The organism is Bacillus cereus (assembly GCF_007678085.1).
In the GTDB taxonomy this organism is placed as follows: Bacteria; Bacillota; Bacilli; order Bacillales; family Bacillaceae_G; genus Bacillus_A; species Bacillus_A cereus_BE.
The window spans coordinates 57,672-98,660 of the sequence record NZ_VEDW01000008.1 but is presented as its reverse complement, the minus strand read 5'-3'; the positions used below and the strand labels follow the sequence as shown (position 1 = coordinate 98,660).

Below are 40,989 nucleotides of genomic sequence, written 5' to 3'. Positions count from 1 at the left end.
AAAGTTAGTTTGTCTAGCATCTAAAAATAAAAATTGACGTTTCACGTTGTTTGTTTCGTTCAGTTTTCAAAGAACTAAAAGCGGGTGAAGAGAATCGAACTCTCGACCAGAGCTTGGAAGGCTCTTGTTTTACCACTAAACTACACCCGCGTGGTCGGGAAGACAGGATTTGAACCTGCGACCCCCTGGTCCCAAACCAGGTGCTCTACCAAGCTGAGCCACTTCCCGTTATGGCGCGCCCGAGAGGAGTCGAACCCCTAACCTCTTGATCCGTAGTCAAACGCTCTATCCAATTGAGCTACGGGCGCTTATTCATGATGTTTTTTCGTCGTTGTATTTTGGCGACTCAATTATCTTATCATACTACATTTTCAAATGCAAGTACTTTTTAAAAGATTTTTTTGATGCGGCCGAGAGGACTTGAACCTCCACGGGGTTTCCCCCACTAGGCCCTCAACCTAGCGCGTCTGCCGTTCCGCCACGACCGCGCGGAAAAAACAAAAGTGAGCCATGAAGGATTCGAACCTTCGACCCTCTGATTAAAAGTCAGATGCTCTACCAACTGAGCTAATGGCTCGTAAATGGCTGGGCTAGCTGGATTCGAACCAGCGCATGACGGAGTCAAAGTCCGTTGCCTTACCGCTTGGCTATAGCCCATCGTAATGTTTATCTTCTTTTCAAAGACAAATGTTATTGTAACATAATGTCCAATAAAAAACAACTGCCAAGTAGCAGAAGTTAAAATGGCGGTCCCGACCGGGGTCGAACCGGCGATCTCCTGCGTGACAGGCAGGCATGTTAACCACTACACCACGGGACCATTTGGTTGCGGGGACAGGATTTGAACCTGCGACCTTCGGGTTATGAGCCCGACGAGCTACCGTGCTGCTCCACCCCGCGATGATACTATTTATATAATTTATATGGTGGAGGATGACGGGATCGAACCGCCGACCCCCTGCTTGTAAGGCAGGTGCTCTCCCAGCTGAGCTAATCCTCCGAAGTGGTGACCCGTACGGGATTCGAACCCGTGTTACCGCCGTGAAAGGGCGGTGTCTTAACCACTTGACCAACGGGCCAGTATGTATGGCAGAGAAGAAGGGATTCGAACCCTCGCACCGCGTTAGCGATCTACTCCCTTAGCAGGGGAGCCCCTTGAGCCACTTGGGTACTTCTCTGTATGGCTCCGCAGGTAGGACTCGAACCTACGACCGATCGGTTAACAGCCGATAGCTCTACCACTGAGCTACTGCGGAATAATAAAGACAATTTGTATCTTACAAAATTTCTCATCGTAAGTCAAGAAGTTTTTTCACAACATCTTGTACAAACGTGACATGTTTATAATATACTGGATTGCGTTTTTACTGTCAAGATGTTTTCTTTATCAGGTTTAGTTTCCCTTTACACTTTCCGCAGACATATCTTTTTGTATTTATTTGACGTCTTCTTACATATTGAAGCAAACAGCCCATACATTCATACGTATAAACCTTTTTTTCTTTCTCTTCATTTATCATTCGTTTACAAAAGCGCGGTGCATCAACTACCTTTAACAATTCACGAAAATCCCTATCCCGATGCTTATAGCCTCTTCCTGCAATATGTAAGTGATAATGACAAAGCTCATGTTTAATAATTCCAACTAACTCTTCTTTCCCATACATTTCGTAATATCGATAATTCAGTTCAATATTGTGTGTATTCAATAGATAGCGTCCACCAGTTGTACGCAGCCTACTATTGAACATAGCTTTATGTAAAAATGATATTCCGAAGTATTGTAGTGATACTTCTTCCACCAGACGCTGTATTTCTTGCTCATCCACTCTCATTCCTCCTAAACAAAAAAATATTTTTACACTTTTCTCTTCCCTTATACATATATTAAATAGTACATATACCCATCCTCATTCAAGAAGCGTGGTTTCTAAAAACATAGCATGAATAGAAATCCACTCACCAACCTCTCATCAATAGTACCTTACATTTTTGAGAGCAGGATTAAACAAGGAGGGATTCCTATGCCTACGTGGCTAAAAAAACAAATGCAACGCGCATATTTTGAAAAAAACCGGTATCAAATCAAATTACTAAATGAATGCTGGTTTTATTATAGCAAAATACATCAAAGCTCATAATCCATTACACATTTTATCCCATAAAAAAAGAGCAGTTTCATCTGCTCTCTTCTCTTACTATTCAATCGGCAACATGGATAGTGCAACGCGACCTTTTTTCGTATCAATCTCATCTACCCATACCTTGACGATTTGTCCGACAGATACAATATCTAAAGGATGCTTCACGTACTGTTTGCTTAGTTTAGAAATATGTACTAAACCATCTTGTTTTACACCTACATCAACAAAAGCACCAAAATCAACAACGTTACGAACTGTCCCTTCCAGTTCCATACCACGTTTTAAATCTTCTAATTTCAAAATCCCTTTTTTCAGAAGCGGTTTAGGCAACTCATCCCTCATGTCTCGCTCTGGACTAATGAGTGCATCTATAATATCAACTAACGTTGGCTCCCCAACTCCCGTTTCTTCCGATAACTTAGAAATCTCTACTTCTTCTAGGCTCTTTTGCAACTGCGGTTGCCCTACGTCACCTTTTGATAATCCTAGACTCTTCAATAACAATTCAACATTTTTATATTGTTCTGGATGAATACCCGTTCTGTCTAACGGATTTGCCCCCTCTAATATACGTAAGAAACCTATACATTGTTCATATGTCTTGGCACCTAGACGCGGTATTTTCTTTAAGTCTGTTCGTTTTGTAAATTTCCCTTCTTCTTCACGCTTTGCCACAATATTTTTCGCAACAGTTTTCGATAAACCCGAAACATATTGCAATAAAGCAACTGAAGCTGTATTTACATTCACACCGACTTGGTTAACTGCCGTCTCTACTACAAACGTTAATGATTCATTCAATCTCTTTTGAGATACATCATGTTGATATTGTCCAACCCCAACTGATTTAGGGTCAATCTTTACCAGTTCAGCAAGTGGATCTTGCAGACGTCTGCCGATAGAAACAGCACTTCTTTCTTCAACCTGCAAATCCGGGAATTCCTCACGCGCTAAATCAGAGGCCGAATACACACTCGCACCAGCTTCATTCACTATAATATAGAAGACTTCTCGTTTCACACTTTGTAATACATCAACTATAAATTCTTCCGATTCTCTAGAAGCTGTACCATTCCCAATCGCAATCATTTCAACTTGATATTTATCTATAATAGAAAGAACTTTCGTTTTTGCATCTTCATATTTACGCACTGGTGGATGCGGATAAATAACATCGATATATAGAACTTTTCCCGTATCGTCTACAATGGCTAATTTACAACCCGTTCTATATGCCGGGTCTACAGCTAACACAACCTTTCCTTTCATTGGAGGTTGTAATAACAAATTACGTAAGTTCTCAGAGAAAATATGTATCGCTTGTTCCTCAGCTGTTTCTGTTAATTCTTTTCGAATCTCTCTTTCAATAGAGGATTGAATTAATCGTTTATAACCATCCTCAATTGCTAACTTTACATAATGTGCACTTTTCGAATCGTTATCACGAATTACTTTCTTATATAAGAAAGTTACTATCTCATCTACTGGTGGAACAACAGAAACTCTCAATATATCTTCTTTCTCACCACGATTCATCGCTAATACACGATGCGGCACTACTTTCTGCAACGGTTCTTCATAACTGTAATACATTTCATATATATTCTTTTCATCTTTCTCTTCATCTTTTACGGACGAAGACATAACACCTTTTCTAAAAGTAACATTCCGAATCCAACTACGATACGCCGCTTCATCTGAAATGATTTCTGCAATAATGTCTTGGGCACCTTGTAACGCTTCTTCTGCAGATTGCACTTCTTTCTCTGCGTTAATAAACTCCACTGCCTTCTGATTTGGATCTTCTTTCTTATATAACAATAACCATTCAGCTAACGGCTCTAGTCCTTTTTCTTTTGCAATCGTTGCTTTCGTTCTTCTTTTCTCTTTATATGGACGATATAAATCTTCTACTTCTTGCAACTTTGCAGCTTTAACAATTTGCTGACGTAACTCTCCTGTCAGTTTCCCCTTCTCATCAATAAGACGAAGAACCTCTTCTTTCCTATCTTCAAGTTGCATCATATATTGCCATCTCTCTAAAATTGTACGAATTTGCACTTCATCTAAAGAGCCTGTCCATTCTTTTCGGTAACGAGCAATAAATGGAACTGTGTTACCTTCTTCTGTTAATTGAATAACATGACGAACTTGCTTTTCGGTAAAGCCTAATTCCTTCACTAACATTTTCATTAACGCTTGTCGATTATCTACCATTTCCATATACAACCGTAACCTCCTCTATAATAAAAAAAAGTTGCCCTGTAAAGAGAGCAACTTAAACTGCCGATTTAAAAATCTATTAGTCCTAAACTAATTTGTAGCGCTTCATCTACACGAATCATCATCACTTCATCTAAGTGAGTGATTTTGTCCGTTAAGCGCTGCTTATCGATTGTTCGAATCTGCTCAAGTAAAATAACAGAATCTCTCTCAAAACCGTACTTTTTCGCATCAATTTCCACATGAGTGGGTAATTTAGCTTTTTGAATCTGTGCAGTAATAGCCGCTACAATCACCGTTGGACTAAAACGATTTCCGATGTCATTTTGAATGACAAGAACCGGACGAACGCCTCCTTGCTCAGAACCAACAACTGGGGAAAGGTCTGCAAAATACACGTCGCCGCGTTTTACAATCAAAATATTACCCCCCGCTAACTAAGCGTTCTACTGTATGAGCTGCTTCATACTCTGCTAAGAAAGCTTCAGATGCAATACCAAGATTAATTTTTCCCATTTCAATGTACCCACGTCGCATTGATTCATGTTGGTAGCGTTTCTTCGTCTTATGTTGACGCAATAACAGTTGTGTTGCCTGGCAAATTAGTTCATGGCGATTCTTATTCTCTTGTTTTCCAATTCCGTCCAATTCCGTTACCATTTGCTTTGGCAACCGAACCACGATTTCAGTAGTTACACTTGATTCGGACACAAAAATACACCTCCACCGTCAACTACACACCCAAATATATATATGACACCTATTGTAATAATACCATTGTATGGAGCCTGTTGCAAAGACTTCCTTATTCCTTGCTTATGTTTTCCAATTCACAAACAAAACATTCATATTCTTTTATTTTTTATCTCATTACAAACAAGAAGCGAAAAAGTTTCACCGCAAAATTCATGTTAAAAGTAAATATAAGTACAAAGCTTCTCATCAAAAACGAGCTTATTCTTAAACAATGAACAGTCCTCTCAAATGACAAGAAGCAAAACATACTACCTTCTATATATTATTCAAATAATTAATTACCTCTACAACCTTGCCATGCCGTATAAATATTCTCGGCACACGGAAGCTTATCGTTGCAATAATTTCATAATTAATGGTCCCGGAATATTCAGCAACCTCAGTAGCACTAATATACTCATCACCTTGTCTTCCAATGAGTGTGACTTTCGTACCAAGCGGCACTTCACAAGGAAGGTGTATCATGAATTGATCCATTGTTACTCGACCTACAATCGGTACCCTTTTACCATTTATAAGCACTTCAAATCCTTGTAATCTTCTAAGCCATCCATCTGCATATCCAATTGCAACGGTTGCAATCCATTCTTCCGTTTTCGTCCGATAAGTGACGTTATAGCTAATTCCATCCCCTTTAATCACCTGTTTAATATGAGCAACTTTCGTATGCAATGATAGCGCTGGTTCTAATTTAAACGGTAAAAAAGGACGTATTTCTACAGACGGGGATAACCCATACATTGCAATGCCAATTCGTACTGCATTAAATGTAATCCCTTGAAAACGTAGCGTTGCAGCACTATTAGCTGTATGGACAAACTTAGGATCCACTCCGAACTCTTTCAACCAACTTAACTGCTGCAAAAATGTGTTATATTGCTTATCAAAGTAAGAAGTCTCCACCTCATCCGCTGTTGCAAAATGTGTATAAACTCCTTCTAATTCTAAAAATGGTGCACCTTTTACACTCTTTAAAAACCCTTTTAATTCTTTGCGTTCGCGTATTCCAATTCTCCCCATACCACTATCGAAATTAATATGGTATTTCATTGTAGATGAACCATCCCAAAGTTTGATTGCTTCATCCACCCATTCTTTTTGAAAAACCGTTAACGCTACATCATTTTCAGCAGCTACATTGACATCACGAGGCGGGGAAGGACCTAACACTAAAATCGGCACAGTAATACCAGCCCTTCGAAGCACTAAAGCTTCATCTAAAAAGGCAACTGCTAACCTTGTCGCCCCTGCTTCTAATGCCGTTTTAGCTACCGGTACATAATCGTGTCCATATGCATTCGCTTTAACTACAGCAAAAATCTCTACATCACTTGGAATGAAATTTTTAATATGTGTAATATTGTTATAGATCGCATCTAAATCCACTTCCACCCAAGTGTCACGGTAAAATGGTGATTCTTCCATAAATACACTTCCTTATACACGATATGCGAAGCTTATTCTTTTATATGCTTCTTTTATGAAATCCACCCTTCAAACTAAGAAAAGACGTGGTGCACATATATCACCACGTCTAAGAAGTTTACTTCACTTGCTTCTCTGTAACTGAACGAGCAACCATTAATAGCTCCTTCGGCTCTAAACCTTTAGACACGAGCATATATTCTACTCCGTTATGCGACCACGTTAAAGAATCTTTCGTCAATGCCCCAATTGTAAAGCCAAGATCAACCAATTCTCCGCTCACACTTATCGCTGACGAAGCCTCTGCAACTTTTGCCTTTTCTTGTATCAAAGTAAAGGATTTCTTACTTCCAGTGTATGTGAGTATCGCACGCTTGCCACTGTCTGTCTTCAACTCTTTTTCATCTTTCAAAACCATACCTTGCGGCGTATCACGCGGATACAAAATAGCAAATGGTTTGTCTTCTTTCGCTGTTGTTTGAACATCTACTTGCGCTCTAGACATATTTTGTTTCGTATCAAATGCACCTTTATCAAATTTCGCATCAAATTTCACTTTTGAGAAATCTACTTTCACAAGAACATTTTGATCATTATCCATTAACTTCACCGAAACTGGTGTTAAATCACTTTTCTTCAATGTAATCTCTTGTTTCGGCAACATGTTTTGATGTTGATAGTTTGTTTTTGTTTTAAAAATATAATATTTATCTGTTTTTTCAAAAGTAAGGTTTTTCTTGTCCTGCAAAATATCTCTCACAAGGGATTCATATAAATAAGCCTGGCTACTATTTTGCGGCCAATCACTTTGGAAACGGAAACTCTTATTAAGTGCTGGCGTTAATACAAATACCCCTTCTTCATTTCTTAAAATAATTTGGCTTTGATCTTTCTTCGCATTCTGCAAATTCACACGATAAAAAGAAGGCTCTTTATGCCATATTTCTACCTTATACTCCTGAGGCTCATTCCCTGTTTTAATAGATAATTTCGCTTCAGCTTGATAACTTTTCATCCCTTTTACTTTCGCCTCTAAATCTCTCACAACATCATCTTGTTTCTTTTCCATACAACCGGCCAACACAAAAACGGTTAATAAACCGACAAGAACTAAAAACAGACGCCTTTTCATCACTTCAGCCCCTTTGCCCCTATAAATGAGTGGAAGATGTGCCTTCCTTATCGCTACCACAAATATATGAGACAAAGATATAAAATATGCAGACTAGCTTGACGAGCTTTCTAAAACCACTTGGGCAACAGCAAATTCCTTACTATGACTAATTGATAAATGAACAATATGCTCTGTACTTGTAACGAGAATCGGCTTACCTCTATCATCATTTCTTACTTCAATATCTAAAAAACTTACTTCTTTCCCGATACCAGTCCCTACCGCTTTTGAATACGCCTCTTTCGCCGCAAATCTTCCAGCTACAAACTCTGTTAGACGACTTCCCTTCAGTTCCTTAGCAACATTCCGTTCACTTTCAGTTAAAATACGCTCCATAAATTTAAGTTTTCCATCTAGCATTTTTTCAATTCGATTCAATTCGATAATATCGATTCCAATCCCTACAATCATTTCACATTCCCCTTCTTCTATTTAGCTTTCTTTTTTCATATTGTAAGAATAACAGAGAATCTTTCTGATGCAAAAGGAGTGATACTAACAACATGCTAATACCTTCTGCCCGCATTTCCTTACAACCAATCGTCATCACTTTACTTCTCATACAATTAGTCATGATTATGTTAGGCGACTTTTTTCTCTTTCCTATGGCATCCTACAATGAATATATCGCTAAAGGAGAATGGTGGCGTCTCATAACTTCCTTACTTGTACATGTAGACTTACAACATTTCCTTTCTAATAGTATTTGTTTATTTGTACTTGGCTCTTCTATTGAAAGACAACTAGGGCACTTTTCTTTCATCATTATTTTTTTCCTTTCTGGCATTCTTGGAAATATTTCTTCTTATCTTATTATGCCTCTTGAATATATTCATGCCGGAGCATCTGGTGGTATTTTTGGATTGCTAGGTGCACAATTATTTCTACTATATAGTCGATATCGTTCTTCCAATCCAAGAGACATCGCTATTTTTTCAATTATGATATGTATATTACTACTATTCACTTTCTTCAATCCCTCTGCTAACCCTATCAGCCATTTAACAGGATTAATCATTGGTGGTATTTGCACTCCTTTATTAATAAAGTGAAACTTTAATCAGTAGGGGTTTTACGGGGCAAAAAAATTCGATGGTGCAGAGCTTATTTAATATAAAAGCTCGCACCATCGATAATCTCTACATCTGTTTGTTTACTTAAATCTCTCATTAGTTGAAATAAAGACTCATCCTTCTTCTTCGCCTCAATCATACAATCAATTTGCGGAACACTTCCCTTTATCTTTTTTAAAAAAGATAAAAAAGTATCTACATCAATAAAGTCCGCATGCGCTCTCGGATCTTTTCCTTCTCTAGGACTAGAAATATGCATTTTCACTGGTAACAAAGACGATTCCCACGTATGTACAACACGCGCCCAATCTTCATACCAATCTTCTCGATCATGATTCATCATATGGTGATGCAAATCAAACACGACTGGAATATCTAATTTTTCACCTAAATATAATGTTTCTTCTAAAGAAAAGGTCGTATCATCATTTTCTAATATGATCATCTCTTGAATACTCCTTGGAACACTTGACCAATTTTCTATAAAGCGTTCTAATGCGAGTTCCTTATCGTTATAACCTCCGCCCACATGTAATACGCATCGTTGCTTATGTTCAATTCCCATACCTTTTAATAATTTTTTATGCATCTGCAATGTCTTTACGGATTGTTTAAAAATTTTCTCCTCAGGTGAATTCAGCACAACAAAATGATCTGGATGGAAATCAATACGCATATTCATTCGAATGGCGTAATCACCTAGCATTTTTAAATTTTCTTTTAAGGGGCGAATATAATTCCACTCTAACAAATCCTCATGATTCGCTAAAGGAACCAGCTTGGAACTAAGCCGAAAGAAAGATATATTATGCCCTTTATTATGCTTTAATAACCGTAAACAATTTTCTAAATTCGAATTAGCAATTCTTTCAAGTTTACGGATTGCAGCCTCTCGATCATCAATTCGTTGAAACTGCGCATATGTCATCGTTTGAGATGGAGATGCGTTCTTTAGATGTACACTCATTGCAACATACCCAAGTCTTACAAGCATATAGCACCTCTTTTCTACACAAGTTATTATGTAGTATGTACAATTACAGAAATAAAAAAAGAGAATGCCGGCAAAGGGCATTCTCTTTTTTTATTAAGCTTGTGGACGGCTATGATGTTTTCTTTCGCCGCGTCCATTTGAAGATCCAGGGCGACCTTGACCTTCACCTTTACGCCCACGGCTACCGCCATCACGATTACGATCACGGTTACCACCATCACGATTGCGATCACGGTTACGGCCATCGCCACCGCCGCGTCCATCACGGTTACGATCACGGTTACGACCATCGCCACCGCCGCGTCCGTCACGACTACGATTACGGTTACCATCACGGTATCCGCCTCCGTTACCGCCGCGTTTTTTAGAACCGCCACCTCTTGAAACAACTGGTGGTTCTGATGTTAAAGCGATTGGAGTTGTATCTGGCTCTTTTGTCATCATTTTTAAAGCAGCAGCTACTACTGTTACAGAGTCGTTCTCTTCTAACATTTCTTCTGCAATACGCTTGTAGTATGATAAGTTATCATTTTCAATTGTGCTTTGAAGTTTTTCAGCGATTAAACGTTGTTGACCTTCTAGTGCCTCGTCAAGTGTCGGTGCATCCATACGGTCCATTTTACGTTTTGTTGTACGCTCGATATTTTTTAATTGTCCTGATTCACGTGGTGTTACAAATAGCATTGCAATACCTTTTTTACCTGCACGACCAGTACGGCCGATACGGTGAACGTATGATTCTGGATCTTGTGGAATATCGAAGTTATATACGTGTGTTACGCCTGAAATATCAAGACCACGTGCAGCAACGTCTGTTGCAACAAGAACTTCGATAGAACCTTCTTTAAATTTACGTAGTACAGACATACGTTTCGCCTGTGTTAAATCACCATGGATACCTTCTGCAGCATAACCACGTAAGTTTAATGCTTCTGATAATTCATCAACACGACGCTTTGTGCGACCGAATACGATTGCAAGTTCTGGAGATTGAATATCTAGTAAGCGTGTTAACACGTCAAACTTTTTCTTTTCTTGCACTTCTAAATAGAACTGCTGAATGTTTGGCATTGTTACTTCTTTTGCTTTTACTTTAATGTGTTGAGGCTCAGTCATGAAACGCTCAGCAATACGACGGATTGGATCTGGCATTGTTGCTGAGAATAATAATGTTTGATGCGTTTCTGGCACATCTGTTAAAATTGCTTCAATATCTTCAATGAAGCCCATGTTTAACATTTCATCCGCTTCGTCAAGAACAACTGTCTCTACGTTTTGTAAGCGAAGTGTTTTACGGTTAATATGATCTAAAATACGACCCGGCGTACCAACAATAATGTGTGGGTGTTTTTTTAGAGCGCGAATTTGGCGGTTAATATCTTGACCACCATAGATTGGTAAAATACGAACGCGTTTATGTTTACCAATTTTGTATAGCTCTTCTCCAACTTGAATTGCTAATTCACGCGTTGGCGCGATAACAATACCTTGTACTGATTCTTTATTTGTATCCACTTTGTCTAATAGTGGTAATCCGAATGCTGCTGTTTTCCCTGTACCTGTTTGTGCTTGCCCAATAATATCTTTACCTTGCAATGCATGTGGAATTGTTTCAGCTTGAATCGGCGTAGCCTCTTCAAAGCCCATACTTTCAACAGATTGCAGTAAAGACTCACTTAATCCTAATTCTCGAAATGTTGTCAATGTTACTTCTCCTTTTCTATCCTATACTTATCATTTAAAAAAAGGCGTTTTCCGAATTTGCGGAAAAGCCCTTTTCCTGAATGCTCACGTATATAAACGGGCGTATATTCTTCGCGAAAATACTTCTAAACGTTATTACACTTTATCAATTATAAGTTTTGTATGTGTAAAAAGCAAACCCAACTGTTACCTTATTTTCATATTCAGAGTTTTTTTCTTCACTTTTATTTTTTTATATTTACTGTAAGCGCTTATTATAAGTTTCTTCTATTTTCGCAGCTATCATCCCTATTTATATACACCAATTATTTCAACATCGTAATTACTTCTTCCAATTTCATACCGCGAGATGCTTTTATTAATACCACATCTTTCGCATCGACGACCGCTTGCAACTCTTTTACTAACTCTTCTTTATTATCATACGCTTTTACACGTTCATTAGGAAAATTAATTTTCGCTCCTTCAGCAATTTGAGCCCCTAATTTACCATATGTGAACACATATGAAATTTTTGCTGGATCGATTAATTTACCTACTTCATAATGAAACTGTACTTCTTGATTTCCAAGCTCTAACATATCACCAAGTACAACAATCTTTTTAGCAAATCCATCTAAGCCATTCATTAAATGAAATGCTGCTTCCATAGCCGTTGGACTTGCATTATAAGCATCATTAATAATTGTTAAACCACTATTTGTTTTTACAATCTCCATACGCATGCCTGTCATTTGAAGTGTTACTAAACCTTCTTTCATCTCTTCCCACGTTACACCGAAATGTTTCGCAATTGCCATTGAAGCAAGCGTATTATACACATTGTGTTTTCCTAATACCGGTAGATAGAATGAAATATTTTCTTCTCTGTTCATTTTAAAGTGTGTCCCAGTTGCCTGTAATGTTACAGTCGTTGGATAATAATCATTTGCTCTAGCGTCACCAAATGTAACTGTTTCAGCTATTAAATTCATTTCAGGAACACGATTTGTTAATAATGGCTCATCTCCGTTATATACGAATACTCCACCTTCTTGTAATCCTGTCACAATTTCTAATTTCGCTTCAGCAATCGCCTCACGGGAGCCTAAGTCCATTAAATGCGCCTCACCAATGTTCGTAATGATAGCTGCATTTGGACGTGCTAACTTAGATAAGAATTCAATTTCCCCTCGGCTTGACATTCCCATTTCTAATACAGCTACTTCTGTATTTTCTTCTAAATTTAAAATAGTAAGCGGTAACCCGATATGGTTATTAAAGTTTCCTTCTGTTTTTTGAACTTTGAATTTAGTCGCAAGAAGACTTGTTACAATATCTTTTGTAGATGTTTTACCGTTACTACCTGTCACACCAATAACTTTCACATCCAATTGATCGCGATAGTTTTTCGCTAACATTTGTAATGCCGATAGCGTGTCTTCTACAAAAATAACTGGAAGATTCTCAGGTGGATTCGCTACACCTTTCATCCATAATGTTGCCACAGCTCCATTTTCAACAGCTTTGTCTACAAAAGCATGTCCATCGAAACGTTCACCTTGAATTGGAACATATAAGTTTCCCTTTTCAATTTTTCTCGTATCAATAGACACTCCTTGTATAGTAATTCCCTCATATCGCTCTGCTAATCCCGCACCATTTACCATCTGTTCTACTTGTTTTAACGTTCGATTTATCATGAAAACACTCCTTACATAGAGGAAGCACTATTCCTGCGAATAGTGCTTCCTCCTTTTTTTGTTAGATTGTATATTTAATTTTTTGTTTTTCCTCGTGACGCGCAATTGCTAAATTGATTAGCTCTTCAATTAATTCCGGATACGGTAATCCAGTATGTTGCCATAATAGAGGGAACATACTAAACGGCGTAAATCCTGGCATCGTATTCACTTCGTTAATATATACTTCTCCATCTTTAGTTAAGAAGAAATCAGCTCTTGTTAAGCCAGCACCATCTAACGATTGGAATGCAATAATCGCATCTCGCTTAATAACGTTAGACTCTTCTTCTGTCATTTCAGCTGGAATAATTAACGCTGTATCGCCATCGATGTATTTCGACTTATAATCATAGAAGTCTTTTTTCGGTACAATTTCACCTACAACTGAACATTTCGGCTCATCATTACCTAGTACACCAACTTCTACTTCACGTCCAACAATATTTTCTTCTACAATAATTTTGCGGTCAAATTGGAACGCCTCTTCAAATGCATTCTCAAGTTCTTCACGATTTTTACACTTATTAATACCAACACTTGAACCAAGGTTTGCTGGTTTTACGAAGCAAGGATATCCTAATACTACTTCTACTTTTTCATATGCTGTTTCACGATCTTTTTCCCATGTGCTACGAATGAATGATGCATATTTTGCTTGTTTCAATCCAGCTTCTGCAAAGATGTTTTTCATAACAACTTTATCCATACCAGCTGCAGATGCTAGAACACCATTTCCTACATAAGGAATATTCATTAATTCTAATAATCCTTGAACTGTTCCATCTTCACCATTTGGTCCATGTAGTAATGGGAAAATAACGTCAATAGCATTTTCCTCAGAAGCTGCAGATGGAATGATTTCTGTGCTTAATGATAACGGAGAAATCGCATTTTCTGCACCGCTCATTTTTAGAACTTCAACATCTGTTACTTCACCTTCAATACGCTCACCGCGCACCCATTGACCTTGTTCTGTAATATAAATTGGATGAATCTCGAATTTATCTTGATTTAATGCTTTAATAGCAGCAAGAGCCGTTTGTAGCGAAACTTGATGCTCAGCTGATTTTCCACCGTATAATAAACCTAATTTAATTTTTGTCACTGAAATCACCCTAACCAATTGTTTTCATTTTTCTATTTTAGCACTTTTTATAAAAATAGGTAGTTCCTATTTGAAATAAAATGTAACTTCCACAAATAAATAAATGACACCACTGATTGGTTTTCTATACTTTTTCTACTTACATTTCTTCATAAATATATAAAATTGCAACCCAATCTAGTTATGTACCTAGACTATGTAGAAATCCCCTTTTTGTGTATGTCATCTACTCATTAAGAAGATTGTTTAGTCAGTGTGCCTTTTTGCCTTTGTTCAACGAGACGATCTAAAGAAACATATACAATACCTGCAACTACACATCCTACAGCTAAAATTGTGAATAGAACGTGGCCAAGTAATCGGTCCAATAAAAAACCTCCAAGAAGTGGACCGAATGCGCCTCCTGTAATCCACTGCAAACTTGCAGCTCCCATATAAGTCCCTCTCAAGTGCTCAGGAGCCAAATTCGCTACAAACGTCATCTGGACAGGCGACATAATCATCTCACCTAACGTATATATGGCATAAACGAACAGCAACGTTATTAAAATAATCGTAGCATTTGCATCGAATGCTCCAAACCACTTCGGTAACCATCCGATAAAGAACAAACCAATCCCAAACAAACATGCACCATATAACATCGTCTTCCCGACAGGTTTATCTGTGGCCCATTTTGAAATTTGAAATTGGAACAACACAACTAATAGTCCATTTAAAGCCATTAAATATGGATATGGGTTGTTAGTTTCAAAAATACCTTTCATTTCATTATCAAAGTGCAGTGGCAACATGCCTTCTGTTTGAGAAAATCCCATCGAAATAATGATACCTGCTAACAAATAAATCATTAGTGCCTTATCTCTCATTACAATTTTCCAAACCGCCCCTGATTCTTTTTCTTTATTCTCTTCTTTATTCGCACTCTTTGGCATTGTCTCTTGAATAAGAATGAATACAAGTAATGCATAAAACAACATCGTAGACGAGGCAATAATAAACACAAGGTTCTTCGACAACATAACTACTGAAGCGCCCATTATCGGGCCAATTGCAGCACCTATATTGTGCCCCATTCGTAATAAGCCATATGCTTCTGTTCTTTTTTCTGGCGTTGTTACATCCGCAACCATCGCTGATGCAGCTGGATGAAATAGCGAATTACTTAACCCTAAAAAAACAGATAAAATCGCATAGGGAATAAATCCTTCTATAAATAAAAAACCAAGCATTAATACCGCATTACTCGTCATCGAAAATATCATAATCGGCTTTCTTCCATATATATCAGCAATTCTTCCCCCTATAATTGATCCGAAGCTTGCTGCAATTGGAGAAAGCGCCATAATAACTCCAACCTGTAATAGTGAATCTACCTTATCTTTTAAATATAATGCAAAAAAGGGCATCAACATCATCATCGCAATTCCATTTAACGTCTCACCAATAAACCGAATCCATACGTTACGGTCCATCTCCCTTAACTCACGCCACGTATTTTTCATAAGTTCCCCCCTTAGTTCCCCAACAATTATATTATATATACAATCAGAAAAATGTAAATTTTCAGAACAAAAAATCCATCCTAACAGAATTAGAATGGATTTTTCTACTTATAAATTTGCTGCATCTTCTTCGTCTTTACTATTATTTAAAGCACTATGTTTTCGGCTATATAAGAAGTAAACCGCAATACCGATAACCATCCATACCCCAAAACTAATCCAAGCCGTTCCGGATAATTGAAGCATTAAGTATAAACAAAAAATTACCGTTAACGCTGGTAAAATTGGTACAAGCGGCGCCTTAAATGCTCTTGGTAAATCAGGATGAGTTCTTCTCATTACAATAACGGCTACAGCTACAAGTGCAAAGGCTGATAAAGTCCCCATATTTACAAGATGTGCTAACACATTTAAATCTATTAATCCTGAAATAAGTGCTGCAATAATTCCCGTTGTCCACGTATTTAAAAACGGTGTTTTAAATTTCGGGTGAACTTTAGCAAGACGCTTCGGCAATAATCCATCTCTACTCATTGCATACGAAACACGTACTTGCCCATACATCATAACTAACATTACTGTTGTGATTCCTGTAATTGCTCCTACTGAAATTACTCCCGCTAAACTATCTTGTCCAATAAATTGAAGTGCAAAGGCAACTGGATCTGATATATTTAACTGTCCATACGGAACAATTCCTGTCAAAATAAGTGAAACAACAATATAAAGAACCGTACAAATTAATAAAGATGCAATAATGCCAATTGGTAAATCACGTTGTGGACGTTTCACTTCTTCTGCTGCCGTTGAAACTGCATCAAACCCTATGAATGCAAAAAACACTGTAGCAGCTCCAGCCATTACACCATCTAAGCCAAACGGCATAAAAGGTGTCCAATTTTCCGGTTTTACATAATTAAAACCAGCAAAGATAAATATGAGAACAACCGCTAATTTAATAAACACCATAATGTTATTTATTCGTGCACTTTCGCGAACACCTCTAGATAAAAGAACTGTCATAATTAAAATAATTAGAACTGCAGGTAAATCAATTATTCCACCCTTTCCTGTACCAGGTGCTGAGGAGAGAATAGTCGGAATGTGAATCCCAAATCCCTTTAATAAAGATTGAAAATAAGCGGACCAACCATTTGCTACAGCAGATGTAGCGAGTAAATATTCAAGCATTAAGTCCCATCCAATTAAAAATGCGAATACCTCTCCCATCGTCGCATATGTGTACGTATACACACTGCCTGAGACAGGAACTGAAGAAGCGAATTCAGCATAACAAAATGCAGCAAAGGCACAGGCTAACGCGGCTATCGCAAATGATAATATAATAGCTGGTCCAGAATGTTTTGCTGCTACCACGCCTGTTAAAACAAAAATACCTGTTCCAACAATTGCCCCGATTCCAAGCATAGTTAAATCCAATGCCCCTAATGTTCTTGCTAACGTCTTTTGCTTACTCTCTTGCATTAACTTTGCAATAGGCTTCTTTTGAAAAATTTGCTTCATAGCATGCCCCTCCAAGTTTTAAATTTTCTGAAAATTTTTAATTCGCTTTTTTATTTTACTCATAGCACTTTCCCCAGTCAATACTTTTGTCGAAATAAGTAGAAACCTTTCGGAATATACAATATCCTTATCGTTGTTTCTATATATCTTTCCATAACTTTTTTTGGTATTATTATACATGTCGATTCCAAAAAAAGAGGCATGCTCAATAAGTGAGCATACCTCTTTTTACTTATTTTACAGTATATGAACCCTCTTCAATCCAGCTATACATATACTTTTCATCTTCAGTCTCATGTGCTTGTTTTACAATACGAAGTGGACGGAATGTATCTATCATAACAGCTAATTCAAGCGTTTCTTTCTTCCCTATACTCGCCTCTGTTTTCCCAGGGTGCGGCCCATGAGGAATTCCGCTCGGATGAAGTGTAATAGAACCTTCTTCCACACCTTTCCGGCTCATAAAGTTTCCTTCTACATAGTACAGTACTTCATCACTATTCACGTTACTATGATAATATGGTGCCGGAATAGATTCTGGATGATAGTCGTATAAACGTGGTACGAAAGAGCAAATAACAAAATTGTGACCTTCGAACGTTTGATGTACTGGAGGTGGCTGATGAATACGACCTGTGATTGGTTCAAAGTCCTCTACATTAAAGACCCACGGATATAAATAGCCGTCCCAACCAACAACATCTAACGGATGGTGTCCTAAAACATGTTTATGCATATACCCTCGCGACTTTGTCATTACAACAAACTCACCTTTGTCATCATATGTCTCTAATTTTTCAGGGCCACGAATATCTCTCTCACAAAACGGACTATGCTCTAACAATTGTCCGTATTCATTACGATAGCGACGCGGCGTTGTAATTTGACTATTTGCCTCGACAACAAGAAACTTAGTCTCTCCTTCATCTGGAATAACACGATAGATTGTTCCAATTGGAATCGTTACATAATCACCTTTTCTATAGTGAATCGTTCCAAACATCGTTTCAATTTTCCCAGTTCCGTAATGAACAAACAACATTTCATCTCCATCTCCATTACGGTAGAAATAATCCATTTTTTCTGTTGGACTCACTACTCCAATTAACAAATCTTCATTTCCAAGTATGAAATTTCTTCCACTTATTGCATCACCATTTTTTTTATTTTCTTTCGTGCGGAAATGACGATGAGAAAGAAGGGCATCCTCTTCATACTGCAACTGACAAGAATGCGATACCGCCGAATGCGATACTTCCGTTGGCATATAATGATGATACAAAATAGACTGCGTACCAGAAAAACCTTTCGTTCCCATTACCTGTTCCCGATAAAGCGACCCATCCTTTTTACGGAATTGTACATGTCGTTTACGAGGTAGCTCCCCCATGTGACGATAATACATGCCCATCACCTGCTTCCATTTCTTTTTTGACCGTATTACGTAATGTACCTAAACCAGTAATCGTAAGTTCTACAACATCCCCATCTTGCAGCCACTCTTCCGTACCCAGTTCTAAAATGCAGCCTGTTCCTACTGTCCCAGAACCAATCACATCTCCTGGATATAACGTAACGTCTGCCGAAGCACGCTCAATCATTTCAGCAAATGTATAGTAAATATCTTGGAAGTTTCCCTTTGATAATAGCTTGCCATTTACATGAGCAGTCATCTCTAACTCATAACGGTCACCGTTACGATAAACATCTAATTCCTCTTTCGTAACAAGGTGAGCTCCTAATGAAGTTGCAAAATCTTTTCCTTTTGCCGGACCGAGTCCTACCTTCATTTCTGTTGCTTGTAAGTCCCTTGCACTCCAGTCGTTCATAATACAATAACCAAAAATGTATTCTTCTGCTTGCTCACGAGAAATATTTCTTCCTTCTTTCCCAATTACGCAAGCAATCTCTAACTCATAATCAAGTTTTTTAGATTTATTGGGAGAGATTACAAAATCATCCGGACCAATTACAGCACGATGGTTCGTAAAATAAAAAACCGGGAAATCGTACCATTCAGGTACAACATCTAGCCCTCTTCGGCCACGAGCCGTTTTTACATGCTGTTCAAACGCGTAAAAATCCCGAATACTACTCGGATTAGGAATTGCTGCCGCTAATTGTACTTCCTCTAAGGCATATATACCCTTTTCTGGATTCTTAATCTTACGCAATACTTCTACATACTCATCCGCTTTCTCTAAAAAGGCGAACATAGAAGAAGGTAATTTCCCATTACTAGCAAGATTCATATCAATTACTTTGTTACCTTCAAGCCATCCAGCTCGCATTTCTTTCGAAGGAAGACGAAATGTAACAAATTTCATCATGATTCCTCCCTATGAAAATGAAATTTCCACCAACAAAAGAATTCTTGTTGGTGGATATAAATTTTATAAATTTCCGCGACGCTCTTGTTCTCTTTCAATTGATTCGAATAATGCTTTGAAGTTCCCTTCTCCAAATCCGCGAGAACCTTTACGTTGAATGATTTCAATAAATAAAGTTGGACGATCCACAATTGGTTTCGTAAAGATTTGTAGTAAGTATCCTTCATCATCGCGATCTACTAAAATCTTTAATTCTTTTAACCTATCAATTTCCTCATCAATTTTACCAACTCGTGCACTTAACTCATCATAATAAGTATCTGGTGTATCTAAGAACTCCACACCATTTGCACGAAGTGCTTCAACCGTTTTAACAATGTCATTTGTTAGTAAAGCAAGATGTTGTACACCTGCTCCATTGTAGAACTCTAAATATTCTTGAATTTGTGATTTTCGCTTTCCATCTGCTGGCTCGTTAATAGGGAACTTAATACGACTTCCATTTGTCATAACTTTCGACATTAAAGCTGAATACTCTGTACTAATATCATCATCATCAAAATGGATCATTTGTTTAAAGCCCATAACGTTCTCGTAATAACTAACCCACTCTTCCATTTTTTCAACATTACCAACTACGTGGTCTACAGCAATTAAACCTGACTCTTCAAATGGAATATTAAACTCGACCTTTTGGAATCCTGGCATAAATGTTCCTTTATAATTTTTACGCTCTACAAGCGTGTGAATTGTATCACCATACGTACCAATAACTGCTTTTTTCAAGGTACCGTTCTCGTCTGTTAACTCTACAGGTGGAGCAATTGCAACGGCACCACGTTTCACTGCTTCCGAGTATGCTTTATCAACATCGTCAACAAGTAATGCCACATCTTTCACGCCATCACCATGAGTCTTTACAAACTCTGCAATACGGTTGTCGCTACTTAAAGCTCCAGACACAACAAAACGCATATTTTTTTGCACAAGAACATAAGATACCTTTTCACGATTACCAGTTTCTAACCCAGAGTAAGCCACAATTTTGAATCCGAATGCTCTCGCAAGATAATAACTTGATTGCTTTGCATTTCCTACGTAAAATTCCAAATGATCTACATCACGTACTGGAAAAAAGTCCTCCATTTGTGCAGCTAGCGTATCCATAGATTTTTGTTTCATAAAATCCTCATCCCCCTGTAAATAGATTAAATGGTCCATACTTAAAACCAACCGAAAACGCTTCCAACATCAATTAATAGAAATTAGTTAGCAAGCTAACAAATTCTGACCTTTAAAATTTTCTATCTTTTCTGTCAAATTCCTCTTTTTTTCTTACATATAAAATTCGACTTTTTTCTCTTTACATTACGGAGGAAATATTAATACTTGAAGGTATATATAAGAGGAAAATAAAAAAGACCCCAACATATTAACTACTGACTAATATGCTAGAGTCTTTATTTTTTTTGAATGATTGTATTTATATGCCTCATACTAATATATTTGCAAGGAATAGAATAAATGATGTTAATACTACCGCCCCACCTAATGATCCTAATAAATCTGTTTTTGTTACTTGTAACACTTGTTCACTGTTCATATTCCTCATTCTCCTTTCATTTTGTATGATTTGAAACTTTTATTATACTAATACACTTGATAGAAATACAATTAATGCCGTTAATACTACTGCTCCACTTGCTGATCCTACGAAGTCACCTTTTGTTACTTGTAATACTTGCTCTTTCATTTTGCATTCTCCTCTCTTTTTTTCTTTTGTTACAAAACCTCTATTATACTAATACGCTTGATAGAAATACGATTAATGCCGTTAATACTACTGCTCCACTTGCTGATCCTACGAAGTCACCTTTTGTTACTTGTAATACTTGCTCTTTCATATCTTTCATTCTCCCTTCATTTGTTTTTTGTTACAAAACTTCTATTATACTAATACGCTTGATAGAAATACGATTAATGCTGTTAATACTACTGCTCCACTTGCTGATCCTACGAAGTCACCTTTTGTTACTTGTAATACTTGCTCTTTCATTTTGCATTCTCCTCTCTTTTTTTCTTTTATTACAAAACCTCTATTATACTAATACGCTTGATAGAAATACGATTAATGCCGTTAATACTACTGCTCCACTTGCTGATCCTACGAAATCACCTTTTGTTACTTGTAATACTTGCTCTTTCATTTTATGTATCCTCCTTTTAATAAGTTATCTATATGTAATTTCTAAGAAATGTTTATTTCATAGTTTTTATGTTAGCGTTACATTAAATTTAATAACGTAACGTTTGTAACACTAATGTAACATAACTATTGTTACGTTGCAATATAATTACATAAATTTTATTACACTTTTTTTACGTTTTTTTATAAACACCCTTAAAACCTTGTTTTAATGCACTTTCTACTAAGTTGATATTTGTAATGTTCTTGTAATATTACAGTCATATAACGAAATATACCCATACTTACCTCTATTGTTGTTACAAATTAAAGTGCATATTCAAAATAATAAGATGGCGTCTATCAATTTTTCAATCACAATTCATGTGAGATAAAATACAATCTTTCCAAGATAAGTTTATATGTTTCCTCTATATAACTATGTATAATAAAAGCAAAGAGGTGGTCATTTTGAAATTAATCGCATTAGATATGGATGGTACACTACTATCATCTAATCTTGAAATCTCCAAAGAGAACTTACAAGCTATCCAAGCTGCAAAAGAGGCTGGTCATATTGTCATGATTTGTTCTGGTCGTGCAAAAGAGGATGCTTTAAAATTATTGGAAGAATATAAACTATCTCTTCCAGTTGGAGCGAGCAATGGGGCAATTGTTTATGTGGATGGAAAAGTAATTAACTCGCGTTGTTTACAAAACGATAAAGTATACAAGCTTGCAAAATTACTAGAATCTGAAGGTTTTCCTTATAAGCTATATACGAATAAAGGAGTTTATTCTCCATATACATGGCAAGATCAAGTCATGCAAGCGTTCGAAGAGAACAAGCATGCACTAGATGTTACACTTGAGGAACTTGAGAGAATTACAGAAAAACAAAAGAAATCAAACTTAATTACTGATTTCCAAAAAATCGAAGATGTTGTAAATAATCCAGAATTAGAAATATCTAAATTCTTCATTTTGACATTTAATGCAGCGCATCGTGCACAGCTATTAAGTATGTTACAAGAAGACACTGATATTTCAGTTACAGCATCAGCTCCTACTAATGTAGAAATTATGGATAAGCATGGTCATAAAGGGAACGGTCTACAAGAGATGGCTACTTATTTCAATATACCAATTGAAGATACTATTGCAATTGGGGATAACTTTAATGATGTACCAATGTTACAAGTAGCCGGCTTATCAGTTGCAATGGGAAATGCTGAAGAAGATGTAAAAAAACTATGTGATGTTGTAACATTAACAAACAATGAACATGGTGTTGCTCATGCAATCGAGCAATTTGTATTGAAACAAACTTCATCTAGTAAATAAAAGAAAAGGACTCTTTCTATTTGAAAGAGTCCTTTTCTTATACATGATGACAAGCAACAAAATGCTCCTCACCAACATTACGGAATTCTGGTACCGTTTGTTTACAAATATCTGTTGCAAACGGGCAACGTGTATGAAAGCGACAACCCGAAGGTGGATTTGCTGGACTTGGAATGTCACCCTCTAGTATAATCCGCTCTCGCTTCACTGTTGGATCTGGTATTGGCACAGCCGATAACAATGCTTTTGTATACGGATGAAGTGGGTTCGTAAATAACTCATCACGCGGCGCTGTTTCCACAATCGTTCCTAAATACATAATTCCAATTTTCGTACATAAGTGCTCTACTACGCTTAAATCATGTGAAATGAACAAATAGGATAATCCCTTTTTCTCCTGTAACTCACTAAATAAATTAATGATCTGTGCTTGAATAGATACATCTAGTGCTGCCACAGGTTCGTCAGCTACAATGAATTCCGGGTTTAATACCATAGCTCTTGCGATAACGATACGTTGACGTTGTCCACCAGAAAACTCATGAGGATACCGGTCAATATGATATGGGGCTAAGCCACATAACTCTAATACTTCTGTCACTTTTTCACGAACATTTTCTTTCGTCGCTAGTCCGTGAGCCAACATTGGCTCGCCAAGTGCTTCTCCAATTCTCATTCTCGGATTTAATGAACTAAATGGATCTTGAAACACAAGCTGCATATTAGGACGATGTTTTCTCAATTCCTCTTTTGATAGAGAATGAACATCGTGTCCTTTAAACTTCACTTCCCCCTCTGTTTTTTGGACAAGACGTAAAATTGTTTTTCCTATCGTCGTTTTCCCACTTCCTGATTCACCAACGAGACCGAACACTTCGCCTTTATTAATAGTAAAACTTACTCCATCAACTGCTTTTACATGTCCAACCGTTCTACTAAATATGCCTCCTTTAATCGGAAAATATGTTTTTAAGTTTTTTACTTCTAATAATGGTTCACTCATTGTTCCGCACGCTCCTCATATAACCAGCAAGCTACTTTATGATTCTCATCATGCACATTTAGATTCGGTGCTTCTTCTTTACATATTTCCATACAATGCTCACAACGACCGCTGAAGTAGCAAAATTCATTCAAACCGACTAAATTAGGAACTTGCCCTGGAATAGAATATAGTTTATCTATTCGTTTTCCCATCACTGGTTTTGATTTCAACAAGCCTTTCGTATACGGGTGTTTCGGATTTTGGAATATCTCTAGTACTGGGGCTTCTTCAATAACTTTCCCGCCATACATAACGACAACGTAATCAGCCATTTCTGCTACAACGCCTAAATCATGTGTAATTAATAAAATTGATGTTTTAAATTCCTCTTTTACTTGTCTTAATAAGTCTAATATTTGAGCTTGAATCGTAACATCAAGAGCCGTTGTCGGTTCATCAGCAATTAATAACTTAGGATTACAACTAAGTGCAACAGCAATCATAATACGTTGTAACATTCCACCACTCAGTTCGTGCGGATAAGAATGGACAATTTCATCCGCACGAGCTATGCCGACTTTACGAATTAACTCAATTGCTTTCTTATACGCTTCGTTTTTACTAAGTAATTCATGCTCCCTTAACGTCTCTACAATCTGTTCCCCTACAGTGAAGACCGGATTCAGCGATGTCATCGGTTCTTGGAAAATCATCGCAATATCATTCCCTCGTAAACTACGAAGCTCTTTCTCTTTCATTCCTAAAAGACTTTTTCCTTCATATAAAATATCGCCACCTACTACACTGCCGGATTCAGCAATAAGTCCCATAATAGATAAAGCTGTTACACTTTTCCCGCAACCCGATTCGCCTACAACACAAACCGTTTCACCTTCTCGAACTGTAAAACTAACATGGTTTACAGCCTTTACTGTTCCTTCCTCTGTCTGAAAATGTGTTTGTAGGTCTTTCAGCTCTACTACCGCTTTACTCATACCTTCTCACCTACCGTCTCATCTTTGGATCTAACGCATCACGAAGTGCATCACCAAGTAAGTTAATTGATACAACTGTTATAAAGATTGCGAAACCAGGTGGAATCCATAACCACGGACGCTTTTGGAAATCAATTAATGAGTTAGCTGCACTAATCATATTCCCCCATGATGGTGTAGGTGGTACGACGCCGAGACCTAAGTAGCTTAGTGCGGACTCCCCTAAAATAGAACCTGCAACACCTAATGTAGATACAACAATTAATATCGGTAAAACATTAGGGATTAAGTGATATATAATTTTTCGGTAATCTTTTATTCCTAACACATCAGCAGCTTGCATAAACGCTTGCTCTCTAAGTGATAAAATTTGACCTCTTACAAGACGTGCAAGCCCCGGCCAACCTACTAAACTTAAAATAATCATAATGACATACAGACGATAATCAGATGGTACTTTCCACTCTGATAAAATCGCCCCCATTATAATAAGTAATGGTAATCCTGGCATCGACATTAAAATATCGGCAAGACGCATAATAATATTATCAACGATGCCTCGATAAAAACCCGCGATAGCTCCTAATACAGCTCCTAGTATCACTGATAAAACCATTGAAGCTAGGCCAATCGTTAATGAAATTCGTCCCGCTTGCATAAGTCTCGTTAAAATATCTCTCCCTAATTGATCTGTACCGAGCCAATGAGAAAAACTAGGTGGTTTGTTAATTAACGCAACTTGTATTTTCCCTGATGCATATGGTGAAAAGAACGGACCGATAAAACAAAATAAAAACATAAAAATTAATGCATATAATCCTACGAGCGCCATCTTATTTCTCTTTATCCTTTTAAGAGCTTGTCGCCATGGCGATGATTCATTTTTTCTTCTCTTTTTTTCTTTCTTCTCTGTAATTGCTGTGACAGTCTCCATTTCTTTCCCCCCCTTACTTCAACCGAATTCGTGGATCAACAACTGCATATACGATATCTGCGAAAAAGTTTGAAACGATTGTTAAACAAGAAAGAAACATCGTAAATGCCATCAATACTGTATAATCACGGAAATTTAGTGCTTCCAATTGAATACCGCCAATCCCTGGCCAGTTAAAAATTTGTTCAATAATAATTGCTCCAGAAAACAATCCAGGTAACTCAAACGCGAGCAATGTAATAGCCGGTAAAATGGCATTTTTTAATGCATGTTTATAAATAACAGTCTTCTCTTTTAACCCTTTTGCTCGTGCCGTTCGTATGTAATCTTGTCTTACCACCTCTAACATACTCGTTCTAAAGTAGCGAGTTAATGAGCCCACACCAAGAAGAGTCAAAATAAATACCGGTAAAACCATATGCTTTGCAACCTCTATCACATAAGCGAATCCAGTTGAATTACTACCAACATCAATCATTCCACCTATTGGCAATAACTTAAGATCAACTGCGAACACCTTAATTAGAAACAGACCTATAAAAAATGAAGGAAATGACATTGCTGCAAAGATACCAATTGTTACAAGCTTATCGAATAAAGAATGTTGTTTTGTCGCTGAAAATACACCGATAATAAGTGCGATTAGCCAAATAAAAAACAATGCAACAATTGCTACAATAAAAGAGTTCCAAATAAATTTATTTAATAGTGATGTTACAGGTTCTTGATATTGAAGCGAAAAACCAAAGTCTCCTTGTAACGCATTACCTAGCCAGTGAAAATAGCGTTCAACAATTGGCTTATTTAATCCGTACAATTCCCGAAGCTCTTCCGCCCTTTGCGGTGTAATCTTGGGATTCGAATCAATATAATCCCCTGGAAGAAGTGCGAACAGGAAGAAAATAACAACTGACGTTCCCAAAAGTGTAGGAATCATTTGTAACAACCTACGAACGATATACGTTTTCACCCTTTTTCTCTCCAATCTTATGCTTAAAATAGAAGAACATTTTTTCGAATCAGCATATTACTAGCCGAATGAAAAAATGTCTTCTACTTATACATTCTTCTCGTTATTTTTCAATAGATAATACTGGTGAGTTCGAACTAATACTGTCATACTTCTCTGGGTCAATTCCTTTAATGTTTCCATTGTAAGCTGTGATGACTCTACGATAATTTAATAAAATTACTGGTGGATCATCACTTAGTTCTTTGTAAAGTTCTTTGTAAATTGGTTTACGTTTCTCAATATCTACAGTTTCAATTCCTTTTTTAATTAATGCATCTACTTTTTCATTTTTATAACCTAAAGTATTATCATCACCTTCTGAGGAGTAACCACTTACAGTTTCACTTGGATCTGTTGTAATCGGTGTTGCAACAGAAGCTAAATCATAATCGCCTTTTTTCACTTTTGACAGCATCGTATTGAAATCCATAAATTCAGGATTGAACTCAACACCTAATTCTTTATAGTTCTCTTTTGCTATCGGAATAAATAAATCACCTTCTTTTGCTGAACTTGCACCATAATACGTTAATTTAAGTTTTTGACCATCTTTTTCACGAATTCCGTCTGAACCAGCTTTCCATCCAGCTTCATCTAATAATTTCTTCGCCTTATCTAAGTTATATTCGTACTTATTAATGCCCTCTTCTGTATACGCCCAAGATGTTGGATGAATTGGAACATTTGCTACTGTACCGTATCCTTTCAAAGCTGTATCTACATATTTTTTACGATCCAATCCATAAATAAGAGCTTGACGAACTTTCTTATCTTTTAAATACGGTTTTTTACTATTCATTCTTATATAACTAAATGAAGCAGCCGTCTCTATTTCAACATTTGCAAACTGTAAACTCTTCACTTGTTCTAAAATTTCATCCCCGTAACCTACTCCTGTATAATCTATCTCACCTGTTTGGAATAATTGGAATTTTGTATCCGGTGAAGTAATCTTATAAATAAAGTTTTGAATTTTTGGTTTGCCTGCATAATAATTTTCATTTGCTGTAAAACGAACTTCCTGTCCCGGGATATACTTTTCAAATTTATATGGTCCCGCAGCTATCGGTTTTCCATATAACTCTTTCAAATAATCTAAACTAGTATTTTGTTTATACTCTTTTCCATAATAAGCTTTCGATAATACTGGACCACCTAAAGCAATTAGCGCTTGTGAGTTAACTTTTTCGGTCGTAATTTTAATTGTTTGTGGATCAACAACTTGAATTCCTTCAATAGACGTCGCTTTTCCTTCTTTATATTCCTTTCCACCTTTAATTGCATATTGTGAAATATCATCGCCACCTTCATACGCTTTATCATGTAGAAGTGATAATGTAAATGCTACATCGTCAGCAGTTAATGGCGATCCATCACTAAATTTCAAGCCTTTGCGTAAATGAAATGTATATGTTAATTGGTCTGAAGAGACATCCCATTTCTCAGCAAGATCTGGTATAGGTTTTCCTTGTTTATCTGTTGTAACAAGGGAGGCGAAAATAACCGATGTCACATTACCATCCCAACCGTTCTCTTGAAAGTAAGGTAGGAAAACTCCCCCAGGCTTTGAGATACCAGAAATAAACGTATCTTTTCTATTTTTCGCCTTATCAGGTACTTTCGTCTTATCTGTAGCCACAATTTTTTCAACTTTTATATTTTTTAAATCCTGCTGTTTAACCGGTTCTGTAGAAGCCGTATCCTCCTGTCCCCCACAAGCAGATAACACAAGCGAACTACTCAGTAATACCGAAAATACACCAGCCCATTTTTTTGTCTTTTTCTTCATTGTCCCCACCCTAACTGTTTAATAGTGATACCCTTTGAACTTATTAGCCTATGTATGCCCCCACAGCACATTTATAGCCAATCGGAAAAGTCGGTTTTAATCGTAAAAAAATAGATGTTTTTGAGGGGTAACAATCCTATTCCGACCTTTCCGGTAGACTTTATGGTTATTAGCTTATATCGTCAGTTATATTTTGTCAATTCTTTCTAAATAAATATTTTGATAATTTTTTCAAAATTATTGTTCTATCTTTAATTTAGGTAAACTTAATAAAATACCGTTATAGTTATCTTCTTGTAAACCCTGAATTCGTGCATTATGTGCAGACACAACTTTACTATTATTTAAGAAGATTACAGGCGGGTCTTCGCTTAACTCTTGATATAAATTTTTATAAATTTCTTTTCTCTTTTCAATATCCAACGTTTCTAATGCTTGCTTAGCTAATTCATCTACTTTTGGATTATAGTATCCATCATAATTTCGTTTACTTGTTGAAACAAACTCTTCAATCGTTCCACTCGGATCATCAATCATTGGCGTAGATACCATCGCTAAATCATAATCCCCTTTTATCACTTTTGAAATCATCGTATTAAAGTCCATATATTCTGGGTTAAACTCTACACCAAGCTTTTTATAATCTTCTTTCATCACAGGAATCATTACATCATTTATTTTACTTGCTGATGAGGCAAAATAACTTACTTTCAGTTTTTGCCCGTCCTTTTCACGAATTCCATCCGAACCAGCTTTCCATCCAGCCTCATCCAGTAGTTTCTTCGCCTTCTCTAAATTATACTCATATTTATTAATGTCCTCTTCTGTATACGCCCAAGAAACCGGCGTAACCGGTACATTAACGAGTGAAGCATAGCCTTGGAAATACGTATCAATAACCTTTTGACGCTCTAATCCATAAATAAATGCTTGGCGGACACGTTTATCTTTGAAGTATGGCTTCTTATAATTCATTTTAATGTAGCCGTAAGAACTTCCTGTATACACATTAATATTAGCAAAACCTAAATCCTTTAATTGTTCAATCGTCTCCGCGTTTGTCGTAAAACCATCATAATCTACTTCCCCGGCTTGAAATTGTTGTAGCTTCGTATCACCTTTTGTAATTTTATAAATAAAGTGCTCAATCTTCGGCTTTCCTTCAAAATAATTTTCATTTGCTACAAATCGAACCTCTTGACCAGGAATATATTTATCTAATTTATAAGCACCTGCTCCCACTGGCTTCCCATAAAACTCTTTTAAGTACTCCAAATGCCCTTGTTTATACTCTTTCCCGTAATAAGCTTTAGATATAACTTCTCCGCCAATTAACGATAATGTTTGAGCATTTACCTTCTCTGTTGTAATCGTAATTGTTTTCGGATCAATGACTTGAATTCCCTCAATAGAGGTTGCCTTTCCTTCTTTATAAGCTTGCCCACCTTTTATTGCTGTTTGGCTTATATCAGTCGCACCACTATAAGTTGGATCATGTAATAACGTTAATGTAAATGCTACATCATCTGCAGTTAACGGGGATCCATCACTAAACTTTAAATCATCTTTCAGATGGAACGTATATGTAAGCTGATCCTCCGAAATATCCCACTTCTTCACCAAAATGGGAATTAGTTTCCCTTCCTTATCTAGTCCAACAAGAGGTGCAAAGATCGCTTGCGTTATATTACCATCCCATCCATTCTCCATAAAGTGCGGAAGGAATATCCCTCCAGGACTCGGCATTCCAACTACAAAAGTATCTTTTCTTTCATTTACTTTTGCAGGACTTTTTGATTTGTCGCTTGCTTTAATAAATTCATCTTTTACTTTTGGTACGTTCCCAGCTTCATTTGTACTTGCTTCCTCTTGACCACATCCGGCTAGTAATACCGATACACTAAGAAATGTAGCAATTGCTCCTTTAAAAGCATTTTTCATTGCACGCTCACCTTTACTTTCCTAATTTTTAACAATGTAGGAACATAGACCTCCTTCCTGTAACTATCTTCATTTATCCTATAAAAATAGTATGAATTAATTTCAAGATTATTCCTTTCCTTGAAACATGTCAATTGTTCTCTTTTATTTCGTATGAAAAAACTTAAAAATTCACTTCTATTCGTTCCGTATGAAACATAGAATACTAATAACCAATTACCAAAAAGGGGGCGAAAACATGGACAACCTATTCCAATACGTCCTGCACTACGTATTATTAACAATTATGATAGTCGGGGCGCTATTACTATTCCCATTCTTCCCAAAGTTCGTCCTCTTTTTAGCTTTTTTTATTATGCTCGGAATCGCTATTATCATTTCAACAAGGGAAGATACCACACAAAAAGAAAGCAGAGTTCAGCGCGTAAAGCTGTAACTCTGCTTTTTTATTTTCAATCATGATTTACTGTTTCACGTGAAACACGATTTTTATTTTTCCCTTAAAGTAAAATATCAGTATAAAAAAGCGAATTCTTTCAGCAAAGCTGAAGAATTCGCTTTCTAATTTTTACTCCGCGATATTCTCTAACTCATTATACAGTTCCGCTCGTAACAACTCTTTCTTCGTTTTTTCTTCATACAATTTCCCAAGCATTTCAACATCAACTACATGTTCCATCTTACGATCAAGCGTATATATATCTTCTTCTACATGCATTAACTCTGTTTCAATCTCCTCAACACCCCTAACTTCTTTCTTTTTTACAGGAGCTGGTTCAATACTTTTTCTTCCTTGGCGTTGCTGCTTTATTACTTGTTTCTCGAGTTTTTCTTCCCATTTTTGACGCGCCCATACATAGTTTCCTGCAAACTCAAATAATTTACGCTCATCAATCCAATACGTCTTTTCAAATAACTTATTTAAAAAATAACGATCATGTGAAACAGCTAAAATCGTCCCATTATATTGCTCAAGAGCTTCCTCTAAAACTTCCCTTGATTCAATGTCGAGATGGTTTGTCGGCTCATCTAAAATTAAAAAATTGATATCTTGATACATAAGTTGCGCAAGTCTTAATCTCATTTTTTCTCCACCGCTCAGTTGCGTTACTTTCTTAAACACCGCTGGACCATAAAATAAAAACTTAGCTAATATATGTCTAGCTTCTCCCTCTGTTACAGCTACACATCCCCTGAAGGCCTCTAATACATTACTCTTCATATTTCCGTACGCATGCTGTGATAAATAACCGATTTTCACACTACTACCAATTCGAATTTCTCCAGCGTCTGGTTCTATTTCTTCTAATAATAACTTTAGTAACGTTGTCTTTCCTGTACCATTACGACCGACAATCGCTGCACGCTCTTGAAAACGAACATGTAAATTTGCTTCGTTAAATAAAAGATGGTCAGCAAACCCTTTACTCACTTCTTTCATTACAACAACGTCTTTCCCACTTCTCTCTTGCCCTTCAAACTGAAGTCCCATTTGTTTTCGTTCTAAAATAGGTTTCTTTAGTTTCTCCATACGTTCCAGTGCACGTTCCATACTTCTCGCTCTCTTATGCAATCCTTCATTCGGAGGATTCGCCTGATTTGCCCATTCACGTAGTCGTTTAATTGCTTCTTTCATTTTCTTTATCTTCTTTTGCTGCTCTTGATAAGCCTGAAACTCCTGAAGCAATCTTTCTTCCTTTTCCTCAACAAACTGAGAATAGTTTGTATGATACATGTGAATCTCTCCATCTTCTAAATCAAAAACCTTCGTTACAACTTCATCAAGGAAATAGCGATCATGTGAAATAACCATAACCGTTCCATTGTATTCTTTTAAAAATTGCTCTAACCATTCTACGGCGAATAAATCTAAATGATTGGTTGGTTCATCTAATAGAAGTAAATCTGGTTTCTGCAATAGCATGTATGCAAGACTTACTTTTGTTTGTTCCCCACCACTTAACTCCAGAAATGATCGGAGAAATAGTTCTGTCACCTGTAGACCATTTGCTACCTTCATAATGTTCGCTTCTATTTCATAACCACCCAGGAACGCAAATTTTTCTTGGATTACTCCGTACCTTTCCATTAATTTTTGTAAAGCAGACGGTTCCCGTTCTTCCGCCATATTTTTTTCTAAAGTACGCATTTCTCTTTCTAATTCCTTTTCTGATTTAAAAGCGGAACTCAATACATCATATACAGTCATACCCTTATCAAATTTCGGAATTTGTGCCACATGACCAATACGTGTACCTTTCTTCATATGAATGGCTCCTGCATCTAAACTTTCCATTCCAGTTAGAAGCTGAAAGATTGTTGTCTTCCCACTACCATTACGACCAACTAATCCAACACGTTCACCATTCTTTATTTCAAGCGATATATTTTCAAATATGATGTTTCCACCAAAAGATTTCGTTACATTATTTACACTACAAATTGTCATTTTCCGTACTCCTTTCAATATAAAAAACCATGGGAAAGAAACATTCCCCATGGTTTTCGGCATAGAAAAAGGAAGCCAAATAGCTCCCTTTTCACACGTTTATTAAAAATGGGTGAAGAGATTTCTATCGTTCAATAGCTACTATGCAATTGTTAAAAAAGGACAGACGTATCCCGTTAACAACTACATCATGAAAAATCGCACGACAAAAATAGATAAAATCTAAAAATTTGGCACGTGCAGCTAAAGAACGTTTCATCTCATTCACCTCTTTCATACGGAATTTAATACTTACTTCTTTATTATACTTTCCCATTTCATGTTTGAATAGTCATTTTTCTGAAAATAATGAAGATAGACTAAACATTTCAATAAGTGACATCAAATCTTACAAAACTGTTATGTTCACGTAATGGAAAGCGATAGTACGAAAAGATGCCTCCCTATACAATAAAGATGTAAACAAGAGAGACAACAAAAGGAGAAAACAAACATGATGAAAGAAATCGTAAAAGCAGTCTTTGAAGTATTAGTGAACGGACAAGCAGTTGTAAAAGAACTAAACGAACTATAAAAAGGAGTGAAAGAATATGATGAACATGGTAAAAATGATTTTACACGCTCTAGTTGACGCAAAAGCAGTTAGCCAAGAATTAAACCAACAATAAAAAGGGGTCAATAAATATGAAGAAAGCCATTATTGTAATCGCAAGTACAGCAATTGCCTTATACACAATAAAAAATAGAAAAAAGAAGCATAATAAAAATGATCTATATTATCCATACACATTATTAAAGAAAAAATAAAAGACAAGGTACCCTATCTTAATGAGGAGATCTTGTCTTTTATTTTTCCTATTCCCTTTAAAGGATTTTCTTCTCCTTTTCCCGAATGTATTAAGCGGGATTTTTACACATATTTTAAAGGGGCATATATACAAATGGATACACAACAACTATACTTTTTAAACGATATCGGCAAACAAAAACCAGAAAGCATCCGGAATAGAGGCGCGGCATGTCCTTTTTGTGACAGAGAAAATTTGACAGATATTTTAGCAACTGAAGACTCAATTATTTGGCTAAAGAACAAATTTCCTACATTAAAAGATACACTTCAAACGGTGCTAATCGAAACAGATAATTGTGAAGACCATATTGCGACATATACAGAAAAACATATGAGATCGCTAATTCGTTTCTCCATTCAACATTGGTTAGAATTACAGAAAAATGAAGAATTCACATCTGTCATTTTATACAAAAATCACGGTCCATTCTCAGGTGGGAGTTTGCATCATGCACACATGCAGATTATTGGAATGAAATATGTAGACTATCTCGCTAACGTTGAACAGGATAACTTCCAAGGAGTAATTGTACAAAAAAACGAACGCATTGAACTCAATATTTCTGATCGCCCTATTATCGGTTTTACTGAATTTAATATCATCATTGAAGATGTTGAATGCATAGATGAACTAGCAAATTATATTCAGCAAACTGTACGTTACATACTGACAGATTTCCATAAAGGGTGTAGTAGTTATAATTTATTCTTCTATTACTTCAACGGAAAGATCATTTGTAAAGTTGTTCCTAGATTTGTCGTTTCACCGTTATACGTAGGATATAAAATACCGCAAGTTTCCACAAAACTAGAAGACGTGAAAATACAACTAGCGCGGTATTTCATGCGAGAAAAGGATGAAGTTATTCATAAAAAAACAGAGTAGGTATAAAAACCTACTCTTTTATTACACCTTTATTTCGATAGTACACATCTTCTAACCCGACGTTATACTTCATGTTATTATCCGTCCATTCTGGACCCAAATTACCTGGCCATCCAGATGTATTTGCTATATATTTTAGTAATGCAAAATCAGTCAAACCTTTTTGCAACCCGCGCTTATATCCTTTCATTAAATGCGGCATTGCAATTTGCGCATTTGTGCGCGGATTTTTCAACTCTTCATCAGTTAAATGATCTGGTGCAAGTCCGCCACCGCGATGCAATTGAAACAATCCGAATGAAGTTCCGTTATCTCCAACGCTTCTTGGATTTAACCGGCTTTCATGTTCGGCAATTGTAAGAGGTATCCATTCTGGAAGATTGACTTTCTTTGCTTCCTCTATAATAATTTGTTTCATCTGTCTTGCTTCTTCTGAGTCAACATAGCTTGTCCCATTCACTAGCTTGTCCATTCCTTCAGACTTTCCTTGGAAATATAAGTACACCCCAAGAACAACTAAAAATCCTACAAAGAATTTCTTCACTACCTCTACCTCTTTCTTCGCTGAAATTTGTCCCCTTTCAGCCTTCCCTTTACAATTACCTACACTTTAGCATTCTCTTACTCTTTCATCATAGCAAATAACTATTCATATTATCATCATGCTTTAGACCGATTTTGTGAAAAAACAGCTGGTAAATATGTGCGAAAATGTAACTTTCATAGACTATAACTTGTTTCTTGTATATAATTGTAAATTGAACTCTACATATAGAATAGGAGAAAACAAAATGAAAAAGTGCATAATACTCTTGTTCAGTATTTTACTTCTTATCCCTATCCACACCTCTGCACAAACGTCATCAAAACCAAAAGTACTTGTTTTATATAGTACAAAAGACGATCAAATTACAAGTAATATTCAAATCCTTAATACTCAATTAGGCCATTTTACAAACGATATAACTACGAAAAGTTTGAAAAATGCTAATGAAAGTATTAATTCATCTTCTTATACACATATTGTCTATATCGGTGAACAAAAGGAAGAGTTTCCTACTGAAACAAAACAACTGATAGAAAATTTCTCAGGCCCAGTATTAGTTCTGGGACAAAATGTTGAACAATTATCTAATCGCTTTTCTTTCATTACTCTAAAGGATAATGAGATACGAGTTAATAAAATCGAATATCCAAGTAATAAACTAAAAAACACTTTAGAAGAAGAACGATTGATTCAATCTTTTGATACAAACGGAACTGTTCTTGCTAACGCTGTAAACTCAAATAGCAAGAACCCACTAATCGTTCGGCATGAAACATCTTATTACGTAGCAACGCCACATCTCTTTGACTGGATGTCTCATTACGTCGGTGAAATGTTATTTTCTTACTTCGGACAAAAGCCAACGACAAATAAAGTAGAGGCTTATTTACGTCTTGAGGACGTTCATCCGGCCGCAGATATAAATCAATTAAAAGAAATTGCTGAATTACTAAAAGAGAAAAAGATTCCTTACATGATCACTGTTATTCCTGTATATACCGATCCAGAGACAGGTAAAACACTGCATTTAAAAGATAAACCCGAACTAGTCGATCTTTTACGCTCTATGCAAAAGGATGGTGCAGCAATTATTATGCACGGTTATACGCACCAATTTTATGATAGTGAAACTGGGGAAGGTTTTGAATTTTGGGACGTAAAAACAGATCAACCAATTCGTCAACCGAAGCATGAAAAACCCAAAACAAAAGATGACTTTCCTAATATCGAAGCATATAATGCATACGTAAAAAAAGGGGAAGAATTTGAAGAAAAATATACGACTGATCATATTGAAAAAGGTATTCAAGAACTCGTAGATGCCAAACTATATCCTGTCGCATTTGAAGCACCTCATTACACGATGTCTCAAAAAGGATATGAAATATTATCAAGGTACTTTTCGACTTATGTAGGACAACTACAATTAAGTGATACAACTTGGAAATCCATGCACTCTCCAGCATACAGAAGTACACCATCATTCTTACATGGAATGAAATTAATGCCTGAAACAGTTGGCTTTATTGAAGAAGATAAACCACAAGCTATTGCAAAGATGAAAGCAAATGCTGTATCTGTTGCTAAATTATCCGATGGAGTTATTGGTGCATTCTATCATCCTTACTTAGGTGTGAAACCATTAAAAGAAGTATTAAAAGATCTAGAAAGCATTCCAAATATAGAATGGATTGATTTACAAAAAGAAACAAATGAAGTGAAAATGAAAGATATTCATATTACTACTAATAAAGACGGCATTCACGTTGAAAAACCAACAAGCGTAAGTGACGTAATGGATTATGTAAAACAATATGGATTCTTCCTTATACTTGGTTTCTTCGTCATTGTCTTTCTATTATTATTAAGACGCGCGAAAAAATTAGAATCCTAATATAAAACCACCAAGCAAAATGCTTGGTGGTTTTTTTAACTTAAACCAAAACGTGACATGTTATTAATAACCCATTGATGATTTTCATAAATAAATTCAACTTCTACTTTTTCCGTTACATTATCATAATCATTATACGTTTCTACCTGCGCTTTTATTTTTCCATCCTTTAATTCGGCAGAAATAATTTTTGTAAATTTAGTTGCTGCTTTTGCCCCTGGATCTCCAATAACATAGTGCATTTTTCCATTTAATTCTTTAAGGTACTTACTCTTCATATACTCCGCTACAAATGGTTTTGAGAAGTACGTAGATAGCGTGGTCTCTAAAGTGTTCTTCTTATTATAAGCAGGATTCACTAATTCCCCGTACGAAAAATCCCCTACTCGTTTTGGGTTTCCTGTTAGTGCAGCCATTTGAATATTAGTAAGTTCCTTCTGTGCATTCCATACCTTCTGTAACATAACATCATCTGCTAACTTCTTATCTTGTACTTCATTTGATTTCTTTGTATCTAAATTCAAAATAGTTCCATTATCCGTATAAAGGTACATATCTCCTGCTACAAAATATAAATACGATTTAGTTGGTTCAACCGCTTTATTATAAATTACTTTTTCATTTCCACCATTAATTCTCTTCTTATATACGCCGTCCTTTTTTAAATAATAAAAAGTATCCCCTTTCACATTCATCTGCAAGGCATCCTTTACAAATAACTTTTCATTATTTTGTTGAACGTCTATTTCATATATACCATGCTCAGCTTCATTTGTTTCAAAAGGTAACGAAAAGTCGACCACAGCATATAATTTTTCATTATTATAAGTAGCACTATATATTGTTGCATAATTTTCCTTTGACCAAGTTTTATTATCTTTTGTCACTTGTGTTCCACGATTTTTATTCCAATGTAGAATACTATCGTCTATCGTTTGAGACCAACCTGAGTTTTTAAATGCCGCTTCTTCTTCCTGCCCCGTTTTCAAATCCATTTTTACTATCCCTACAATATCAAAACCACCATGCTCAGAATATTTTTTCGGATAAAATAAAGTTTGATCTTTTATATAAACATAATTTGTATCCGCTTTTAACGTATCTAGCTTTTTATTAGAAATATCGTACTTCATTAAAGAAGATAATCCCGCATTCTTATCTTCATCCGTATGAATAAAATATAAAGCTTTGTTTTTTATATTTATGTAAGAAGCATTTACACCTTCCACTACACGTTCCGAAGTCTGAAATTGATCTTTCGTACGATAAATGCCTCCTGTATTTTTATCACCATTTACCGCGTAGTAAATCCATCCATTATTCTCTGTCATCTTCCCTTTATTCGAACTGTTTCCAACCGTATTCCCATTTTCCTCATTTTCTTTCATCTGTTTTTCAACTACTGGATCAATTTGTTCTTCTTTTTTTTCTTGTGTTGCATTTGGATTTATAACCTTTTTTTCTGCTTCACACCCAAACGCTGCAAGTGAAAGTGCACCGACCATCATTGTAATAGCTATTTTTTTATACGCTCTCCCCATTTTCTTCCCTACTTCCTTCATCAAATTAAACACATCGTAAATTATAGAAAATACTAGAAAAAATATCCATAATAAAAAAGATAAGAGTAACACTCCTATCCTTTTAAATAAAATTGAATCGTATTTTCATATATCGTTTTCGCAACCTTATCAACAGATATGTTTTTTATAATACTAATTTCCTTTAATATCTCTCGAATCATTCTCGGATGCGTCATAACATTCTCTTGAAATTCCCACGGTCCATCTGTTTCTACCATCATATATTCAAGTGGATAATACGCAACAATTTTTCTAATTTTCTCCTTATGTAAAACATCTGGCGTGATAGAAATATAATAACCGTTCCTCATCATCCGGTTCATTGTTGTTTCACTTCCTTTAAACCAATGAAAATGTGCACGTGAGACTTTATATTTCTCCAGTAAGTCACATACAATATCGGCATCTTCATACACTGCATGCAATATAATTGATAAATCATATTTACTAGCTAGTTCAACAAACCGTTGTAACACTGATATATACGAATTGACAGCAATGTGCTCATCTTCTTTTCTTAAATAATACGGTAAGCCTACTTCACCAATCGCAACTATGTCTTCTACATGCTCTTCAATTAATTTATAAATTTGCTCACATTCTTCTTTATGAATCGGTTGCTCCGGATGAAAACCTATCGCTGGATGTACAAAAGGATATCGCTTTGCTAAAGATAAAGTTTCTTTACATGATTGATAATTCATAGATACCGCAATAAGCCCCTTTATCTCTTTACTATGTTCCACATCTTTAAGTAAGCTACTTCTCTCTTCATCCTTATATTGGTCAACATGTATATGGCTATCAATCCATTTCATATTTATTCCCCCATAAAAAAAACAAGAAAGGATCTCCCTTCTTGTTTTATCATCTATGTTATTTAACAATTAAGTTTGTTATGATATCAAATAATCCAATACATACCACGGCAACAGTAAAGTAGCTACAAAAATCTTTAATTGGAAACTTCACTACTTCTTCTTTACGCATCCCAGTTTTCTCCCTTCTTACTATATCCCTAATTATTTTTATCTATTTGTATCTATTATGCAAAAAATATGACAAATTTACTATCGAATTAACTTACGTAAACCTTACAATATTGTAAGGTTTATAAAAAGAGCCCCATCTAAATACAGATGAGGACTATTAAAAAGTAGTTGGTTTTTCATTTTTCATTAATATTACAAACAGAAAGTAATACAGTGAGACTTTCTAATTACACTATATGAAATTCACTATCTTTTAACCATCGAATTACATTACAGAAGACTTACATGTTTGTAAGCTATGTGTAATGTAATTCGATAGTTTCTCTTACCTACATCTCGTACAATAAAGTTAGAAAGTCAGCCAAATAAGAAGAACACTCGCATAACCAAATTACATTGCTAGTAGCTACTCTTCTTATACCTTTCACTCATGCTACTACAATGTACCCCCTTCCCCTTTATATAATAAAAAGAGCCTTAGTCCATATGGACTAAGGCTCTTTTATGAACCTCGAAATACCCCTACCTAGTATTTTTATTTTCGACAAAAAATAGGTGGGGGTATAATTCACTATCTCATCGTTAAAAGTTTACTCTTCGCATTAATAGGAATATTTACAGCTTCAATTTCCTCAATTGCCTCACCGTAGCGTCCTTTTGCATACACCTTTAACACTTCATCTCTCTTTAACATATGCTTAACAGTCTTCTTTATTCTTTGCTCTCTTCCACGTTCGTCAAATGCAATAAATTCATATTCGTACCATTCATCACCAATATGCTGACCAATTGTATTCACAACCGTATAATATTCTTTCGTCTTATAAAGTGGATTATATTTATCGATAACTGGTCCAAGTTTCGTAGGCAGTAACATTACTACTATCACTATCATCGCTATTATAGTAGTGATCATTTTTTT

General features: G+C 36.1%; 40 protein-coding genes and 12 tRNA genes (1 of these 52 cut by a window edge). 7 read left to right on the top strand and 45 right to left on the bottom strand.

The window, feature by feature from the left end; all coding sequences use genetic code 11:
* Positions 1-79 precede the first annotated feature (79 nt).
* From FS742_RS25695 to FS742_RS25635, 13 genes are all read right to left on the bottom strand, one after another.
* Positions 80-150, bottom strand: a tRNA-Gly gene (locus tag FS742_RS25695).
* Between the two features lies 1 nt (position 151).
* Positions 152-228 (bottom strand) — tRNA-Pro (locus FS742_RS25690).
* 3 nt (positions 229-231) lie between these two features.
* A tRNA-Arg gene (locus tag FS742_RS25685) sits at positions 232-308 on the bottom strand.
* 97 nt (positions 309-405) lie between these two features.
* Positions 406-488 (bottom strand) — tRNA-Leu (locus FS742_RS25680).
* 16 nt (positions 489-504) lie between these two features.
* Positions 505-577, bottom strand: a tRNA-Lys gene (locus tag FS742_RS25675).
* 5 nt (positions 578-582) lie between these two features.
* Positions 583-657: transfer RNA gene (locus tag FS742_RS25670), tRNA-Gln, on the bottom strand.
* Positions 658-744: 87 nt separating this feature from the next.
* Positions 745-820: transfer RNA gene (locus tag FS742_RS25665), tRNA-Asp, on the bottom strand.
* Positions 821-823: 3 nt separating this feature from the next.
* A tRNA-Met gene (locus tag FS742_RS25660) sits at positions 824-900 on the bottom strand.
* Positions 901-924: 24 nt separating this feature from the next.
* Positions 925-1,000 (bottom strand) — tRNA-Val (locus FS742_RS25655).
* A gap of 4 nt (positions 1,001-1,004) precedes the next feature.
* A tRNA-Glu gene (locus FS742_RS25650) sits at positions 1,005-1,079 on the bottom strand.
* An 8-nt stretch (positions 1,080-1,087) separates the two neighbouring features.
* Positions 1,088-1,178, bottom strand: a tRNA-Ser gene (locus tag FS742_RS25645).
* A 3-nt stretch (positions 1,179-1,181) separates the two neighbouring features.
* Positions 1,182-1,256, bottom strand: a tRNA-Asn gene (locus tag FS742_RS25640).
* A gap of 114 nt (positions 1,257-1,370) precedes the next feature.
* Positions 1,371-1,829, bottom strand: coding sequence for a SprT family protein (locus tag FS742_RS25635; RefSeq protein ID WP_144616189.1), 459 nt, complete (start codon positions 1,827-1,829; stop codon positions 1,371-1,373).
* A 195-nt stretch (positions 1,830-2,024) separates the two neighbouring features.
* Here FS742_RS25635 and cmpA point away from each other — a divergent pair, with 195 nt between their 5' ends.
* Complete coding sequence (gene cmpA / locus FS742_RS25630; RefSeq protein WP_001143642.1) at positions 2,025-2,141, top strand: cortex morphogenetic protein CmpA; 117 nt, start codon at positions 2,025-2,027, stop codon at positions 2,139-2,141.
* Between the two features lie 57 nt (positions 2,142-2,198).
* On the opposite strand, the gene FS742_RS25625 is transcribed toward cmpA, so the two are convergent.
* The 6 genes from FS742_RS25625 to acpS all read right to left on the bottom strand — a co-directional run bounded on the left by FS742_RS25625 (position 2,199) and on the right by acpS (position 8,133).
* Positions 2,199-4,367 carry a Tex family protein gene (locus tag FS742_RS25625; protein ID WP_144616187.1) on the bottom strand — a complete coding sequence of 723 codons (2,169 nt, stop codon included), beginning with the start codon at positions 4,365-4,367 and terminating at the stop codon, positions 2,199-2,201.
* A 68-nt stretch (positions 4,368-4,435) separates the two neighbouring features.
* The gene (gene ndoA / locus FS742_RS25620; RefSeq protein WP_000635963.1) at positions 4,436-4,786 is read right to left on the bottom strand and encodes a type II toxin-antitoxin system endoribonuclease NdoA; all 351 of its coding nucleotides are present in this window, start codon (positions 4,784-4,786) and stop codon (positions 4,436-4,438) included.
* Between the two features lie 4 nt (positions 4,787-4,790).
* Positions 4,791-5,078: an antitoxin EndoAI gene (locus FS742_RS25615; protein ID WP_000004570.1), complete on the bottom strand. Its 288-nt coding sequence runs from the start codon at positions 5,076-5,078 to the stop codon at positions 4,791-4,793.
* Between the two features lie 300 nt (positions 5,079-5,378).
* On the bottom strand, positions 5,379-6,548 hold the full coding sequence (alr, locus tag FS742_RS25605; protein ID WP_144616184.1) for an alanine racemase: 1,170 nt from the start codon (positions 6,546-6,548) through the stop codon (positions 5,379-5,381).
* 118 nt (positions 6,549-6,666) lie between these two features.
* The gene (locus FS742_RS25600) at positions 6,667-7,617 is read right to left on the bottom strand and encodes a LolA family protein (protein WP_002096914.1); all 951 of its coding nucleotides are present in this window, start codon (positions 7,615-7,617) and stop codon (positions 6,667-6,669) included.
* Positions 7,618-7,773: 156 nt separating this feature from the next.
* A complete protein-coding gene (gene acpS, locus FS742_RS25595; protein WP_144616182.1) occupies positions 7,774-8,133 on the bottom strand; it encodes a holo-ACP synthase in 360 nt (119 codons plus the stop codon).
* Positions 8,134-8,225: 92 nt separating this feature from the next.
* Between acpS and FS742_RS25590 the strand changes: the two genes are divergently transcribed.
* Positions 8,226-8,774, top strand: a complete 549-nt coding sequence (locus tag FS742_RS25590) for a rhomboid family intramembrane serine protease (RefSeq protein WP_144616180.1) — start codon at positions 8,226-8,228, stop codon at positions 8,772-8,774.
* A gap of 52 nt (positions 8,775-8,826) precedes the next feature.
* Here the strand turns inward: FS742_RS25590 and uvsE are convergent, their stop codons facing one another.
* The 14 genes from uvsE to FS742_RS25520 form a co-directional block, all read right to left on the bottom strand.
* Positions 8,827-9,789, bottom strand: coding sequence for a UV DNA damage repair endonuclease UvsE (gene uvsE, locus FS742_RS25585; RefSeq protein WP_144616178.1), 963 nt, complete (start codon positions 9,787-9,789; stop codon positions 8,827-8,829).
* A gap of 93 nt (positions 9,790-9,882) precedes the next feature.
* Entirely contained in the window at positions 9,883-11,493 is a 1,611-nt protein-coding gene (cshA, locus tag FS742_RS25580) for a degradosome RNA helicase CshA (protein WP_144616176.1), read from the bottom strand.
* Positions 11,494-11,798: 305 nt separating this feature from the next.
* The gene (murF, locus tag FS742_RS25575) at positions 11,799-13,175 is read right to left on the bottom strand and encodes a UDP-N-acetylmuramoyl-tripeptide--D-alanyl-D-alanine ligase (protein WP_144616174.1); all 1,377 of its coding nucleotides are present in this window, start codon (positions 13,173-13,175) and stop codon (positions 11,799-11,801) included.
* A gap of 61 nt (positions 13,176-13,236) precedes the next feature.
* The gene (locus tag FS742_RS25570) at positions 13,237-14,322 is read right to left on the bottom strand and encodes a D-alanine--D-alanine ligase (RefSeq protein WP_144616172.1); all 1,086 of its coding nucleotides are present in this window, start codon (positions 14,320-14,322) and stop codon (positions 13,237-13,239) included.
* A 233-nt stretch (positions 14,323-14,555) separates the two neighbouring features.
* On the bottom strand, positions 14,556-15,827 hold the full coding sequence (locus FS742_RS25565) for an MDR family MFS transporter (RefSeq protein ID WP_144616170.1): 1,272 nt from the start codon (positions 15,825-15,827) through the stop codon (positions 14,556-14,558).
* Between the two features lie 108 nt (positions 15,828-15,935).
* The gene (locus FS742_RS25560; RefSeq protein ID WP_144616168.1) at positions 15,936-17,351 is read right to left on the bottom strand and encodes a branched-chain amino acid transporter BcaP; all 1,416 of its coding nucleotides are present in this window, start codon (positions 17,349-17,351) and stop codon (positions 15,936-15,938) included.
* A gap of 232 nt (positions 17,352-17,583) precedes the next feature.
* Positions 17,584-18,756 (bottom strand): homogentisate 1,2-dioxygenase, encoded by a 1,173-nt coding sequence (locus FS742_RS25555; RefSeq protein ID WP_144616166.1) that lies wholly within the window; start codon positions 18,754-18,756, stop codon positions 17,584-17,586.
* Positions 18,722-19,678, bottom strand: coding sequence for a fumarylacetoacetate hydrolase family protein (locus FS742_RS25550; RefSeq protein WP_144616164.1), 957 nt, complete (start codon positions 19,676-19,678; stop codon positions 18,722-18,724). Before FS742_RS25550 ends, FS742_RS25555 begins: the two co-directional genes overlap by 35 nt.
* Positions 19,679-19,744: 66 nt before the next feature.
* Positions 19,745-20,863 carry a 4-hydroxyphenylpyruvate dioxygenase gene (gene hppD / locus FS742_RS25545; RefSeq protein ID WP_144616162.1) on the bottom strand — a complete coding sequence of 373 codons (1,119 nt, stop codon included), beginning with the start codon at positions 20,861-20,863 and terminating at the stop codon, positions 19,745-19,747.
* A gap of 310 nt (positions 20,864-21,173) precedes the next feature.
* A complete protein-coding gene (locus tag FS742_RS25540; protein ID WP_001083699.1) occupies positions 21,174-21,284 on the bottom strand; it encodes a DUF3948 family protein in 111 nt (36 codons plus the stop codon).
* Between the two features lie 42 nt (positions 21,285-21,326).
* A complete protein-coding gene (locus FS742_RS25535; RefSeq protein ID WP_000664237.1) occupies positions 21,327-21,434 on the bottom strand; it encodes a DUF3948 family protein in 108 nt (35 codons plus the stop codon).
* 43 nt (positions 21,435-21,477) lie between these two features.
* Positions 21,478-21,594, bottom strand: coding sequence for a DUF3948 family protein (locus tag FS742_RS25530; RefSeq protein ID WP_000654250.1), 117 nt, complete (start codon positions 21,592-21,594; stop codon positions 21,478-21,480).
* 35 nt (positions 21,595-21,629) lie between these two features.
* Positions 21,630-21,737 (bottom strand): DUF3948 family protein, encoded by a 108-nt coding sequence (locus FS742_RS25525; protein WP_000664237.1) that lies wholly within the window; start codon positions 21,735-21,737, stop codon positions 21,630-21,632.
* Positions 21,738-21,780: 43 nt separating this feature from the next.
* Positions 21,781-21,888, bottom strand: coding sequence for a DUF3948 family protein (locus FS742_RS25520; RefSeq protein ID WP_000664237.1), 108 nt, complete (start codon positions 21,886-21,888; stop codon positions 21,781-21,783).
* A gap of 449 nt (positions 21,889-22,337) precedes the next feature.
* Between FS742_RS25520 and FS742_RS25515 the strand changes: the two genes are divergently transcribed.
* Entirely contained in the window at positions 22,338-23,210 is an 873-nt protein-coding gene (locus FS742_RS25515; protein ID WP_144616160.1) for a Cof-type HAD-IIB family hydrolase, read from the top strand.
* A 37-nt stretch (positions 23,211-23,247) separates the two neighbouring features.
* Here the strand turns inward: FS742_RS25515 and FS742_RS25510 are convergent, their stop codons facing one another.
* The 6 genes from FS742_RS25510 to FS742_RS25485 all read right to left on the bottom strand — a co-directional run bounded on the left by FS742_RS25510 (position 23,248) and on the right by FS742_RS25485 (position 30,866).
* The gene (locus tag FS742_RS25510) at positions 23,248-24,213 is read right to left on the bottom strand and encodes an ABC transporter ATP-binding protein (RefSeq protein WP_001294507.1); all 966 of its coding nucleotides are present in this window, start codon (positions 24,211-24,213) and stop codon (positions 23,248-23,250) included.
* Positions 24,210-25,190 (bottom strand): ABC transporter ATP-binding protein, encoded by a 981-nt coding sequence (locus FS742_RS25505; protein ID WP_144616158.1) that lies wholly within the window; start codon positions 25,188-25,190, stop codon positions 24,210-24,212. The genes FS742_RS25510 and FS742_RS25505 overlap by 4 nt, the downstream gene beginning before the upstream one ends.
* Before the next feature lie 10 nt (positions 25,191-25,200).
* Positions 25,201-26,124: an oligopeptide ABC transporter permease gene (opp4C, locus tag FS742_RS25500; protein ID WP_144616156.1), complete on the bottom strand. Its 924-nt coding sequence runs from the start codon at positions 26,122-26,124 to the stop codon at positions 25,201-25,203.
* A gap of 13 nt (positions 26,125-26,137) precedes the next feature.
* On the bottom strand, positions 26,138-27,094 hold the full coding sequence (locus FS742_RS25495; RefSeq protein WP_061677933.1) for an ABC transporter permease: 957 nt from the start codon (positions 27,092-27,094) through the stop codon (positions 26,138-26,140).
* Between the two features lie 103 nt (positions 27,095-27,197).
* Positions 27,198-28,925: an ABC transporter substrate-binding protein gene (locus tag FS742_RS25490; RefSeq protein ID WP_144616154.1), complete on the bottom strand. Its 1,728-nt coding sequence runs from the start codon at positions 28,923-28,925 to the stop codon at positions 27,198-27,200.
* 237 nt (positions 28,926-29,162) lie between these two features.
* Positions 29,163-30,866 carry an ABC transporter substrate-binding protein gene (locus tag FS742_RS25485; protein ID WP_144616152.1) on the bottom strand — a complete coding sequence of 568 codons (1,704 nt, stop codon included), beginning with the start codon at positions 30,864-30,866 and terminating at the stop codon, positions 29,163-29,165.
* A gap of 238 nt (positions 30,867-31,104) precedes the next feature.
* Between FS742_RS25485 and FS742_RS25480 the strand changes: the two genes are divergently transcribed.
* Positions 31,105-31,302, top strand: a complete 198-nt coding sequence (locus FS742_RS25480; RefSeq protein ID WP_000369259.1) for a hypothetical protein — start codon at positions 31,105-31,107, stop codon at positions 31,300-31,302.
* Positions 31,303-31,434: 132 nt separating this feature from the next.
* Here the strand turns inward: FS742_RS25480 and abc-f are convergent, their stop codons facing one another.
* Together abc-f and FS742_RS27740 are read right to left on the bottom strand one after the other, a co-directional pair.
* Positions 31,435-33,315 (bottom strand): ribosomal protection-like ABC-F family protein, encoded by a 1,881-nt coding sequence (abc-f, locus tag FS742_RS25475; protein WP_144616150.1) that lies wholly within the window; start codon positions 33,313-33,315, stop codon positions 31,435-31,437.
* Between the two features lie 124 nt (positions 33,316-33,439).
* On the bottom strand, positions 33,440-33,574 hold the full coding sequence (locus FS742_RS27740) for an RAxF-45 family protein (RefSeq protein ID WP_000830642.1): 135 nt from the start codon (positions 33,572-33,574) through the stop codon (positions 33,440-33,442).
* A 419-nt stretch (positions 33,575-33,993) separates the two neighbouring features.
* Between FS742_RS27740 and FS742_RS25470 the strand changes: the two genes are divergently transcribed.
* Together FS742_RS25470 and FS742_RS25465 are read left to right on the top strand one after the other, a co-directional pair.
* Positions 33,994-34,122, top strand: coding sequence for a hypothetical protein (locus FS742_RS25470; RefSeq protein ID WP_002006681.1), 129 nt, complete (start codon positions 33,994-33,996; stop codon positions 34,120-34,122).
* A 134-nt stretch (positions 34,123-34,256) separates the two neighbouring features.
* The gene (locus FS742_RS25465; protein WP_260869690.1) at positions 34,257-35,051 is read left to right on the top strand and encodes a DUF4931 domain-containing protein; all 795 of its coding nucleotides are present in this window, start codon (positions 34,257-34,259) and stop codon (positions 35,049-35,051) included.
* Between the two features lie 10 nt (positions 35,052-35,061).
* Here the strand turns inward: FS742_RS25465 and FS742_RS25460 are convergent, their stop codons facing one another.
* Complete coding sequence (locus FS742_RS25460; protein ID WP_144616147.1) at positions 35,062-35,595, bottom strand: transglycosylase SLT domain-containing protein; 534 nt, start codon at positions 35,593-35,595, stop codon at positions 35,062-35,064.
* Between the two features lie 247 nt (positions 35,596-35,842).
* Between FS742_RS25460 and FS742_RS25455 the strand changes: the two genes are divergently transcribed.
* Positions 35,843-37,492, top strand: a complete 1,650-nt coding sequence (locus FS742_RS25455) for a DUF2334 domain-containing protein (protein ID WP_144616145.1) — start codon at positions 35,843-35,845, stop codon at positions 37,490-37,492.
* Between the two features lie 35 nt (positions 37,493-37,527).
* Here FS742_RS25455 and FS742_RS25450 read toward each other — a convergent pair whose 3' ends face one another.
* From FS742_RS25450 to FS742_RS25440, 3 genes are all read right to left on the bottom strand, one after another.
* Positions 37,528-39,033 (bottom strand): DL-endopeptidase inhibitor IseA family protein, encoded by a 1,506-nt coding sequence (locus FS742_RS25450; protein WP_144616143.1) that lies wholly within the window; start codon positions 39,031-39,033, stop codon positions 37,528-37,530.
* A gap of 95 nt (positions 39,034-39,128) precedes the next feature.
* Positions 39,129-39,893: a TatD family hydrolase gene (locus FS742_RS25445; protein ID WP_144616141.1), complete on the bottom strand. Its 765-nt coding sequence runs from the start codon at positions 39,891-39,893 to the stop codon at positions 39,129-39,131.
* A 745-nt stretch (positions 39,894-40,638) separates the two neighbouring features.
* Positions 40,639-40,989, bottom strand: partial view of a YxeA family protein gene (locus FS742_RS25440; protein ID WP_144616139.1) — the 3' portion only. 6 nt of this gene lie beyond the right edge of the window; the window shows 351 of its 357 coding nt (coding positions 7-357); its start codon lies off the right edge, out of view; the stop codon is at positions 40,639-40,641.

Coding starts and splice junctions, on each gene's coding strand:
- FS742_RS25445 (WP_144616141.1), bottom strand. CDS start 39,893: ATGAAATGGATTGATAGCCATATACATGTTGACCAATATAAGGATGAA.
- hppD (WP_144616162.1), bottom strand. CDS start 20,863: ATGAAACAAAAATCTATGGATACGCTAGCTGCACAAATGGAGGACTTT.
- opp4C (WP_144616156.1), bottom strand. CDS start 26,124: ATGGAGACTGTCACAGCAATTACAGAGAAGAAAGAAAAAAAGAGAAGA.
- alr (WP_144616184.1), bottom strand. CDS start 6,548: ATGGAAGAATCACCATTTTACCGTGACACTTGGGTGGAAGTGGATTTA.
- FS742_RS25520 (WP_000664237.1), bottom strand. CDS start 21,888: ATGAAAGAGCAAGTATTACAAGTAACAAAAGGTGATTTCGTAGGATCA.
- FS742_RS25625 (WP_144616187.1), bottom strand. CDS start 4,367: ATGGAAATGGTAGATAATCGACAAGCGTTAATGAAAATGTTAGTGAAG.
- FS742_RS25525 (WP_000664237.1), bottom strand. CDS start 21,737: ATGAAAGAGCAAGTATTACAAGTAACAAAAGGTGACTTCGTAGGATCA.
- FS742_RS25485 (WP_144616152.1), bottom strand. CDS start 30,866: ATGAAAAATGCTTTTAAAGGAGCAATTGCTACATTTCTTAGTGTATCG.
- FS742_RS25560 (WP_144616168.1), bottom strand. CDS start 17,351: ATGAAGCAAATTTTTCAAAAGAAGCCTATTGCAAAGTTAATGCAAGAG.
- FS742_RS25550 (WP_144616164.1), bottom strand. CDS start 19,678: ATGAAATTTGTTACATTTCGTCTTCCTTCGAAAGAAATGCGAGCTGGA.
- FS742_RS27740 (WP_000830642.1), bottom strand. CDS start 33,574: ATGAAACGTTCTTTAGCTGCACGTGCCAAATTTTTAGATTTTATCTAT.
- acpS (WP_144616182.1), bottom strand. CDS start 8,133: ATGATTGTAGGGATTGGAATCGATATTATCGAATTGAATCGAATTGAA.
- FS742_RS25590 (WP_144616180.1), top strand. CDS start 8,226: ATGCTAATACCTTCTGCCCGCATTTCCTTACAACCAATCGTCATCACT.
- FS742_RS25540 (WP_001083699.1), bottom strand. CDS start 21,284: ATGAACAGTGAACAAGTGTTACAAGTAACAAAAACAGATTTATTAGGA.
- FS742_RS25600 (WP_002096914.1), bottom strand. CDS start 7,617: ATGGAAAAGAAACAAGATGATGTTGTGAGAGATTTAGAGGCGAAAGTA.
- FS742_RS25510 (WP_001294507.1), bottom strand. CDS start 24,213: ATGAGTGAACCATTATTAGAAGTAAAAAACTTAAAAACATATTTTCCG.
- FS742_RS25455 (WP_144616145.1), top strand. CDS start 35,843: ATGAAAAAGTGCATAATACTCTTGTTCAGTATTTTACTTCTTATCCCT.
- FS742_RS25465 (WP_260869690.1), top strand. CDS start 34,257: ATGGATACACAACAACTATACTTTTTAAACGATATCGGCAAACAAAAA.
- FS742_RS25490 (WP_144616154.1), bottom strand. CDS start 28,925: ATGAAGAAAAAGACAAAAAAATGGGCTGGTGTATTTTCGGTATTACTG.
- abc-f (WP_144616150.1), bottom strand. CDS start 33,315: ATGACAATTTGTAGTGTAAATAATGTAACGAAATCTTTTGGTGGAAAC.
- murF (WP_144616174.1), bottom strand. CDS start 13,175: ATGATAAATCGAACGTTAAAACAAGTAGAACAGATGGTAAATGGTGCG.
- FS742_RS25450 (WP_144616143.1), bottom strand. CDS start 39,033: ATGGGGAGAGCGTATAAAAAAATAGCTATTACAATGATGGTCGGTGCA.
- cmpA (WP_001143642.1), top strand. CDS start 2,025: ATGCCTACGTGGCTAAAAAAACAAATGCAACGCGCATATTTTGAAAAA.
- FS742_RS25480 (WP_000369259.1), top strand. CDS start 31,105: ATGGACAACCTATTCCAATACGTCCTGCACTACGTATTATTAACAATT.
- FS742_RS25565 (WP_144616170.1), bottom strand. CDS start 15,827: ATGAAAAATACGTGGCGTGAGTTAAGGGAGATGGACCGTAACGTATGG.
- FS742_RS25530 (WP_000654250.1), bottom strand. CDS start 21,594: ATGAAAGATATGAAAGAGCAAGTATTACAAGTAACAAAAGGTGACTTC.
- FS742_RS25555 (WP_144616166.1), bottom strand. CDS start 18,756: ATGTATTATCGTCACATGGGGGAGCTACCTCGTAAACGACATGTACAA.
- FS742_RS25535 (WP_000664237.1), bottom strand. CDS start 21,434: ATGAAAGAGCAAGTATTACAAGTAACAAAAGGTGACTTCGTAGGATCA.
- uvsE (WP_144616178.1), bottom strand. CDS start 9,789: ATGCTTGTAAGACTTGGGTATGTTGCAATGAGTGTACATCTAAAGAAC.
- FS742_RS25505 (WP_144616158.1), bottom strand. CDS start 25,190: ATGAGTAAAGCGGTAGTAGAGCTGAAAGACCTACAAACACATTTTCAG.